We start from the raw sequence: 55270 nt of genomic DNA on the forward strand, positions 1-55270 counted from the left end.
CTGGTGGGGCGACTGTGGGTGGTTCGTCTGGCGCGTTCGTGGGCAGCGGCAGAGGTGTATAAGCGACAGGTGGGGGGGGTCGCACCTGTGGCGGGGGAGGACATCGCCACGGCGAGGCCGACGGACAGTACCGTCGCCCCGATCGCGGTCTGGTGTCGCACGGGGGTGCTCCTTCCACGTGCCGGACGGCGCGGACGGACACGTGGAGGTCCTTGTGGGAGCGCTCCGCGGGGCCACCGCTCGCCCGGCGGGGGGTATGGATGGGGGACTCATCCGGATGAGCTGCCCCGAAGTGCATCCCGAATTGTGAAAAGTGTCAATGAATCCATTTGCTACTGGATTTTCAAGTCCGCTGCGACTGTGAATGAATGCCTTCCGGGCAGCGCGAACGGGCCGGGCCGATCATGTCGGCCCGGCCCGTTCGGAACCTCCGGCTACGGCGCGATGCGGCGGCAGAGCCAGGCGAGCGCCAGCGGGTAGCGGTAGTCGATGCCGCCGTGGCCCGCGTCGAACAGCTCGAAGCGGATCGCGTCCTCCTTGACGCCGGCGTCGAGAAGTGCCTGGTGGAAGGCCTGCGCGCCGACGTCCAGGAACCACTCGTCGCGCGTCCCGCCGTCGATCCAGATCGCCCGCTGCGACCGCATGGCCGCGGCGTGCCCCGGCACCATCCGGACCGGGTCGAAGGCCAGCCAGCGCTCCCACACGTCCTGCCGGAGGACGCCGGTGACCGGGTCGAACGGCAGCTCGGGCGTGCCGTCCTCGCGCGCGGAGTAGCAGACCGCCATGCCGAGGATGTTGAGCAGTTCCATGTCCTCGGGCTTGGTGAACGACGTGCGCGAGTTGAAGTCGTGCCACCAGCGCTGGATATCGCCGTCGTACTTGCGCAGATGCCGGACGCATTTCGGGAATTCGGGCAGGTAGCAGTACTCGAACAGCGCGTCGCCCGCGTGCGTCGCGAGGGCGCCGAACAGATCGGGCCGCAGCATCGGCGTGATCATCGCGCCGTAGCCGCCGCTGGACTTGCCGCTGATCGCGCGGTGCTCGGGCGCGTCCAGCGTCCGGTACCGGGCGTCCACCCAGGGGACGATCTCGTCGCAGATGTAGGAGTGGTAGCGGCCGGTGCCGGGCGAGTCGACGTACTGGCTGCCGCCGTGCGCGGTCCAGGCGTCCACGAACACGACGATCGCGGGCGGGGCCTCGCCGGACGCGAACACCGCGTCGGCCGTCTCGGGGAACGGCTGCCGGTACGGCATCCGGTTGCGCCAGATCCCGACGTGCCCGGTGAACCCGGTGATCACGTACACGCTGGGGTAGCGGCGCTCCGGCTCGTCGTCGTAGCCGGGCGGGAGGTAGACGAGGACGGGCCGCTCGTGCGGGTCCTTCAGCGGGTTGCCGCGCAGCAGCTCGCTGCTGACGACGTGCTCTTCCAGGCGTCCGGCGAACTCGGCGGACCACGGCAGCATGGGCGCTCCCTCATCGCGAGTGGATGATCGTCTCGACGCTAACCCAGGAGAGCGGCAGGGCACGCACCGATGAGATCCGGCGCGCCGTCTGGTCCACTGTCCGAGGGAGAGGAGACAGGTATGACCGATAACGCCGCACGGCTCCGGGAGCTGCACCGGCCCGGTGACCCGCTGCTGCTGCCGAACGTCTGGGACGCCGGCAGCGCCAGGATCGTCCAGGAGGCGGGGTTCCCGGCGCTCGCCACCGCCAGCGCCGCCGTCTCCGCGATGCTGGGCTATCCCGACCAGGAGGGCGCGCCGGCGGAGGAGATGTTCGCCGCCGCCGGGCGCGTCATCCGCGTCGCGACCGTCCCGGTCACCGTGGACGCCGAAGCCGGGTACGGGTTACAGCCCGCCGAGCTGGTGGAACGGCTGCTCGCCATCGGCGCCGCCGGCTGCAACCTGGAGGACACCTACGCCGGCGAGCTGGCCGAGCCGCAGGCGCAGGCGGAGTTCCTCGCCGCCGTCCGGGACGCCGCCGGCGACGCCCTGGTGATCAACGCGCGGGCCGACACGTTCATCCAGCGGGTCGCCGATCCGGTGGACGCCGCGATCGAGCGGGGACGGCTGTACCTCGCGGCCGGGGCCGACTGCGTCTACCCGATCGGTGCGCCGATGGACGCCGTTCCCGCCCTGGTCAAGGGGCTGCCGGGGCCGGTCAACGCGAACAACCCGCCCGGTACGTCTCTCGCGGACCTGGCCGAGGCCGGGGTGGCCCGCGTCTCCTACGGCCCCACGGCCTACCGGCGCGCGCTCGGGAACGTGCAGGAGTTCGCGGCCCGCGTCCACGCGAGGGAGGACCCGTACGCCTGACGCCGTGTGAGGGCGCCCACTCCCGGGCGCCCTTGCAAGCGCTCACTTACACTGGCACAGTGAGACGAAAATCGCCTCTATGTCTCAGGGAGTGAGGCCGGTATGACAGCGATCGCGGCGGAGACCGAGACCCCGAGGGTCGTCCTCGACTCCATCAGCGGCCTGGCCCTCGCCGGGGCCGCGGCGAACGTCGTCATGCAGCTCGCCCGGCTGCCCATCGGGTACGGCGTCGCCGAGAGCAAGGTCGAGAGCGGCCGCGTCGACAAGCACCCGGTCAAGCGCGGCCGCACCACCCTCACCTACATCGCCGTCGCGATGCTCGGCAGCGAGGACGAGCGCAAGGCGATGCGCCAGGAGGTCAACCGCGCCCACCGGCAGGTCCGCGCGAAGGAGCCCGTCGCCTACAACGCGTTCGACCCCGACCTGCAGCTGTGGGTCGCCGCGTGCCTGTACTACGGCCTCGAAATGATCTACGAGATGCTGTACGGGAAGCCGACCTCCCGGGCGGCGGAGGAGCTGTACCAGTACGGCGCCCGCTTCGGTACGACCCTGCAGATGAAGCCGGAACTGTGGCCGGCCGACCGCGCCGCCTTCGAGGAGTACTGGCAGGACGGTGTCAAGAAGATCCAGATGGACGACGTCACCCGCACCTACCTGCGCAAGATCGTCGAACTGCGCTTCCTGCACGCCCCGGTCCGCCTCGCGCTCGGCCGCTACCACACCTTCCTGACCCTCGGCTTCCTGCCGCAGCCCTTCCGCGACGAACTCGGCTACGCATGGACGCCGCGGCACCAGCGCCGCTTCGACCGCTTCACCCGGGTCATGCGGACCGCCAACCGCGTCATGCCGCGTCCGGCCCGCGAGTTCCCCTTCAACGCCTACCTCTACGACTTCCGCCGCCGCATCAAGACCGGCCGTCCCGTCGTCTGACCGGGATCAGGGTTCGGGAGTGTCCTCGGGGGTGGAGTTGGAGGCGCGGATCTGTAGTTCGAAGTCGCCCTCGTGCTGCTTGACGCCGTTGACGACGGCGTCCTCCAGGACCTCGGCGCCCTTGGTCTGGCGGCGCATCATCGGATCGTCGCGGAGGTCCTTGTAGAGCGAGAAGCACAGCAGGATCAGCACGATCGTGAACGGCAGCGCGCCGATGAACGTGATGTTCTGGATGCCGTTGAGCGCCTCGTCGCCGCCGATCACCAGCATGATCGCGGCGACGGCGCCGGTCAGCGCCCCCCAGAAGATCACGATCCAGCGGGCGGGGGTGGTCGAGCCGCGCTGGGAGAGCGTGCCCATGACCACCGACGCCGCGTCCGCGCCGGACACGAAGAAGATCGCGACCAGGATCATCACGATCACCGCGGTGATGGACAGCCAGGGGAGATGGCCGAGGACGTTGAAGGTGATCTGCTCCTCCGAGCCGTTCCCGTACGGGTTCAGGCCCTTGCGCTGCTGGCTGATCGCCGCCCCGCCGAAGATCGCGAACCAGACCAGGCTGACCGTGCTCGGCACGATGATGACCCCGGCGACGAACTGCCGGATGGTGCGGCCGCGGCTGATCCGGGCCAGGAACATGCCGACGAACGGCGCCCAGGAGATCCACCACGCCCAGTAGAAGATCGTCCAGTTGGCGAGGAACTGCTGCATCGCCTTGCCGCCCGTCGCGCCGGAGCGGGACGCCATCTCGCCGAAGTCCTGGATGTAGACACCGATCGAGGTGGGCAGCAGTTCGAGGATGAAGACCGTGGGGCCGACCACGAACACGAAGACCGCGAGGACGGCGGCGATCACCATGTTGATGTTGGACAGCCACTGGATGCCGCGCGCGATGCCGGACACGGCCGACAGGATGAAGCAGATCGTCAGCACCACGATGGTCAGCACGAGCACGGTCGTGCTGAGGCTCTCGATCCAGCCCGCCTCCCGCATACCGGTCTGGATCTGCAGCGCGCCGATGCCGAGCGAGGCGGCCGACCCGAACAGCGTCGCGAACAGCGCGAGGATGTCGATCAGCTTGCCCACCGGGCCGGCGGCGCGGCGGCGGCCGAGCAGCGGTGTGAACGCGGAGCTGATCAGCTGGCTGCGGCCGCGCCGGTAGTGCCCGTACCCGATCGCGAGGCCGAGGACGGCGTAGATCGACCACGGGTGCAGCGTCCAGTGGAACATCGTGGTGGCCATGGCCGTCTCGATCGCCGGCTCGCTCTGCGGTGGGTCCGTGCCCGGGACCGGCATCACGTAGTGCGTCAGGGGCTCGGCGGCGCCGAAGAACATCAGCCCGATGCCCATGCCGGCGCTGAACATCATCGCGATCCAGGAGACGGTGCGGAACTCGGGCTTGTCGCCCTCCTGGCCGAGCGGGATCCGCCCGTAGCGGCTGACGGCCAGCCAGAGGGAGAAGACCACGAACCCGGTGGCGGCGAGGACGAAGAGCCAGCCGACGTTCCGCAGCAGCCAGTTCAGCGTCGTCTCCGCCGCGGAGCTCAGCGTGCCGGTGGACGCCCCGCCCCAGAGCACGAACGCCACGGAGATCGCGGCGGTGACGCCGTAGACGATCCAGTCGGTGCGCGCTCGTCCGGGCTTTTCCAGGGACACCGGATCGGTGCCGGGGGAGCCGTCTCCGGCGTCGGCCTCTCGTTTGGGGCTGCTCATGATCTGGAGTCTTGCCCGGATAATCACTTCTCAGTTACATGGAGAAGTAATTCGTTCGCGACCTGCCGTTACTGTGGTGGTTCAGCCCTGTTTGGCGTCGGTTCAGCGGCGCACGGTGACTCTGGTGGGCAGTGACGCGAAGCCGCGGTCGTTGGACGAGCGGACCCGGACCGCCCGGTCGATATCGATCTCGAAATCGGCGACCGTGGCGGTGATCTCGCCGAACGCGATGCCGGCCTCCAGCTTCCCGAGATTCATGCCGAGGCAGTGGTGGCGGCCGTTCCCGAACGCGAGGGACGGCCTGGTGTCGCGGTCCAGGTCGAACCGCTCCGCGTCGGCGAACACGGCCGGGTCGCGGTTCGCGGCGCCGGTCAGCAGCAGGACGCGGGCGTCCGCCGGGATCGTCACCCCGTGCAGCTCGACGTCCTCGGTGGTGGTGCGGGCGAGCGCCTGGCTCGACGGGTCCCAGCGCAGGGTCTCGGCGATCCACTCGTCGACGCGCCCGCCGAACGCCTTGGCCCGCTCGTCCGGGTGGAGCCACGCGGCGTGCCAGGCGTTGCCGAGCGTCAGCATGGTGGTCTCGATGCCGGCGCCGACGAGCAGGATCAGCACGCCGACGATCTCCTCCGGGGTGAGCCGGTCCTCGCCCTCGGCCGCGTCCAGCAGGCCGGACAGCAGGTCGTCGCGCCGCTCCTTGGCCCGCTCGACCGTCAGCTCGGTGTAGTAGCCGACGAGCGCGCCGATCGCCTGCAGCGCCTCCGGCGGCATGTCGCTGCCCGCCTCGTCCCGGTACATGACGGCCATGCCGAGGTCGCGGACCAGGGCGCGGTCGGCCTCGGGGACGCCGACCAGCTCGGAGATCACGTCGGTGGGGAAGCGGCCGGCGAAGTCGGTCATCATGTCGAACTCGTCGCCCTCGACCAGCGGCCGCATGCACTCCCGCGCGATCTCGCGGATCCGCGGCGCCAGCGCCTGGACGCGCTTCGCGGTGAACGCACGGGATACCAGGGCGCGCATCCGGGTGTGCTTCGGCGGGTCCATCGCGACGAACGAGAAGAACCTCTCCGCGTCCGGCCCCCAGAACGCCGGCTCAATGCGCAGGCCGTTCTTACTGGAGAAACGCGCCGAATCCTGCAGCGCCGCGACGACGTCGGCGTGCCGGGACAGCGCCCAGAAGTCGTCATTCTCGTTCCGGTACACCGGTGACTTCTCGCGCAGCTGCGAATACACCGGGTAGGGATCGTCCTGAATGGCGAAGTCGAACGGGCTGTAGAAGAGATCCACGTCCGCCACCATTTCACAAAGCGCGCCGTTCCGGGGGTCCTGATGCGCAATCGGGGCGCACCCTGCACAATGAGTGGCGTGACCCCATCATCCGGACCATCCGGCTCCGCCGAGCCCGTCCCGCCGGGCATCGACCCGACGAAGGCGCACCCGTCCCGCCGGTACAACTACTGGCTCGGCGGCAAGGACAATTTCGCCGTCGACCGGGAGTCCGCGGAGATGGTCGCCACGGGCTTCCCCACGGTCCGGCTGGCCGCACTGGAGAACCGAGCATTCCTCAAGCGCGCCGTGACCTATCTGGCCGGCGAGGCGGGGATCCACCAGTTCTTCGACATCGGCACCGGGCTCCCGTCGGCCGGAAACGTGCATGAGATCGCGCAGGCCATCGAGCCGACGTCGCGCATCGTCTATGTCGACAACGACCCGGTGGTGCTCGTGCACGCCCGCGCGCTGCTGAACAGCGAACCCGAGGGCAGGACCGCCTACATCGAGGCGGACCTGCGCGACCCGGACAAGATCCTCGCGAACCCCGTCCTCACCGGCACCCTGGACATGTCGCGTCCCGTCGCGCTGATGCTGGTCGCGACGATGCACTTCGTCACCGACGATCACGACCCGTACGGCATCGTCCGCCGCCTGCTGTCGGTGCTCCCGTCCGGCAGCTACCTGGTGATGACCAACGCGACCGGCGACTACCTGACGCCGGAGGAGTACGCCCACAACGTGGAGGTGAACGAGCGCAGCGGCGTCCCGTTCCGGCTCCGCAGCCGGGACGAGTTCGCCCGCTTCTTCGACGGCCTGGAACTGCTCCCGCCGGGCGTCGGCTCGGTCGTCGAGTGGCGCTCCGACGTCCCGCCGGCGGAACGCCCCCCGATCGAGAAGGTCTCCATGCACTGCGCCGTCGCCCGCGTCCACTGACGCGGCTGATGGTGTAGCCCGCTACACCACCGATTCGGGAGCGCGCGCCCATGTGCCGGGCCCCTCCCGAACCTAGATTCGTCCAGGTGAGAGCGTTCGCCCACCCGGAGGGATCATGACGACGATGCTGGCCGAGGCCACCGCGGAGGCCGTGGGGCTCGACTCGGTCACCAAGACCTACGGCCCCGTCCGGGCACTGGACGGCATCACCTGGACGTTCCCGCGCGGCGGGTTCACGGCGGTGATGGGCCCGTCGGGTTCGGGCAAGAGCACCTTCCTGCACTGCGCGTCCGGGCTCGACCGGCCGACCGCCGGCACCGTCCGGATCGGCGGCGCGGACATCGGCCGGCTCAGCGAGACGAAACGGACGCGGCTGCGCCGGGAGCGCATCGGATTCGTGTTCCAGGCGTTCAACCTGATCCCGTCGATGGACGTCGAGCAGAACATCACGCTGCCCCTCCAGCTCGGCGGCCGGGACATCGACCGGGCCTGGCTGGACGAGGTCGTCCGCCGGGTCGGGCTCGCCGACCGGCTGCGGCACCGCCCGTCCGAGCTGTCGGGCGGGCAGCAGCAGCGCGCCGCCCTCGCCCGCGCCCTGATCACCCGCCCGGACGTCGTGTTCGCCGACGAGCCGACCGGCGCGCTCGACCCGCGCACCGCCCGCGACGTCCTGCGGATGCTGCGCGAGGCCGCCGATGAGACCGGGCAGACGATCGTCCTGGTCACGCATGATCCGATGGCCGACGCGTGGGCCGACTCGGTCGTGTTCCTCAGCGCCGGCCGGATCGTGGACGAGGTCGTCGCGCCGTCCGCCGCCGCGATCATGAACCGCTGGGAGACGCTGTGAGGCGCGCGTTCGTCGGGATCTTCGCGGCGCTGCTGTTCGCCGCCGCCCTGGTCGGGGCCTGCGGGGTGCTGCTGGAGTCGGCGTGGCGGGCGCACGCTCCGGTGGAGCGGTACGGCGCCGCGCCGACCGTCGTCACGGGGCCGCGGAGCGTTGCCGTCAAGATGAAGCAGCTCGGGGACGCGCCGGCGGAGCAGAGCCGGCCGCTGACCGAGCCGTCTCGGGTCCCGGTCGCGGTGGCGGATCGGCTTCGGGACGTTCCAGGCGTTAAGGGTGTGGTCGCGGACGTATCGTTCCCCGTTCTGTTGTCTTCGGGACGGACGGTCACCGGCCACGGCTGGGAGTCGGCGGCACTCCGCCCCTACCTGCTGAGCGCCGGACGTGCTCCCCGCGCGGCCGACGAGGTCGTGCTGAGCCGCTCGGCCGGTGTCGCGGTGGGTGCGACCGTCCAGGTGCAGACGAACGGGACACCGCGTCCCTACCGGGTTTCCGGGCTCGTCGCGGACGGTCCCGGCGCCGCGTTCTTCACCCCTGGCACGGCGGCGGCGCTGTACGGGCACCCCGGCCAGGCGGACGCCCTCGCCGTCATCGGCGACGCCGACGAGAACGCCCTGCGCAAGGCCGCACCGGGACTCACCGTCGCCACGGGAGCGGCGCGCGGCGACGTGGAGAACCCCGCCGTGGCGGCTGCGGCCCCCGACATCCTCCAGATGGGCGCCTCGCTCGGCGGCGTCGCCGTGATGACCGCGCTGGTCGTCGTCGGCGGACTGATCGTCCTGTCGGTGCGGGAGCGGGGCCGCGAGTTCGCGATGCTCCGCGCGATCGGCGCGACCCCGTGGCAGGTGCGGGGTCAGCTGGTGCGAGAGACGCTCAAGGCCGGTGTGCCCGCCGCGCTGGCCGGCGGCGCGCTGTCGCTGGTGCTCGGCGCCGCGATGCACGGCGTGATGGTTTGCAAGGGCGTCCTGCCGGACGGGTTCGGGCTGTCGCTCACCCCGCTGCCCGCGCTCGCCGCCGTCGCCATCACGCTGCTCGCGGCGGTCGGGACGGCGCTGATCGCATCGCTGCGCGTCTCACGGATCCGCCCGGTCGAGGCGCTGGGGGAGACGGCCGTGGAGTCGGCCGACCTGCCCCGGTGGCGCGTGATCACCGGGGTCGTCTTCCTGGTCATCGGGGTCAACGCGCTGGGGTTCTCCACCGCGTCGTCCGGATCGGCGGCGATCGCGGCGATCGGCGGGCTGGTCATGTCGCTGATCGTCGCGACAGCGTTCCTGGGGCCGCTGCTGGCCCGGTACGGCAGCCGCATCCTGGGCGGCGCCGCCCAGGCCGCCGCACCGGTGACCGGCCGCCTCGCCCGGCACAGCGCGGCCGCCGCCGCCCTGCGCGCCGGCTCCGTCATCACCCCGGTCGCGTTGGCCGTCGCGTTCGCCGGCACACAGCTGTTCGCTCAGACGACCCTCGTCCAGGCGACGACCGAGCAGGCGGCGGCCGGGAACCGTGCCGACCAGGTGGTGGTGTCCGCCGGGCCGGGGCTTCCGACGGACGTCGCCGAGGCCGCGCGCCGCCTGCCCGGCGTCCCCGCCGCCACCCCCGTCAACCGCACCACCGTGCTCATGAAGGTGAAGGAGTTGGGCGACGAGACCCTCACCTCGCTGCCGGCGCGCGGCATCGGCGCGTCCGCCGACGCCACACTGGACCCTGGCGTGACGTCCGGCAGCCTCCGCGACCTGCGCGGCAACACCGTCGCGCTGGGCAGCGACGTCGCGGGCGGCCTGCACGTCGGCTCAACTGCGCGGCTCTGGCTGGGGGACGGCACCCGGATCGACGCCCGCGTCGTCGCCGTCTACGAGCGCGGCCTGGGGCTTGGGAACGTCCTGCTGCCGCACGACCTCGTTGCCGCGCACTCGTCCACAGGCTTGGACGATCACGTCCTCGTGCGGGGCAAGGCCGACCTGAGTTCTGTCACGTCCGCCTACACCGGCGTCCAGGCGGTCGATCGTGACGCCTACGGCGCGAGCCTGTCGCAGGAGATCCGGCTGCAGGGCTTCTTCAACAAGGTCGTCGTCGCGGCCATCGGCGGGTTCATCCTCATCGGCGTCGTCACCACGCTCGCGCTGGCCACCGCTGCGCGGCGCCGCGAACTGCGCCTGCTGCGCCTCGTCGGGACGACCCGCCGCCAGGTCCTGCGGATGCTGCACCTGGAGGCCGGCATCGTCCTCGGCACCGGCATCGTGATCGGAGTCGCCATCGCGGCCGTGACGCTCATGACGTTCGCCTTCGCCGTCCGCGGCCTGCCGCTGCCCACGATCTCCCCGGTCGCCTGCGCGACCGTCCTCCTCGCGGTCGCCGGTTCAGGCGCCGCGGCCATTGTCGTCCCGGCGCGGCTCATGCTGCGCCGCCGCACCTCCTGAAAGGCACCGCAGATGAACAACCGCACCCGCTGGACGATCGTCGCCATCCTCATCGCGATCAACGCCGTCTCGAACGCCGCCCTCGGTGACACCTGGCTCGCGATCGCCGTCAGCGCACTCACCGGCCTTCCCGCCATCGCGCTGGTGATCGACTACTTCGTCCGCGCCCGCCGAACCTGACCCTTGCGCGCCTCACCCACGGCTTGGACGAGTTCCTCGATGTCGGCGGCCGTGGTGCGGTGGCTGATGACGCAGGCCCGGAGGGCGGCGCGTCCGCCCAGGTCGACGGGACTGATCCACGCGCGCCCGCTCTGGACGACCGTCCGGGCGAGCGCGTCGTGGTGCTCCCACGTCGCGGTACCGGGATCGGCGAAGCAGACGACGGGGAGCGGGGTGTCGTTGACGATGTCCCAGCCTTTCTCGGCGAGCCTGCCGCGCAGCGCGTCCGCCAGGTCGGCGTCGCGTTCGAGTTGCTCGGCGTACCCTTCGCGGCCGGCGACGGCGAGGCTCAGGAACAGCTTGAGGCCCATGAACCGGCGCGACCACTGCTGGCCGGACGTGTAGGGGTCCACGGTGTCGGGGATCTCGGCCGGCATGTAGGACGTGGTGACCCGGAACGTCTCCGCAAGGCCCTCCCCATCGGTGCACAGGAAGGCGCCCGCACCCATCGGGACGCTCAGCCACTTGTGCGCGTCCACCGTGATCGAGTCGGCACGCTCGATGCCGGACAGCGCGGGCCGCAACCGGTCGGACAACGCCGCCGCGCCCCCGTAGGCGGCGTCGACGTGGAACCGCAGTCCCTCGTCGTGACACAGGTCGGCGAGATCGTGCAGAGGATCGATGACTCCGGCGGCCGTGGTCCCGGCGGTCGCGACGACGAGGAACGGCAGATCGCCTCGCGCCCGGTCGGCGGCGATCTGCTCGGCCAGGACTCTCGTATCCATGCGCAGGTCGGGACGGGTGGGGACGAGGCGAACGGCGTCCCGTCCGAGCCCGGTGGCGTGCGCGATCTTCAACCAGGCCAGGTGGCTCTCCGCTGACGCGTACATGACCGGACGGCCTTTCAGCGCCCGCAAACCCCCTTCGCCGTACTCCGGCCACGTCTTCGTGAGCGCCAGCAGCACCGCAGTCATGTTCGCCTCAGCGCCACCGCTGGTGAACGACCCGGCGACGGCTTCTTCCGGATAGCCGAGCCGTCCGCCCAGGAAACGCAGCAGATGCGCCTCGATCTCCACCGCCGCCGGCGCGTGCGACCAAGCGGCGAGCTGCGGGTTGAACGCGGCGGCGAGCGTCTCGCCAACGACGCCCATCTGTGTCGGCGTCGGGTTGAACAGCCCGAAGTAGCGCGGATGGGTCGTATGGACGGTGGTCGTGCGCAGCAGCCCGGCCACGTCCTCGATCACGTCCAGGGCGGGTGTTGGACGATCGAAGCCGTAAGCGCCGACCGCGTCCCGCAGATCTCGGACGTCCACCGGCACGCTCACGTCTCGCCCGGCGATCTGCCGACGCTCGTCCTCAAGCAGGTCAACGACATGTCGCCACAGCTGCGCAGCTGCCGCCGGCTGCGGGTCGAAGGAGTCTCGTCCAAAAGGGAAATGATCCATGCCACCGACCCTCGCGCTCACGCACACATGGGCCAAGTGGCAGCATTGACCACCATCGCTAAATTAGTGACATGCACAAACTCGCCGTCGCCGTCGCCGCCGGGGTGCCGATCTTCGAACTGGCGATCCCGTGCGAGGTGTTCGGATACGAACGCCCAGGTCTCACCGACTGGTGGTACGACTTCCGCCTCTGCGCAGCCCCCGGCACCCGCACGGCCGCAGGATTCGCCGCACCCGCCGCACACGGCCTTGACGCCCTCGCCGAAGCCGACACCGTCGTGATCCCAGCCTGCGCGAACGTCATCGACAAGCAGCCGCCGGACCTGGTCGAAGCCGTCCGGACGGCCCACGCCAACGGCGCCCGCATCGTCTCGCTCTGCACGGGCGCCTTCGTCCTCGCCGCCGCCGGACTCCTGGACGGACGTCCGGCAACGACCCACTGGATGCACGCCGACCAACTGGTCGCACGCCACCCGGAAGTCAGGGTGGACGCGTCCGTCCTCTACATCGACGACGGCGACGTCTTGACCAGCGCGGGCACCGCCGCCGGGCTCGACCTGTGCCTGCACGTAGTCCGTAACGACCACGGCGCCGCAGTCGCCAGTGCCCTCGCAAAACGCCTGGTGATGCCCGCACACCGTCCTGGAGGCCAGGCTCAGTACATCGATGCGCAACCCGTCCACGAGGCTGACGAGCTAGGCCCGCTCCTCGACTGGGCCCGCCGAAACCTGCACGAACCCCTGACCGTGACCGCCCTAGCCCGTCGAGCCAACGTCACCACCCGCACCATGATCCGCCGCTTCCACGCCACCACCGGCACAACCCCCATGGCCTGGCTGCGCGGCATCCGCATCGACCACGCCCGCGAACTGCTGGAGACGACGACGCTCCCCATCGACCAGATAGCCGCCCACTCCGGCCTGGGCAGCCCCGCGAACCTCCGCCACCACTTCACCCGCACCGTAGGCGTCCCCCCGACCACCTACCGCCGCACCTTCTCGAACGCACACTGATCGCGCCGATGCATCGCCCACCGTTGAGCGGCGCCCACAACAGCCCTCGACCAAGGATGCGAAACCGACCAGAACGCCTCCAGCCATGTCGTGGCAAGGAGCCGCGCGTAGTAGTCGATCACCGTGGGATCGGCGGCCTTCCGCGCGTCCAGGCCGCTCACGATGGCTTCCGCGTCGCGCGGCTCGTGTCCGCACGCCACCAGGTTCACCACCAGGTCGGCCGGGTTCACGAACGACGCGCCCCGCGACGCCATGCCCCAGTCGACCAACGTTGCGCCGTCTTGCCTCGCGAGGACGTTCCCCGGTTGAGGTCGGTGTGCAACAGCGCTATACCGGCGAGACGTGACAGGCGTTGGGGCGCAACGGCGTAGTCGCTCCACCGCCCTTCGAACCACATGAGGCCCACATCGTCTGGGACGGTCAGCACGTCCAGCGCGGCGAGGACGTCCAGGACGGCGTCCAGGTCCGGGGAGTCGGGGGAGTAGTTCGCCCGGCGCCCCTCCACGTGCTCGAATTCCAGCAGCCGCCACCCTGCGGCGGTCACGTCACAGACCAGAGCGGGGGCGATCGCGGCGACGTGCGGCGCGACGGCGGCCTCCCGGTCGAGCTGTGCGACCGCGCGCTCGTCCTCAAGAGGTGCGCCCTTGAAGAAGACGCGACCCGTGCGGGTCCGCCCGACCAACGCGAGCGCCGACCGGCGTCCCTGCGTGATGGACTCCGTTTCGACCAGTGTGCCGACGCACCCGTGGACCGTTTCGCGCAGTTCGGACAGCAGGCCCTCCCACCCGATGCGGTCCATGAGGGGAGAGCCTGCCATGCGATCTCGCACCCTGTGCCTTGACGACACACGGGTTGGGTGGCCGGCACGGGTGGGAGGCCCTGGCTCCGCGCGTTTGCCAAGGGGTGCGGAGTTCGTAGGACGGACGGTGCCCGCCGCGCGGCCTGCCGGGGGGGCGAGGACCGCGCGGCGGTGTTCAGTGGGACGCCACCCGCAGGTGCCAGTCGACCAAGGCCGCGAGCTGCTCTTCGCTGGCCGCCTCGATCAGGCTTGGTCCTCGTCGTCCCGGCAGCATGGCCCACCAGCTCCCGGTGGCCTTGCCGTGCCAGTGCACGATGTGCTTCGGGATCGGTGGTGGGACGGCGATGGGCGGGATGTCCGTCCGGGTGTCGGCGATCACGACGACTCGATCTTGGCGGTGGCGTTCAGGAGCTCGCGCAGCCGCTCGGCCGACACGGCGCGCACCCACGAGACGCCGCCGCCGGACGGGTATCGGAACGGCATCCGCCTGGCCTCCCACGCGAGATCGAGGGCGTCCGGAGCGTTGTGGTGGAACGCCCAGTCGGGGAAGTCGGTGCGCAGCCCCGTCAACGCCTCCAACGCCGTCGAGTTCGGTACGTTGCTCATAGCCGGACTCCGTTTCCGGTCAGGCCCCGGAACCCCCGGCGTTCGCCCGCCGGCCGGGGCCGTCTTTGTGTCTGCGACACCTTTCGCCTCACACTTGACCGCAACTCCCTGTAGCGTGAAAGGCACTGTCCGCTGGCCCCCGGTGCGGGCAGCGAAGGGCAACGGGCCAACCCGGGGCGAAACGGGTGAGGTGATGACGACCTTCGGTGCGAAGTTGCGCGCCCTCATGGCCGAGCGCCAGATCAGTCAGCGCAAACTGGCCAAACTCGTCCCCTGCAACGACGGCCACCTGTCAAAGCTGGCCAACGACCGCAAGCGCCCGTCCCCCGAACTCGCCGCGCGGCTCGACGAACTCCTCGACGCGGACGGCGAGTTGGCGGTGCTCATACCTGAGCGTCCCGTTTCCCCGGCCAGCGGCCGCAGCATGTGTGATGACACCACCTCAGCAGGTCAGGGGGCGCTCAACGTCACTGCGTCCGGGACAGGTGGAGAACACCTCTTCAGGATGGTTGACGCGGGCGGTGACAATGTGACCGTGGATCGTCGCGCATTACTCGGACTCATGGCCGCCGCCACAGCGAGCGCTCTTCATGACACCGAACCGCTCCGCGAGGTCTTCGAAACGGCGCTCGCTTCGGACGCCGGTGACCGTGATGCGGACGCCTGGGAGCGCATCGCCCACAGCTACGCTCGCGAGGTTGGTTGGGCCGCCGACAGCGTTCTGCGGCCGGATCTAACCGCCGATTTCGCTGAGCTGACGCGGCTGCTGCCAACTGTGCGCGGAGCCACTCGGACTCGTCTGATCCATGTTGCTGCGCAGATGGCGGCGCTCATGGCCATCACGCTCACCAACGCCGGTGAGGGCCGAGTCGCGCGCCGTTGGTGGCGCACCGCCGCCCGTGCGGCTGACCAGACCGGTGACCACCGGATCGCCGCGCTCGTCCGGGGGCGAGCCGCCGTCTTCGCCCTGTATGCCGAGACGCCGCGACTGTCGGTGTTGGAGGCGGCCGAGGACGCCATCGCAGTCGGTCAGGGAAAGGCTTGCACCGGGGTGGTCTCCGGGTATGCCGCCAAGGCGCAGGCACTCGCCGAACTAGGCCGCCATGAAGAGGCAATCGCGGTGCTCGCCGACGTGCGCGGCATCTTCGAGCAACTGCCCGACGCCGTGGGCCGGGACCGAGGCAGCCAGTGGGGCTGGTCGGACGGCCGTCTCCATTACGTCACCAGCCTCGTCCACACCTGCGCGGGGAATGTCGAGTCAGGGCAAGCCGCGCAGGACGCGGCGCTGGCGGTCTACCCGAACCGCAACTGGCAGGCTCGTGGGCAAGTCGAGATGCATCGCGTCGGTGTCCTGATGTGCGCGGGCGATGTCGACGAGGGGGCCCGGCATATGACGCGAGTGCTGGAGGGGCTACCGGCCGAGCAGCGCAGTGACGGGCTGGTGCGAGGAAGCGCGCTGACCTCGTTGCGGCTCGTGGATCCCGCCGAGAGCGCGCGGGCTTCGGTGCGGCAGGCACGTGAGTTGCTCACATCGACAGGAGGACGATGACCCAGGACGTTGGCTTCACCCGCCACGACCCGGCAGAGGCCGAGCAGAATCTCGAAAGCGTGATCGTGCCCGTCTACGTCGCGTCGCATGAGGATGTGACCGACAGGCCGTTTTACTCGGCGGAGCGGTTCGCTGAGCGGTTCGTGAACTACGCCAAGGCCCCGGGGTTCGAGATCGTCGTCGCGTCCATCGGCGGCGAGCCGGTGGGGCAGGCGTTCGGGTACGCGTTGCCGGTCGCTGCCCGTTGGTGGGACGGACTGACCACGCCGGTGCCGGACGGGTTCACCACCGAGACGGGGTCACGGACATTCGCGCTCAACGAGTTGATGGTCGTCCCGGCATGGCAGGGCAAAGGCGTCGCGCACGCCCTTCACGACGCGCTATTGGATGGGCGCCGTGAAAAGCGCGCGACGCTGCTGGTGCGTGAAGACAACGAGTCGGCGCAGCGGGCGTATGCGCGGTGGGGGTGGCGGAAGGTCGGCAAGTCGCAGCCGTTCCCCGACTCGCCGCACTTCGACGCAATGATCCTCGACCTCCCGCTGAGCCGTTAGGTGATCGGGTTGTCCGGTGAATCGAGCCAGATGCGTTGACCCTCGGGGGTCACCGTGACGCCGTATCGGCACGCTTCCGGTTTACCGGCGGCCGCCCAACGTTCCTCTGTTTCCCGGATGGTCCGCTGGCGGAGGCGCTGACTGCGCATCGGCATGAACCAGGCAGGGGATCCGAATCGTCCTTCTGCGGTGCCGTCTGTTTCCACCTTGAGTGTGGCGAGCGGTTCGTCGGGATGGAACGACGCCACCCAGGGAACGAGGATCAGCCCGCCCGGACGGGTCTGCTCAACCCAGGCATAGGGCACTTCGCGGACGGCGGCGGTCGCCACGACCCTGTCATAGGGCGCGTTCTCCCGGTATCCCTGCATGCCGTCACCGGTGATCACCGTGACGGGGTATCCAGCCTGGGTGAGTGCCCGTCTCGCGTGATCGGCCAGGGACGCGTCGATTTCCACTGTCGTGATGTTCCCCGCGCCGGCCAACTCCGCCAGGAGCGCGGCGTTATAGCCTGACCCGCCGCCGATTTCCATTACCCGCAGGCCGGGACGCACTTCGAGGGCGTCCAGCATCTTCGCCATGATGTACGGTGCGCTGCTGGAACTCGTCGGCCACCTTCCGCGCTCGGTGGCCCCGTCGTCCACCTGGATGATCACCGAGCGTTCCGACTCGACCTCTCGCCTCCAGCCCTTCGGGTCGTCCGCCCGGCAAAGGGGACGAAACCAGCCGGTTCCCTCGTCCACGATCCAGATCGTTTCGGGCATGAACGGCTCACGCCGCACCCGCCGCAGGACCTCGTCGGCCTGCATCACACCTTCCCCGTGCCGTTGCACAGCGTGCACGGTATCTCCCGGCGGTTACCGTCGTCGCTCTTGATCTCCTTGCCCGAACCGTTGCACCCACTGCATTTCTGTGGCTGCCCGTGCTTTCCCATTTGTTGCCTTTCGTGTTCAGTAACCTCTCGTGTTCTCCATTCGACCGCAGAGCGAGCCGATGTGGCAGGTGCTGCCCGCTGGCCTTGCGCGCGGACAGCGGGAGATGACAGGCCAACCCGGGTCGAAATGGGCAGGTAATGCGATGCTGTTCTCTCTTTACCTGAACCCGACCGACTGTAGTCTGGAAAGAGACGTCCGTTCATGTGAGGCGTGGAGTAGGTGAGGCAATGGACACCTTCGGGCAGAAACTACGCGCGCTGATGGCCGAGCGGCAGATCAGCCAGCGCAAACTGGCCAAACTCGTCCCCTGCGACGACGGCCACCTCTCCAAGATCGCCAACGACCGCAAGAACCCGTCCCTTGAACTCGCGAGGCGCCTGGACGATTTCCTTGAAGCGAACGGCGAGCTGGCGGCGCTGCGGAGACCGGGCAGGTCCGAGCAGGCCCTGACTCCGGATGAAGGCGAGCGGCTCCGGCTCGCGGCGGGACGACCTTCGCGCGTAGATCAGGGGGTGGTCCAGGCGCTCGCCACGGTCCTGGCCGCGCAGCGCCGCCTGGAGGACTCGGTCGGATCGGCGGTGGTCATCCCGGCAGTGGATGCTCAGGTCGCCGAGATCGAGCGCATGGTGATCGACGCCTGCGGGGACGTCCGTCCAAGCCTGCTGAACGTCGCCGCGCAGTGGTCGCAGTTCGCGGGATGGCTTCACGCCAATGTCGGCGAGCACGTCGCGGGGCTGCGGTATCTCGGCCGCACCCTGCAATGGGCGACCGAGATCGGGGACCGGCAGCTCATCGGGGCGGTGATGAGCTGGCAGGGTTACATCGCCGAACGGCGCGGCCAGATCGGCGCGATGATCGGGCTGTCGCAGGCGGGGCAGCGCCTTCGGGCCGGGTCGGTCGGCCGGGTCTACGACCTCTACCAGGAGGCGCGTGCGCTGGCCTCCCTCGGTGAGGCCGACCAGGTGAGCCGCCTCACCGACATGGCGGCGGCCGAGGCCGCCGAAGCACGGCCCGAGGCCGCCCGCCCCTGGGAGTACTACTACTTCGAGCCCGGATTCTTCGGTCTGGAACACGGCTTGACGTACCGAATTCTCGGCCACACCGACCCCGCCTACAACGATGCCTCGATCGAGCACTTGACGGCCGGGCTGGGCAGCCTGCCGCCGGACATGCGCAGCTCGGAGTGGGCGGGCGATTTCGTGTACCAACTCGCGCTCGCCCACCGGCAGGCCGGGGACTCCCGCGAGGCCGAGCGCACGACCCGCGAGTTGGAGGAGATCGCCTCCCGGATCGACTCCGCCCGGCTCGCCCGCCTGCTGTCCGCGCTGCGCGAACCGTCCCACCACAAGCGGCCCGGGTAACCAGGGCCGTTCAGGCCGCGAACCGGCCGGCCGAACAGGGCGCCGCTCCCCGATACGGCTCGTCCGCGCGGTCCCGGGCCTCGCGGTCCGCCATCGGGGTCACATGCAGTGCGGGTCGCAACCGGTCCGACAGCACTGCCGCACCCCGTTGGACGGCATCTCCCCAACTACTGCTCTGCGCGGTCAGTTTCATTAATCCTCAGGTCAAGACGCCTCCTCAACCTGTAGACAGGCTGTTGGCGCGCTGCGCAGCGGCGCCGTCACAGGGGGTACCTATGGACGGGGTGAGGTTGTGATGGAGAATGCGTCAAGGAGCGGAGAAGGGCGGACCGGTGGCTTACACGACCAAGATGGCCGCTGCTCTGTCCGGCGCCACGACAAGCCAGCTGCGGCACTGGCGGAGAGAGACGGAAGTCGGCGTGGTCCTGGTGCCTGAGGTGGCCAGGAGCCCCCGGGCGCTCTACTCCTTCCGGGACGTGCTGGCGCTCCGCACTTTCGTGCACCTGCGCAACTCCAGTTGCCTGCAGAAAATCCGCACCGCGCTCGGAACGCTGCGGGACCTGGGTGAACGCGACCACCTGTCCTCGTACCAGCTGGTCACCGATGGCAGGACGATCCAGCTCGTCAGTGACGAAGAGGCGATCGACCTGGTGCGGAAGCCGGGACAGCGGCAGGTGGTGATCGTCATGGGGGACGTCATCGAGCCGTTCCCCGTCCGCGCGGGCGTGGTGGTCCCGCACCTCTTCCACCCCCGGAAGAACATCGAAGTCGACCCGGCCACACAGGGCGGGCACCCCGTCATCACGGGAACGCGCGTGCCGTACGACGCCGTAGCCGAGCTACTGGCGGACGGGGTCCCCGCGGAGCGAATCGCGGACTTCTATCCGGCGGTCTCGGTGGAAGCCGCACGCGAGGCCGCGGACTTCGCCAAGTACGTCGACAGCTACGACCTGGCGGCTCGAGCCTCCTGATGAAGGTCCTCGTCGACGAGGACTGCCCACTGCCGATGCTCGAACTGCTGCGGCACGTCCTCCCCAAGCACACCGTCCACCATGTCACTGACCGCAACTGGACTGGCAAGAAGGACGTTCGTCTCCTGACCGACGCCAAGCGCCACGGTTACGAGGTCTTCCTCACCAATGACCGGAACCAGTTGTCCGACCCCGAAGAGACCAAGGCGATCAAGAGGGCGGGCGTCCATCACGTCCGCTACCGTCAGCGACGCAAAGGAATGGAAGGGCTGGCACTGGCGATCGGTGCAGTGATCTCCGCGATGCCCGCACTGGTCGCTGAACTTGAAGCCGCATCAGGACAACGCCTGGTTCACATCGCGGGCTTGAACCCCCATGGCAGGTACGAGATCAAAGACCCGCTCAAGGAACCTCCGGACTACTGGCCGCGCTGACGGCGGCGGTGTGCAGTTCGTGAGGGGCTGGTGGGTGGCCTTGCCGGACGGGTCGTCTGCGTGGTCGACGACTTCCCGTGGGTCCACCGGGCCTCGGCCGACGCGCTGCTGTTCGCCGCCAGGCGGCTGGGGACGGAACGGATTGCGATGCTGTTCGCCGTGCGCGGGGACATGCTGGCTAAGGGCATTCCGCTGACGGTGGACGTGGGTGGCCTGGACGAGTCCGCGGCGGCCGAGCTGCTGGAGTCCCGGGATGGTTCGCCGCCCGCCTGACATCTGTGCAGTTCGCCGGGCGCGAATCGCTGCCCGACCCGTTGCCCGGCGGGGCTCGGCTCTTCGGTGAGCGTGTGGCCGCGTTGTCCGCTCCCGGGGATTTCCGCCGGGTGCACGTCGTCCTAGTGGAGTTGACCGAGGACGACCGCCGTGCCGGGCCCCTGGCCGGGGCCGCCCTCGGCCAGGACGAGCGGGTCGCCGCCGCGCTGGTCGCCGTCGCGAAGCGGGCGCATGGGGCACACGCTGCCGCCCGAGGTGCACGAGGAGCTAGCCGGCGCCATCCTCGCCCATACGGCCGGCTGACCCTGGCGCCGGCGCACGCTCGGGGGCAAGAGGATATTGACAACGGGCGAAGCGGCGGTGACACTCACTGGACCAAGCGGTAATCAGGGCGCTGTTTGGTTCGGCAGTTGATGTTAGCGCAAACATCAGGAGGTGCCTGGAGAAAGACACCTGCCCGTTGTCGATGCCCTGTTATCGTCCCCCGCCTAGTGCCATGGCGCCGTCGTGCGTACCGGATGCGGTCAGCCTGCGAGCACGGAGACAAGCAGCTCATTCCTGGTCGCGACTCGCTCAATCTGGTCGAGGTCGGTTAGTCGCATGCCATCGCGTTGAAAGAGTCGCCCGCCCGCGGGGCGGTCTGCATACATCCTTGCACTGAACGTGTTAGCGCAAACAAATATCGTATCCAGACATGTGTCACCCGTGACCTGGTTCTACGGCGTTTCATTGGGAGTAACGAATGCCGACACTCCGTCGAAGTCCGCAATTGGTGCTGGGGGCGGCCGTTACGGCCGTGCTTGTCGCCGTCCCGGTGAGCGCGAGGGCGCAGGCGCCGGCCGACTACACGCTTCGCATCGACGCCGCAGCCGCTGGGCCGCGCATTGCCGACAGCATGTACGGCATCTTCTACGAGGACATCAATCGTGCTGCCGACGGCGGTCTTTACGCTGAGCTCGTCCAGAACCGCTCGTTCGAGTATGAACCGGCCGACAACGCCTCTTATACCGGGCTGACCGCTTGGACGCCCACTGGCGGCACTGCGCGGGTAGTGGACGACGAAGGTCGACTCAACGAGCGCAATCGCCGGTACTTGCGGCTCGACCTCGCAGGCGGCGCGTACGGGGTCACCAACGCCGGCTACAACAGCGGCATCGCCGTGGAGAAGTCCGAGAAGTACGACTTCTCGGTATGGGCGCGTACCACCGACCCCGCCGGTACCCGGCTGACGGTCAGCCTGGCGGATACGGCGGGCGTCGAGCTGGCCCGGCCGCTGCGGGTCACCGTCAAGGGCGACAAGTGGGTCAAGTACGAGGGCACCGTCCGGGCTCGTCAGGACAGCGCCTCCGGGAGGCTGGCCGTGACCGCGAGCGGGTCGGGGACGGTCCGCCTCGACATGGTGTCGCTGTTCCCCCGCGATACGTTCAAGCACCGGCCGAACGGGCTGCGCAAGGACCTCGCCCAGAAGATCGTCGAGCTGAACCCCGGGTTCCTCCGGTTCCCCGGAGGCTGCGTGGTCAACACCGGCAGCCACTACGGCTACGAAGCCCCCAACTACGAACGGCGCCGCTCCTACCAGTGGAAGGACACCATCGGCCCGGTCGAGCAGCGGGCCACCAACGCCAACTTCTGGGGCTACAACCAGTCCTACGGCCTCGGCTACTTCGAGTACTTCCAGTTCGCCGAGGACATCGGCGCCATGCCGGTACCGGTGGTGCCCGCACTGGTCACCGGATGCGGCCAGAACCAGGTGACGGACGATCCCGACCTGCTGCGGCGGCACATCCAGGACACCCTGGACCTCATCGAGTTCGCCAACGGCCCGGTGACGTCCACCTGGGGCGCGAAGCGGGCCGAGATGGGGCATCCCCGGCCCTTCGGCCTCACTCACATCGAGGTCGGCAACGAGGAGAACCTCCCGGACGCCTTCTTTGAGCGGTTCGTCCAGTTCCGGGACGCCATAAACCGCCGCTATCCCGACATCACCGTGATCAGCAACTCCGGACCCGACGACTCCGGCCTCACCTTCGACCGCGCGTGGCAACACAACCGGCAGGCCGGCGTCGCCATGGTGGACGAGCACTACTACAACGACCCCACCTGGTTCCTGCAGAACAACGACCGCTACGACACCTATGACCGCAACGGTCCGCAGGTGTTCCTCGGCGAGTACGCCTCGCGCGACAACCGCTTCTTCAACTCCCTCGCCGAGGCCGCGTTCATGACCGGGCTGGAGCGCAACGCCGACATCGTCAAGATGGCCTCCTACGCCCCGCTGCTGGCCAACACCGACTACGTCCAATGGCGTCCGGACATGATCTGGTTCGACAACCACCGCTCGTGGGGGTCGGCCAACTACGAGACGCAGAAACTGTTCATGAACAACGTCGGTGACCAGGTCGTGCCCAGCCAGGCCAGCGGCACGCCGGGGCTGCTGGAGCCGATCACCGGCGCGGTCGGGCTGTCCACCTGGCGGACCAGCGCCGCCTACGACGACGTCACGGTCACCTCCGCCGACGGCGACACCCTGTTCACCGACGATTTCTCCGCCGGCGCCTCCCGATGGACGAACATCGCCGGACGCGGAACCTGGGCGGTCGAGGACGGAGCCTACGTCCAGCAGGACACCGCCGCCGAGAACACCATGGTCAGCGCGGGCGACCCGGCCTGGCGGAACTACGACCTGCACGTGAAGGCCACCAAGCGCGCCGGCGACGAGGGCTTCCTGGTCGCCTTCGGCGTCCGCGACACCGGCAACTTCTACTGGTGGAACCTCGGCGGCTGGAACAACACGCGCTCGGCGGTGGAGCGCGGCACCGACGGCGCCAAGCAGAGCATGATCGAGGACGCCACCCGCATCGAGACGGGCCGGCAGTACGACCTGCGCGTCGAGGTAAGAGGCAGGAAGGTGACCCTGTACCTGGACGGGCAGGTCTGGGGTTCGTTCACCGACGACGCGGTGGCCGAGCCGTTCCGCCAGGTCGTCACCCGCGACAGGGCCACCGGCGAACTGATCGTCAAGGTGGTCAACGCCCAGGCCACGCCCGCGCGCACAGAGATCAATCTCGGCGACGACGTCCGGGTCGGCCCGCGCGCCCGCCTGACGACCCTGAGCGGCGAGCCGGACGCGGTGAACACCACCGACGCCCAGCCGATCCGTCCGGTGAGATCCACCCTGCACGGCGTCGGCAACGAGTTCACCCACACCTTCCCGCCGTACTCGATCACCTTCATGCGGCTGAAAGCGAGGAGATAACAGGCCTACCGCTGGGAAGCCGATGCCGGGCTGCGGCTCAGGGTGGTCTTCCGCTCCACGTGCGACAGCTTCTCGGGGTTGCGCATGATGTAGAGGCCGGTGATCAGGCCGTCCTCGACCTGCATCGACACGACGCCTTCGAGTTCCCCGTCGAGCCGCAGGATGAGTCCCGGACGGCCGTTGACCTGGGTCGGTTCGACCGACGCCGTGGTGATGAGCTTCGTCCAGCCGAAGCTCAGCAGCCGGGTCACCCTGCGGATCCCCACGATGGGACGCGGCAGCGCCTGCTTGACTCCGCCGGCGTCGGACAGGAGGACGATGTCCGGCGCGAGGACGTCCAGCAGGTGCTGCAGGTCGCCGGTTTCGATCGCCCGCTGGAACGCCTGGAGGGCCGCCTGGGTGTCGGCTGAGGAGGTCCCCTTGCGCGGACGGCGCGCGGCGACGTGCGAGCGTGCCCGGTGCGCGATCTGCCGGACGGCCGCCGGCGTCTTGTCGATGGCTTCGGCGATCTCGCTGTAGGGCAGGTCGAACACCTCGCGCAGCACGAACACCGCCCGTTCGGTCGGTGTGAGCGTCTCCAGCACCAGCAGCATCGCCATCGAGACGTGGTCGGCCAGTTCGACGTCCTCGGCCACGTCCGGAGTGGTCAGCAACGGTTCGGGCAGCCACGAGCCAACGTAGGTCTCCTTGCGGCGGCCGAGCGTGCGCAGCCGCGTCAATGCCTGGCGTGTCGTGATCCGCACCAGATACGCGCGCTGATCCCGCACGATGTCGAGGTCGACGCCCGACCACCGCAACCAGGTTTCCTGTAGGACGTCCTCTGCGTCGGCGGCCGAGCCCAGCATCTCGTACGCGACGGTGAACAGCAGCTTGCGGTGGGCGACGAACGCCTCGGTGGCGGCGTCGACTCGGTCGCTCATGGGCCCCTGCCTCCTCAACGGTGCTACACGCACAAGACGCCGCACTCCGCCGCTTTGTGACATCCGCGATCGGTGGCGCACGTCACGTGGCGGCGGCCGTCACAAGCGGCGGGCATCCGGCATCTCGTGTTCGTCAGGACGCCGCCCGGACGATCCGCGCGGCACGCACACCATGAGTGAGGACAAGGGGCATGGCAACCACGGACGCGCCGGCGGGCAACTCACGCCGCTGGGCCGCGCTGTTCTTCATCGGGCTGGCCCAGCTCATGATCGTTCTGGACGGCACCGTCGTGAACATCGCGCTGCCGTCCCTCCAGCGGGACCTGGGCATCTCCGACGGCGACCGGCAGTGGATCATCACCGCGTACACGCTGGCGTTCGGCGGACTGCTGCTGCTCGGCGGCCGGATCGCCGACTACACCGGCCGCAAACGGACCTTCCTGGTCGCGCTGCTCGGCTTCGCCGCCGCGTCCGCCCTGGGTGGCGCCGCGTCCGGCTTCGAGACGCTGCTTATCGCCCGCGCTCTGCAGGGCGCGTTCGGCGCGCTGCTCGGGCCGTCCGCGCTGTCGCTGCTGACGGTGATGTTCACCCGGCCGGCGGAGCGCGCCAAGGCGTTCGGGATCTGGGGCGGCATCTCCGCCGCGGGCGGCGCGATCGGGCTGCTGGCGGGCGGCGCGCTGACCGAGTACCTGGACTGGCGCTGGTGCCTGTACATCAACATCCCGATCGCCCTGCTCGCGGCGGTCGGCGGGTACGCGATGCTGGCCGAGTCGCGGCACGAGGGCCGGGTCCGGTTCGACGTCCCCGGCGTGCTGCTGGTCACCGGCGGGCTCGTCGCCATCGTGTACGGCACCGGGCGGGCCGAGTCCGAGGGCTGGGACGCGCCGCTGGTCGTCGGCCTGCTGGCCGCCGGCACGGTGCTGCTCGCCGCGTTCGCCGTCGTCGAGAGCCGGGTGCGGCAGCCGCTGCTGCCGCCGCGCGTGATCGCCGACCGCACGCGAGGCGCCGCCTACCTGGCCGTCGGCCTGACCGGGCTCGGCATGTTCGGCGCGTTCCTGTTCATGACGTACTACATGCAGGTCGTCAAGGGGTACTCGCCGGTCAGGACGGGCGTCGCGTTCCTGCCGATGGTCACGGCGGTCCTGGTGTCGGCCGGCGGGCTCTCCGCCCGGCTGCTGCCGAAGGTCCCGCCGCGGGCGCTGATCGTCCCCGGCATGCTGACCGGCGCGTCCGGCATGCTGTGGATGCTCACCCTGGACCCCGGCACCGGCTACGCGCGTGGCGTGCTGGTCGCGGGCGTCCTGTTCGGGCTCGGCGCGGGCCTGATCCTGCCGGTGGCCATGAACTACGCCACCCACGGCGTCGACCCGGGCGACTCCGGCGTGGCCTCGGCGAGCGTCAACACCGCGCAGCAGATCGGCAGCTCGATCGGCCTCGCGCTGCTCAACACCATCGCCACCAGCGCGACCGCCGACTACCTGGCCTCGCACGGCGGAAACCCCGCCCTCGCGAAGCAGGCCTTGGTGGAAGGCTTCGGCACGGCCAGCGCCTGGGCCGCGGGCATCCTCGCGGCGGGCGCACTGATCGTCGCCGCCCTGATGAACGCCCCGCGCCCGCAGGAGCAGACCATCGAGGACGCCCCGAGCGCCGACCCACTACCCGCGCACTCCTGAAGCCGCGTCCGGGATGCGGTCGGCTACCAGGCGCTTGAAGTTCGGGCACTGGGTGATGTCCTCGTAGTCGCAGTTGAGGCCGCCTTCGAGGAGTTCGAGGGACGCCTGCGCCGCGGCGATGCGGCGGCGCAGGCCCGCGGCCTCTTCGCGGAGGACGTCCCGGCGCTGCTCTCCAGGGAGAGACTCGCATCCTTGGCGCGCAGGATCACGGCGACGCGGGCGAGGTCGCCGGTGCCGTAGCGGGGGCGGAGCTCCTCGGCTGCTCTCGTCATACGTGGAGGACGACTACACGTTCGTTCTTGGGGCGTTCGGGTTCCTCGACGAGTCGGCCGAGATCGTCAGGGTCGCTGGTGAGCAGGACGACCGGACGCGTTGCCTCCAGCGCGGTCACGGCCACCACCGCGTCTATGGCGCACCGGTGGCCTGACAAGCCGCTGCTCCCCAGCAGTTCTCCTGCACGGCGGGCCAGCAGCGGTGTGACCGGGAGCGTGGTGATGCGCGACAAGACCTGGTGTATTCGTGCGTCACGCGGTCCGCCACGCAGCACCTCGGTCAACGTTATGGCGCTGACCGCGACACTGGCCCGGCGGGCTCGTGCCGTATCGAGATGCGCGCGAGGGCGTGGATGTCCCTCGGCGAGTTTGACCAGCCCCTCGCTGTCGAGGACGAGCGTTCCCCCGGTGGCTACTCCCCGTCGGGCCACGCGTCCCCCGCCTCCGTCACGTATTCCTCGGGTACCGGACCGTGCTCGGCTTCCAATAGTTCGGACAACTCCGCCAGCAGATCGAGCTCCAGTTGCCGGGCGACGGCCTCGGTCACATACCGACTGAACTCGCCCTTGCCCACTCGCCGCTGTACGGCCGTGGTCAGCCCTTCGGGCAGCGAGACGCTGACCTTGCGGGCCCGGCCCAACGAGTACACGTTCCCACCAGGCTCGTCCGCTGGACGAGGTGCTTCCTCCGCTTCGTGAAGCAGCTCGGCCAGCGACCGGAGCCTCTCCTCAAATCCGGTCGCTGCCGGCTCCTCGCCGGAGGACTCATGCGGAACTGCGCCCATGCCTTGATACTACCGCCGGTAGCAACATGCTGCCACTGGATCACTGGGCAGAACCCCCAGGTGCCTGGGAGAGGCGGAGACCTTGAACGCCCGATGGAGAGCAGGTAGAACCCGGGCCGAATCCCCGGCCTTCGGACCGTGGAGCGCGTCAACCGCGCACTCCTGAGGCCGCGTCCGGGATGCGGTCGGCTACCAGGCGCTTGAAGTTCGGGCACTGGGTGATGTCCTCGTAGTCGCAGTTGAGGCCGCCTTCGAGGAGTTCGAGGGACGCCTGCGCCGCGGCGATGCGGCGGCGCAGGCCCGCGGCCTCTTCACGGAGGACGTCCCGGCGCTTCGCGGGGTCGGCGCCCGGGGCCAGCACGCGGATGCTCTCCAGGGAGAGCCCCGCATCCTTGGCGCGCAGGATCACGGCGACGCGCGTGATGTCGCCGGCGGTGTAGCGGCGCCGCCCGGCGGGGTCGCGGGCGGGGGCGAGCAGCCCCACCGACTCCCAGTGGCGGAGGACGTGGGGCGCCAGCCCGAAGTGCGCGGCGACGGCTCCGATGCTCATCTCGCTTGACTTCATGTCGACATTAACTCGCATCCTGGCGCTCATGACCGATCCAACGGGAATCCTCATCACGATCCTCGACGCGGCCGAACGCCTGCCGGCGGCCGAGGGGTTGCGGCTTCGCTCCTACGCCCTGCTCGGCGCCGAAGCCGGAACGTCCGTGGTGGACGTGGGCTGCGGCGCCGGGCGGGCCGTGGCGGAACTGGGCGAGCGGGGCGTGCGCGCCGTCGGCGTCGACCCGAACGAGGAGATGGTCGCCGTCGCCCGCAGCCGGTGGCCCGGCGCGGACTACCGGCTGGCGGGGGCATACGAGTTGCCGCTCTCCGACGCGTCCATGGACGGGTACCGGGCCGACAAGGTGTTCCACATCCTGGCCGAGCCCGAGCGCGCACTGGCGGAGGCCCGCAGGGTGCTGGTGCCCGGCGGGCGGATCGTCCTGGTCGGCCAGGATTGGGACACCATCGTCATCGACTCCGGCGACCCGGCCCTCACCCGCACCATCGTGCATGCCCGCGCCGACCTGGTCACCGAGCCGCGCGTCGCCCGCCGGCACCGCAACCTGCTGCTGGACGAGGGGTTCCGCGACGTGGCGATCGAGGTGCACACCGCCGTGTTCACCGGGCCCACGATGCTTCCCATGCTCGACGGCCTCGCCGAAGGAGCCTGCTCCAGCGGCGCGATCACCCGGGAGCAGGCGGACGGCTGGATCGCCGAGCAGCGCGCGCGGGCCGAGGCCGACCGGCTCTTTGTGGCGCTGCCGATGTTCGTCGCGGCCGCGACCGCGCCGAGTTAGAAGACGGGGGTGCCGTTGCGGGTCAGGCGCCAGTTCTGCTCGTGGAAAGTGGTGGGGTCGATCGTGCCGGTGGTGGAGGCGTATTCGACGATCGCCTCGCGGATCGCCACCTGCGCGTTGTAGACGACCTCGGCCGTTGTTATGTGGGGGAAGCCGCCGCCTCCTGACTGGCGGTAGTTGTTGACCGCGACCACGAACTGCTGGCCGTCCGAGACCGGGGCTCCGTTGTAGGTCATGTTGGTGATCCGGGAACCTTCTGGTTTGGCTATGTCCACGTCGTAGGCGACGCCGGAGAACTGGTCGTAGTTGTAGTCGGGACGGTTGTTGGCGTTCGTCCAGGAGGCCGGGTCGACGGGGTCGGTCGCAGCGACCTGCTTGAAGTACTGGGCGGAGTACTCCAGGTAGTCCTTGATCTGCGAGCCCGTGAGGATGCCGGCCAGGAGGGTGTTGTCGTAGATGTAGAGGCCCGCGATGTCCTTGATGGTGACCTTGCCGGCGGGGAAGGTGGCGGCTCGGCTGAAAGGCGCCGCGATCGACACGACGGGAAGGGACGCGTGTTCTGAGCCGGTCAGCGCGGCCTTCACCTTTTCGGTCTGGACGAGGTGGATGTAGTCGAGGATCGCGGTGTCCTTCCAGCAGGATTCCGCGGCGGACATCTCCTCGGTCGAGGTGGCCACTTCCTTGTTCACATAGGCCACGACGGCGTCGTGCTGCCTTTTCACCAGGGTGACCAGGCGCGAGTCTTCCTGGACGGTGTTCGAGTTCACCGTCGTCGCCGACTTCTGCGTGACCTTCCAGCGTCCGCGCGAATGGGTGAGGGTCAGGTCGAAGATCGAGAGGCGCTGGCCCCAGCACTTCGGCTCGCTCATCACGACGGTCTGGCCGGTGACCTTGTTCGTCACGAAGCGTTCGGGGATCTCCAGGTGGGCGTGCCCGAACAGGATGGCGTCGATGCCCGGCACCTGCTCCGCGACCAGGGCGGACGCGTTCTCGATGGGCAGGGCGTCGCCGTAGGACGACCTGCCGCTGTCGCCGGAGTGGGCGCTGATGATCACCACGTCGGCGCCCCGGGCGCGGATGATCGGGACCCAGCGCTTGGCCGTCTCGACCAGGTCGAGGAAGTCGAGTTTGCCGGAGACGTTGGCCTTGTCCCAGATCGCGACACCCGGGTTCGTCAGGCCGAGGAGGCCGACGCGGATGGGCGGGAAGCCGCGGACGTGCATCCGCTTGATCATGTACGGACGGTAGGCGGGGCGGCGGGTGCCCGCGTGGACGGCGTTGGCGGCGAGGACCGGAGCGTCCATCTGGCTGATCCACTTGTCCAGGAACGGGAGGCCGTAGTTGAACTCGTGGTTGCCGAGCGCCACCGCGTCGTAGCCGATGGCGTTCATCTGGCGGGCCATCGGGTGCGTCCGGCCGGTCTCGGTGATCGGCTCGATGGTCGCGTAGTAGAAGCCCAGCGGAGTGCCCTGGATGGTGTCGCCGGCGTCGAAGAGCAGGGTGCGGTCGTGGCCGCGGGCGGCGCGGACCTCGTTGACCAGGCTCGACACGCGGGCCAGGCCGACCGTGTTGCCGTCGCCGTCGCTGTACTCGGCGTCCTTGTAGTAGTCCCAGTTCACCGCGTGGCTGTGGATGTCGGACGTGCCCATCACGGTGATCGTCACCGACCGGCCGTGCGGTGCCGCCGAGGCCGTGCCGGGCCAGCCGGCGACGGCGAGGGCGCTCGCGGCGGTCAGGCCGCCGAGGACCTGCCTGCGGCTCACCCCGTCCGGGACCCGGCACGAACACCAGCGCGGCTGTGGATTCTGCATGGCGCACCCGTTCCTTCCGCAGGGGGACGGCAGAACGATAGGCCCGTCGCGGGGGCGTGAAGTCGGTGGAATCCGCCGATCCTGAGGGGTGATCGTTGGCACTCCACACCAATGCCGGGTGCCTGGAAAGCGGTGTGGGGCGCGACCGAAACCCCGTGTGGCCTCCGTCACACCGGACGCGTTTCGTCCCAGAAGATAACCCTTAGAACACCTTTATTCCTGTTTCGCCACTGTTGCCGTGTCTGGCGATTCGTGTTCCTCTAATTAGGACAATGTCCGGTTGCGGGTCGCTCCTGGCCGATTCCGCGCCGCCGCCATCTAGCCGCCCAGCCACCGACGACGCACGCACGCCAACGCAGCGACAGCGGAGGGTCCGGATGCGCAAGGAGACGCTGGAGAGCTTCGTCCTCGGGGACGTCCTCCGGTCACAGGCGCAGGTTCACCGAAGGCAGACGTTTCTCAAGTTCCGGGACGGCGAGGTCACCTACGGCGAGGTCGACGCCGCCGCCGACCGGCTGGCCCGGTCACTGTCCGGAGCCGGTATCGGACGCGGCGACCACGTGGGCGTGATGCTGCCCAACTGCGCCGACTTCGTCCATCTCGTGTTCGCGCTGGCCCGGCTCGGCGCGGTCGCCGTGCCGATCAACATCGCCTACCGGGGCGAGCTGCTGCGGCACGTCCTGGACAGCTCCGATTCCGGCTGGCTGATCATCGACGGGCCGTACGCGGAGCGGCTCGCCGACGTCGCGCCGAAGCTGCCGAAGCTCAGGGGCGTTCTCGTGCGGGACGGCGCCGGGGCCGGCGTGCTGCTCGACCGGCTGGGCAAGCCAACGCGCGAGCTGAACTCTTTGCAGGACGAGGGCGGCACGGTCGATGTGAAGGTCGGCTTCGCGGACATGCAGGCGATCATGTACACGTCCGGGACGACCGGGCCGTCCAAGGGCGCGATGGTCCCGCACGCACTGGCCCTGACCTGCGCTTACGACTCGCTCGACTTCCTCGACCGGTGGGGCAAGACGATCTACTGCCCGCTGCCGCTGTTCCACGCCGCGGCGCTCTGGGACGGCATGCTGTCGGCGCTGCTGGGCGGCGGCTCGATCGCGATCGTCGAGCGGTTCAGCGCGTCCAAGTTCTGGGACGACGTGCGCCGCTTCGACGCGCAGGTCTGCATGAGCGTGTTCTCCATGATCCCGATCCTGCTGAACCGGCCGCCGACGTCGCGGGACCGTGACCACCGGCTGGAAACGTTCTACATGGGCAAATCCAACCTCGATGAGCCGATGCGGGAGCGGTTCGGCGTCCGGTCGGTGGAGACCTACACCAGCACCGAGGCGGGCATCGCGACCGGCAGCCCGTACGGAGAGTGGCGGGTCGGGTCGTGCGGGCAGGCGCACGAGGAGCGCTTCCAGGTCGCCGTCGTGGACGAGTACGACCGTGAGCTGGGGCCGGGGGAGCCGGGCGAGCTGGTCCTGCGGCCGAAGCAGCCGTTCGTCCTCACGACCGGCTACTACGGAAACTGGGAGGCGACGACCCAGTGCTTCCGGAACATGTGGTTTCACACCGGAGACCGGGTATGGCGTGACGACGACGGGTATTTCTACTTCCTTGACCGCATGAAGGACGCGATCCGCCGGCGCGGGGAGAACATCTCGGCCTTCGACCTGGAGACCGAGATCAACCAGCATCCGGCGGTGCTGGAGTGCGCCGCGATCGGCGTGCCCTCGGAGCTGGAGGACGAGGACATCAAGGTGTCGATCGTCGTGCAACCGGACACCGGGCTCGACCCGGCGGAACTGGCCGCCTACTGCCGGGAGCGGCTGCCGCGCTCGATGGTCCCCCGCTACGTCGAGTTCGTGGAGGCGCTGCCGCGCACCCCCACCGACAAGGTCGCCAAGTACAAGCTGCGCGCGCAGGGCGAATCCGGAATCACGTCGACGACCGTCGATCTGGAGGCGGGTGGCCGGTGAACTGGGACGACACGCCGGAGCAGGCCGCCTTCCGCGAGGAGGTCCGGGCCTTCGTCCAGGAGAGGTTCCCCGCGTCGTACCGTCCGGCCGGGGACGAGGAGCAGAGCCTCGAACCCGAGGACGTCGCGGGCTACAACTGGCCCGTCGACCGGGTCTCCGACGATCCGGGACGCCGGGACGGGGCTAGGGCGTGGGCGGCGGCGCTGGCCGAGCGCGGCTGGATCGCGCCGCACTGGCCTGCGGAGTACGGCGGCGCCGGGCTGTCGCCGCTGGAGGAGTTCGTCCTGCACGAGGAGATGATGCGGGCGCGGGTGCCGGTCGTGAACGGCATCGGCGCGTTCCTCCTCGGGCCGACGCTGCTGGTGCACGGCACCGAGGAGCAGAAGGCGCGGCATCTGCCGCCGATCGCTTCGGGTCAGGCGGCTTGGGCGCAGGGGTTTTCGGAGCCGGGGTCGGGGTCCGATCTGGCTTCGCTGCGCACGCGGGCCGTTCGCGACGGGGACTTCTACGTGGTGGACGGTCAGAAGGTGTGGACGTCCCTCGGACAGTACGCCGACTGGTTGTTCGTCCTGGTTCGTACCGATCCTGATGCTGAGAAGCCGCACCGGGGCATCACGTTCCTGCTCATCGAGGCGGACGCGCCGGGTGTGACGATCCGTCCGATCGCCGACATTCGTGGCGCCGTGCCGTTCTGCGAGATCTTCTTCGAGGGCGTCCGGGTGCCGGTGGCGAACCGGGTCGGCGAGGAGAACCGCGGCTGGTACGTGGCGATGTCCGCGCTGGGGTTCGAGCGGGCCGGGATCGGCGCCACGATCAAGTACGAGCAGGCGCTCGCCGAGCTGGTGACGTATCTGCGCTCGCCGGAGGGGCGCCGGTTCGCGCGGAACACCCCGGCCATTCGGCAGGAGATCGCCCGCCGCCAGACGGAGATCCGCGTCCTGTACAACCTGGCCCGCTACACGGTGTCGCGGCAGGCGGCGGGGGACGAACCGGACTTCGAGGCGTCCATCAACCAGCTGTTCGGCGCCGAGCTGCACCAGCGGCTGGCCCGCACCGGCGCGCGCGCTTTCGGACGGTCTGCCGCACTTTGGGAGCGCGAGAACGCCCCACTCAATGCCACTTTCACCCATATGCGCCGCGACTCGGTGGCGTCCACCTTCCTCGGCGGCACCACCGAGATCCAGCGCAACGTCATCGCCACCCGGGGCCTGAACCTGCCCCGCAGCTAACACCAGGAGGAGCGAACCCGTATGCCCGACGAGAACGCCTACGAGACCGTCGACCTGCGGATCGAGGAGCGAGTCGCCTGGCTGACCCTGAACCGGCCGGACAAGCTCAACGCGCTGACGCCCACCACCATGACGGAGCTGCGCGACATCTTCACCCGCGTCGACGACGACGAGGACGTCTGCGTTGTGGTGCTGCGCGGCGCCGGCGAGCGCGCGTTCTGCGCCGGGATGGACCTGGCCTGGTCGGAGAAGCTGACCCCGCGCGAGCGGATCGAGCAGGGCCGGCTCGGTGAGAAGACGTTCGCGATGATGGAGCGGACGTCGGTGCCGGTGATCGCCGCCGTGCACGGGTACGCGGTCGGCGGCGGCCTTGAGCTGGCGCTGGCCGCCGACTTCATCATCGCGTCCGACAACGCGAAGATGGGGCTCGTCGAGATCACGCTGTCGGCGCGTCCCCCGTACCGGCCGAAGATGACCGAGGACGGCGACCCCGACCAGCCCGAGTTCGGCGGGTCGGCGCCCGGCTGGGGCGGCGTGAAGCGGCTGCCGGAGCGGATCGGCAAGGCCCGCGCCAAGGAGCTGCTGTTCACCGGCGCCCGCATCGGCGCCGACCGGGCGCTGCAGCTCGGCCTGGTCAACGACGTGTACCCGGCGGACGAGTTCGACAAGCGGGTCGGCGAGCTGGCCGAGCGCATCGCCGCGATGAACCGCTACAACCTGCGCCTCGTCAAGGAACTCGTCACCTACGGCTACGACTGGATCGAGCCGCACCCGAGCTAGGAGGACCCGTGCAGATCTACCGCATCGATCATGTCGCGCAGGTGGCCCCCGACCTCGACGCGCAGGTCGCGCTGCTGTCCGGTTTGTTCGGGTTCCGACCCGTGCGGAGTTGGGACAATCCGGGCGAGGGCGTGCGCGGCGCCCGGCTGGAGATCCCCGGCAGCCGCGGCCAGGCGTGGGAGGTCGTCTCGCCCGCCGGCGACGGCTCGTCGCTGCAGACCTGGCTGGACGAGCATGGCGGACGTCCCGGATTGCACCACGTGGGCGCCGAAGTACCCGACCTCGAAGCCGTCCAGGCGGAACTCGAAGTGCGCGGCATCAAGGCGACCGATGGTGCGCGGGGCCGCTGGCTGGAGGCGTCGCTGAGCCCGCCCGAGGCCGGACCCGGCGTCCTGTGGCGGCTTCGCGGGCCCGGCAGCCTGGACATGTGCGGCGATTCTTCTGCTGCTTCCACCGAGACGAGCTCCCCGTCCGGGCCGTCTCTGGGCATCGTGGCGCTCGATCACATCTGCCAGGCGTTCCACGACCGCGACGCGCTGGCCCGCTGGTACCACGAGCTGGCGGGGTTCGTGCAGGTGTGGCGGACGGCCGACGAGGAACATCCCGACATGGCGGACCTCGTCCTGAACATCCCCGGCTCGGCGATCTGCTGGGAAGTGATCATGCCGCGCGGGGAGGACTCGTTCATCGAGCGGTTCCTCGCCAAGGGCGGCCCGGGCGCCCACCACGTCACGTTCGAGGTCGCCGACTGGGACGCGGCACTGGCCGCCTGCGAGCACTACGACACGCCAACGTTCGATGACGAGGAGGGCGTCACCGACGGCGCGGCCTGGAAGCACACGTTCATCCATCCGAAGAAGACCGGCGGCGTCCTCGTGCAGCTGTTCTGGGAGGAACGTCCTGGCGTGTGGGTCCGCTCCGACAAGGTGTCGCCGCCATGGACCTGAGCCTGACCGAAGACCAGGAGCTGATCGCCTCCACCGCCCGCGAGGTCCTGGCATCCCGTTCGGCGACCGCCGGTGCGCGGGCGCTGGACGGCGAACCGGCCGGCTACTCGGCCGCGCTCTGGAAGGAGATGGTCGAACTCGGCTGGACGGGCCTCGCCTTCCCGGAAGAGCACGGCGGCGTGGGCGGCGACTTCCTGGACGTGTGTCTGCTGTTCGAGCAACTCGGCTACGCCCAGGTACCGAGCCCACTGCTGGCATCGGTGGCCGCCTGTGGCCTGCCGGTCGCGCGCTATGGGACGTCCGCCCAGAAGGAACACTGGCTGACCGCCATCGCGAACGGCGAAATCGTGACGGCGGCACCCCTCCCTTGGGACCGTCCGGACGAGGGTCCAATCGCTACCCGCGACGGCGAAGCCTACGTTCTCAACGGAACGGCGACATTCGTGCCCTACGCAGCCTCCGCTGAGCACATCTTGGTGGCGGCCCATCTCGACAACGAACCGCACGCCTTCTGGGTGGACGCCTCGGACGTCACGCTCCACCCACTCGGCACGATCGGCGCCGACCGTCCCTGCCATGTCGAACTGGACGCCGTCCGGGTAGTGGACGCCCTGGATGCGGCCAACGCGATCTCCCTGTTCGGCGCCGCCGCAACCTGTGCGGAAATGGTGGGGGCGGCGCAGCACGTCCTCGACATGACCGTCCAGTACGCGACGGAACGGCAGCAGTTCGGCAGCGCGATCGGCTCATTCCAGGCCGTCCAGCACCACTGCGCGAACATGGCGATCGACGTGCTCGGCTCCCGGTTCATCGCCTACGAGGCCATCTGGCTCCTCTCAGCGAACCGGGAAGCCGCACAAGAAGTGGCCATGGCCAAGGCCTGGGTGAGCGAAGCATACGAGCGGGTATGCGCGCTGGGCCACCAGGTCCACGGCGCGATCGGCTTCACCCAGGAGCACGACCTGCACCTGTTCTCCGAACACGCGATGACCGCGTCCCTTGCCTACGGCGACCCCGACCACCACTTCGACACCCTCGCCGACGACCTCGACCTGCACTGACCACCGAGACGCCCGGCCGGCACGACCCCGGCCGGGCGTCCCGCTGCGTCAGTTGCCGCACGTCCTCAGAGCATCGCCCTGGTCGAAGAAGCCGGGCGCGGTGGATTCAGGCTCAGCCTCGAACGGTCCTGCAGCGTGCCCGTTCCGGAAAGCCGGCAACAAGATCCTCAAGCCGCCCGAGTCGATATGATCGCCTGCCCGGGGGACATAGGAGGGGTTCGTGGCGGAGCGGACGGACTTGCCGCCCACGGATCCGGAGTCGGTCGGCCCGTATCGCCTCGAGTACCGGCTGGGCGGCGGCGGGCAGGGGACGGTCTACCTCGGCGCCGCGAGCACCGGCGAACCCGTGGCGGTCAAGCTGCTGCACCCGCATCTCGTGGGCAACGACGAGGCGCGGACGCGGTTCGTCCGCGAGATGCAGATCGCCGAGCGGGTGGCGCCGTTCTGCACCGCGCAGGTGCTCGACAGCGGCGTCGTGGACGGCCGCCCCTACATCGCCAGCGAATTCGTGGACGGACCGTCGCTGCAGGAGTCGGTGCGCGAGACCGGCCCGCGCGGCGGGGCGGCGCTGGAACGGCTGGCGGTCAACACCGTGACGGCGCTGGCCGCGATCCACCGGGCCGAGGTGGTTCACCGCGACTTCAAGCCGGGCAACGTCCTGCTCGGCCCGGACGGTCCGGTCGTCATCGACTTCGGCATCGCCCGCGCCCTGGACCTCAGCCAGTCGATCATCACCAGCCAGGCGGTCGGCACCCCCGGCTACATGGCGCCCGAGCAGATCAGGGAGGACGGGACCGGCCCCGAGGCCGACCTGTTCGCCTGGGCCGCGACCATGGTCTTCGCCGCGACCGGCGAGCGCCCGTTCCGGGGCGGCTCGATCCCGGCGGTGATGCAGGCGATCCTGCAGGACGAACCGGTGCTGGACGGGCTGCGCGAGCCGCTCCGCACGATCGTCCGCGAATGCCTGGCCAAGGACCCGTCCCAACGTCCCACCGCCGCCGACGTCGGCGACCGCCTCCGCGCCCTCCCGCCCCCCGCCTGGGAGACCAAGGGCTCCGCCCCGACCAACCCGGACCAACCGACGGAATCGCGCCGGAAACGGGGCGGCCGCCGACGTCCACTCCTGTTCGGCGCCATCGCGGCGTCCATCATGGGCCTCGCGGGCGCCGCCTACCTCCTGCTCCCGTCCGACGGCGACGACAGGACGTCCGGGGCGCCCGCGACCCCGGAGGCCGCGAGAGTTTCCGGTACCCCGGCGAACACCGAATCCCCGGCGAGGCCGAGCGCGTCAGCGAGCGGCGAGCGCAGCCCGGCCCCCAGCACTTCGAAGACGCCGACGACCGGAGACCAGGACGCGCCCGGTAAGCCACCGGACGGTTCGGGCGGTCGCGTACCCCGGACGACCGCGCCCGCAACCGGAGGAGAGAAGAAGGAAACGCCCTCCGGCCCGAAGACACTGGGAACCATCTCGGCGAGCGATGGCACCCGCTACTGCAAATCTCGCGGATACTCCGGCGCCGTGCACGAGTACAACGGCAACTACTCGTGCTACGGCGCCGCCGGCAGGACCACGGTCACCCTGACCGAGCTCTGCCGTTGGAAGTATCCGAGCCGGCCGAACGTCAAGGCCGACGGCACCACCTGCAAGTCCTACTGACCCCTCGCAGTCGAGGTCGCCCGCCCCCATCGGCCTCCCACCGGCACACGCCAACTTGTTGGTCGAGCCAACAAACTCCTATCATTGGTATGGCCAACGTTGGCTCTGTCAACAACATGGAGGTTGAGACCATGATCAAGCCGTTCCGCATCGACATCCCCCAGGCCGACCTCGACGACCTGAACGACCGCCTCGCCCGCACCCGCTGGCCCAACGAGGTCGCCGACGCCGGCTGGGACTACGGCTTCCCGCTGGCGCGCCTCAAGGAACTGGCCGAGTACTGGCGCACCGGCTACGACTGGCGGAAACAAGAGGCCGAGCTCAACAAGCTCCCGCACTTCACCACCGAGATCGAGGGCCAGAACGTCCACTTCGTCCACGTCCGCTCTTCGAACCCGGACGCCCTCGCGCTGGTCCTCACCCACGGCTGGCCCGGTTCGTTCCTGGAGTTCCTGGACGTGATCGAGCCGCTGTCGCGCGACTTCCACCTGGTGATCCCGTCCATCCCGGGTTACGGCTTCTCCGGCCCGACCCACGAACGCGGCTGGGACATCGTCCGGATCGCCCGAGCCTGGGCCGAACTGATGCGCCGCCTCGGCTACGAGCGCTACGGCGCGCAGGGCGGCGACTTCGGCTCGGGCATCTCAACGGCGCTCGGCGCAGTGGCCCCCGAACAAGTCGTAGGAGTGCACGTCAACTATCTCCCGACCTGCCCAGACCCGGAAGTCGAACTGTCCGAATCTGACGAAATCCGCCTGGACAAGATCAGAAAACTGATGGCGAACCGCCCCCCGTACCAGGCCCTGCAGGCAGCCACCCCACAAACCATCGGCTACGCCCTAACCGACTCCCCAGTCGGCCAGCTGGCCTGGATCGCCGAGCGCTTCGCCCAATGGACGGACCCGCGCTCCCAGATCAGCGACGACCGCATGCTCACCGACATCTCCCTCTACTGGCTGACCGCCACCGCCGCCTCCTCGGCCCGCCTCCACCACGACGCCCCGCGCCGAACCGAGCCCTGCCCCGTCCCGCTAGGCGTCGCAGTGTTCGCCCACGACATCACCCAGTCGGTGCGCCCCCTAGCCGAACGCCTCTACAACATCAGGCACTGGTCAGAGTTCGACCGAGGCGGCCACTTCGCCGCCATGGAGGTCCCCGACCTCCTCGCCAACGACATCCGCCACTTCTTCCTCACCCAGACCGCCCAGTAAGCAAACCCAGCGAAAGGCCATGGGGCGCGGTACATCATGTGCGCAGCCCAGCGGGAGCGGGCGACGCCCACCACCGCACGGGACGGGCACGAGATCCAGGATGAACCAGCGGCGGGACGGCCTCAGCGACCCGGCGAGGCCGGGCCCGTCACCGTCGTGTCGGCCATGGCGACGGCCGCCTCGCGGACGGCCTATCCGATGCCCGGGCCGGGACCCTGCCGGGACGGTGCACACAGCTCACGGTACGCCTCGTGCAGTTCGGCGGCTTCCGGTACGTCTCGCGCATCCGCGGCCGTGATTACCTGCGTCACACGCCAGTAGTGCGAGGGCACCAGCCGGCCGCTCTGCACCGCCTCCAACGCGGAGTGCGCGGCCTGCCCGGGCTGATCCGCCGCGAGCAGAGCGAGCGCCAGGTCGAGCCGCGCGGACGCCGCCCGGCGGGGCCGCGCCGGGCCGGAGGGACGCTCCAACCGTGCCAGGATTCCCCGCGCGTATGATTCGGCCGCCGGGTCCCCCACCCATGCGAGCGTGGTCGCCGTGTACGCCTCGCGCTTGGTCGGGTCGTACCGGTAGTGGTGCTCCGGCCGGTCGGGCTGTGCAAGGGGCTCCACGAGCCGATCCACCCGCGCGAGGGCGTCGCGCGTCTCCGGGCCGGCGCCGAGCCGCGCCCACGCCCGGCCTTCCTGTGCGGTCGCCTGGATGAAAGCCGACGACGTGCGGGGCGCGACCTCCTGCGCTCCCCGCGCCAGCCGGACAGCCTCCCGGGGGTTCCCGTCGGTGAGCTGCTGCCACGCGCGGGTCTCCAGCGTCCACGCGAGGATTTCCGGGTGGTCGGCGTGCTCGGCGAGCTGCGCAGCGGTCCGCAGCCGCACGGCGGCGACGAGGTTCTCGCCCAGGTCAATGTCGCAGGTCGCGGCGAGCAGCGACAGCCAGCCGCCGATCACAGTCAGGCGGCGCCGCTCGGCGAGCGTCATGCGCACGTCCATGAGCGCGGACACGTAGCCGAGGTGCCGCCTGATCCGGGACAGCAGGTCGGGCGGCGGGGTCAGCGCATAAGCGGACGCCAGCTCGTCCACCGCCATCTCCAGTGCCACGAGCGTCTCATCCCCGACGTCGCTGGCGGCGACGCGACGAGCCAGCTCCATCGCCTCGATCTCCTCCCCGATGCCGCCCCCACGCGCGGACGGCACCGCAGGACGCAGCGCGGCGAGGTCGCCACCGGCGTCGAGCAACTCGTCCAGGCGCGCGGCCAGTTTGGGCGAAGGACGCTTGCGGTCGTTGGCGACGCGCGACAGGAAGCCGTCATCACAGGGGACGAGCCGCGCGAGCTTGCGCTGACTGATCTCCCGCTCCGCCATCAGCTGACGAAGCCTCTCACCAAAGGTGGCCATCACCTCACCCGTTTCGCCCCGGGGGCAGCACGCAGTGCGTTCCACGCTAATGCCGAAGGCGGTCGGCTGAAGTGCGAAAGCTGCCGCAGGACACGAAGAGGGCCCCGGGGCCAGCGGGCGAACGCCGGTGGTTCCGGGGCCTTGGCCCGATGAGAGGTCGGCCCCTGCCGGGCGTACTGCTTAGGCCGCGTCCAGGACGCGATGCACGTCCTCAGCCAGGTCGGTGACCGCTGACGGCGCACCGGCGCGCATGATGCGGAGGGTCACCCTGCGAAGAAGGTTCGCCGTCCGCCCCGACCCCACGTCGCCCACGTCCCCGGCGACCTCGGCCAGCACCGGCTGTGGGGTGGGGGTGAAAGGTGCGGGCGCTAGTCCACGTGGGGAACGGTGCCGATGAGGCCGTGGCGGATGCGTCGTCGTAGCGCGGGGTGGATCTCGTAGCCATCAAGGTCGCCCGGATCCACCCACCGCACCTCGGACGCCTCGTCCGTCGTCCTTGGGTTTCCGTCGACCGGCCGGGCGTGGAGGCATACGTTCACGGGCTGCCGCACCTCGTCCACGCGGTTGTCCTTGATGTACTCGATGACGTGATCCGGCGTGGTGAACACGCCGACCAGATCAAGTGTCTCGATCTCCACGCCGGTCTCCTCGCGGCATTCCCGCACGGCGCACTCGCGGATCGTCTCGCCCCTCTTCAGCCCGCCGGTCGGGATCGTCCAAAGGTCGTTGTCAGTGCGTCGCAGCAGCAGCACCCGCCCGGCGTCGTCGCGCACCAGTGCGGAGGCGGACGGCTTACGCGATGTGGGCTCTGGCGCGTCCGGGTCGTGCCAGTGATCGACGCGCCGGGTGCTCTTCCGGCTCATCCGGCCTCTCCGTCCAGCGGTCGGGCCGACGCCCATACACGCTCGAAGCTTTCCAGGTAGGTGTTGAAGTACGCGCCGCCCACCCGCCGGATGTGATGCACCGGCGTATAGGCGGCGAGGATCCCGTACACATGACTGTTGACGATCATTTCGTCGTCGAATCGATAGATCGAGTTGTACAGCGGCGTGTCGTGCAGCCGGATCTCGGCCGACCCGGCCAGGGGCCGGTAGTAGGTCAGCACTGCGGCGACCCGCCCGGCGACGCCGCCGCCAATGGCCTTCTCAGCATCCCGCGCTGCGAGTTGGGTGCCCTGCGGATCGCCGATCAGGAGCCGTACCCGGGCACCGGCCTCGGCACGGGCCCGTAGCAGGGGAAGCCAGTCGGGATGCTCCTCACTCAGGAACAGGCCCGCGTAGGCGAGGTAGTCGACGTTGCGGTCGGCCTGCCTCAGCAGTTCCGTCCACAGGTGCTTGGGGACGTCCTGGCGGCGCGGCCAGGTCGCGACCAGTTCCGCTCCGTTGAGGGACGCCTTGTCGACCGCGCCGGGCCACAGGTAGGACTCGTCCTCCTGCAGGATCGCGGCGACCCGGTAGCGGGTTCGCGGGTAGGGGACGCTCGTCTCGGCAAGCCACCGTTCGACGCTCTTGGCGCTGACTTCAGACGCTTCGGCGAGCCCCACGACGTCGTAGCCGCGGCCGAGCATCGCGCGCCGCAATCGCTCGTTCATGCGGTGAGCATGCCATCTAGCGACGCTTAGCGACATCGTTATGACGGATAGATGTCTGTAGATGTCTAGCAGTGTCATCGCCGTGGGTGATGGTCTCCGCACATTCTGTGTCGCAGGACACGGAGACGGCCCCGGCCGGCGGGCGAACGCCGGTGGTTCCGGGGCCTTGGCCCGATGAGAGGTCGGACCCATGAATGAGGCTAGCCCGTCCGCACTGGACATCGGCGAACTCGCCGCCGAGTTTCCCGGCTGGACGATCGAACTCGTCCAAGACTCTCCCTTGTGGCGGGCCTCCCGCGACATGGCCCCGCCCCTGGCGATCGCCGCCAACTCGCTCGCCGAACTACGGGCCCTGCTGGACGAGGCCGACCGGCTCGACTGCCGCCGCACGACCAACGCGCTCGCGGTCCTGCGCGAGTACGGCGTGATCGCGCAGCCGTGCGGGCAGGCCGTCGTCGCCGAACCACCGGGCGGCGTCCGCCGCACGATCGTGGCCGGGCGCGGCCTTTACGAGTGGACGTCCGGCGTGCTGATCGGCCTGGTCGGCGACGTGTCCGAGGCCGCCGAGCGAGTGCTGCGCGGGCTGCGGGAGTCGTGATGCCGAACCGTGTGACCTGCTGGTACGGGAAGGCCACGGGTAGCTGGTGGGCGCTGGCCCGTGACAGCGCCGGACGATGGCGGCTGGTCGAGGCCGCCTCCCAAGCCGACCTCGGCCGCCGCCTGACCGAACTCGGCGCATACGGCGACGCGGCCCCGCCTGGGTTCGCCGCGCCTTCGCGTCCCGCGGACCCGCCCCTCCGTCCCATCGCCGCGCGGAACCCCTCGCCGCGCCACCACTACCACTGACACGGGAGCCGCGCCGATGCGAGACATGTTCGGGCCTGCCGAGAAGCTGCACGCGGCCGTTCGGCGGCGCGCTCCGCAGGTCGCTGCTGCGGTCGTGCTGGACGAGGAGGCGGGGCTGCGCCGGGTGCGTGTCACCTACCGCGACGCCGGCCCCTACCTCGTCGGCTGGGACGGCACCACCTACGAGTGGCGCTCGGGACCCGCCTCGGGGCTGCCGCTGCCCACCGACCCCGAACGAGCCGCCGACTCGATCGCGGCCGCACTCGGCGCGCTCGTGCCGAAGGAGCCGCCCGCCCCCTAGAACCGGAACGGCGCGGCCGATGGACGCCCTCCGATCCCGGCCGCGTCGCCCCTCCACAACCCGCCACGCTGCGGGAATCGGCTCCGCATCCCAGGTAAAGCGCGCGACTGGGGCGCGGTAACAACCACGGAGCGCGCAGGAGGTTCTCATGACCATCACCCATGAACGGGCGACCACGACTGCCACCAAGGATCCCCGCGACCTGGTCCTGCCCGAGCAGTTCCAGACCATGGTCGACAGCACGGGCGGACTCCCTCAACTTCAGAGAGTCCACCCGTGCCGACCAAGAGTGGTCACAGGGCCAGGGCGTGCTTCAGTGCCCGGCCGACGTCCATCATTGTGGGAATTGACAGCGCCCCTAGGTCGGCGACGATCTGGTCTCGGTACAGGGGGCCGAGGTCGTCGCAGTTGACGTATCCGGCGAGCGGGTCACCAGCACGCAAGGGCGCCCAGGAAGGCAGATCGCGGCGAGTGGTCGTGATCCGCGCGACCAGGCAATCACCGATGGCGTTGTTGCGGGCGTTGTTGGAGACGACCAGCCACGGCTTGAGCCCGAAACCGAGGTCGGCGCGATAGACCCGGCCGCGGACGGGGACGATGTTGGGGGCGGCGTTCACGCTCTCGTCCCACCATCCGCCTCGCTGTCACGGTCCCAGCCACGACGGGCGGTGCGGTAAGCGCGGTCCTCGTCGTCCATCTCGGCCGCCCACGCCGCGTACCCGGTGGCCGCCACCTGTTGAGTGACGGCCTCCCGTCCTGCATGGACCAATGCGGCAAGGACCTCCGCGTCGGAGGCGTCCGCGTCCAGTTCTTGGCCGGTGAGCTGCGCCAGGGCTTGGCGCTCGGGGCTGGCGGGAGCGTGCATGCGCTCCAGAGTGGCCACGTCCTCGGGCCCCATGGGGACACTCTTACGAACACTCATGCAGCCAAGTATACAGCAGGATACGCAGCAAATTATGCTGCATAAAGTGCTGCGCTGCTGGAAGGGCTGCGAGCGGGTCGAACGGCGGTGGGAGGGGATGGGCGACGTCGCTGGGCTGGCCGGTCGTACGCTGTTGCACGCCGACCTGAACCCCGCCAACGTGCTGCTCGCTGAGGACGGTACGGCGTATGTGGTGGATTGGGCGTTTGCCGGACGTGGTGCCGCGTTTCTGGAGATGGCGCTGCTCGTCCCCTGGCTGTTGAAGGCGGGGCACAGTCCGGCCGAGGCGGAGCGCTGGGTCGCGCGGTTCCCCGCCTGGGCGGCCGCAGATCCTGTCGACATCGATCTGTTCGCTCGCGTCTTTGCCGACAAATGGCGAGCCAACCTTGTCGGCAATGGGGCGGATTGGGCGGTCGAACATGCCGCTGCGGCGTGGGAGTGGGCCGTGTATCGGGGGTGAGATGGGGACGCCCGGCCGGAGGGGACCGGCCGGGCGTTGTTGTTGGGTGGGTTATTGGGGGATGACTGAGTAGACCATTCGTTTGCCCGGGTGTTCGCCGACCGTCCACAGGGTGCCCAGGGTGGGGGTCGTCGGGGTGCCGTTCGGCCAGTAGGAGAGGTCTTCGGGGCCGATGCTCAACGATTGGCTGCCGGCGATTTTCAGGGTGGTGGTCGAGGACGTTGCCTTTTCCGTGGTGTAGAGGGTGCCGGCGCCGGTCTTGCCGTGGCTGCGGCTGAGGTACCAGCGGCCATTGAAGCGGGTCGCGCCCTGGACGTTGCTGTCCGGGAGTTTGTGGGCCGCGTCCGCGTTCCAGCGGTAGGACGTGTTCATGATCAGGTTGTTGTTGCCGTCGAAGGCGCCGGCGATGGGCCAGGCGGCGACGCGGCCGTTGGTCGGCTTGTCGCCGGCGCAGTACTCGCCGGCGAGGAGGTGGTCGGTGCCGCTGCGGTCGAGGGAGGTGTAGGAGAAGTTCGGCGAGCCGTCCGACGTGGTGCATTTGGTGCCGGTCGAGGCGGTGTGCGTCCAGGAGCCGATCTGCGGCATGACGTAGCGGTAGCCGTAGCCGTAGTAGGTGCCCGAGTGGTAGCCGATCAGGTGGTCGCCGCTGGTTGTGCCGTTCTCGGCCGCGCCGAGGTCGAAAATGCGGCGCATGTCGAACATCCGGAAGCCGCGTGCGGTGTCGGCGACGAAGAGGTAGTTGCCGTACCAGATGATGCCGCCGGCGTGCAGGGACGTGGTGTAAGAACTGTTCGAGCTGTCCTGCGAGACCCTTACGGCGTCGTAGTCGATGATGCCGCTCTTCTCCTGCGGATACACCAGGAGGACGTGGCGGTAGGCGCCGGTGTTCGGGTTCATGAAGCTGACCCGGACGCCCTTGACCATGCCGTCGGAATTGTTGTTGTGGTCGTACCAGCTGACGAGGACGGGCTGGTAACCGTCGCCCCATTCCTGGTCAGCCTGCATGTCGGCGACGGTCGTGACGCCTTGCGGATACCACTGGGTGGTGGCGTTGTCGCCGTCGTTGAAGCAGGCGCTCTGCGCGATCCGGACGGCGCTGCCGCCCGCGATGGCGCCCGGTTCGCAGGCTTCGGCGATGCCGGCGGGATCGTCATCGTCCCGCCGGTTCAGATCGTTCATGATGTTGGTGACGGTCGCCTTCTTCAACGGAAGGGCGTCCGCCCGGTCCTGCAGCGCGGTGCCGTAGGCGTTGGGACGGAGCTGGAAGTTCGACAGCGTCAGCACGTCCGCGGAGGCGGGGGCCTGGAGGGCGGCCACCACGGGGATCGAGAGGGACAGGGCGGTCAGCGGTGCCAGCACAAGGCGGTGCCAGGTCATGCACACTCCTCCGACGAGCCGGGGGTCCCGGCAGGCTCGGGAGCTTGGGAGCGGCCCGCCGGGATCTTTCCTGACAGGCCGTCCAAAGTGTCATGATCGACCGAATTCGTCCAACCGTGTCGGGAAGTGAGTGATCAGGTTCACATTTCGTGATCGGGGCGGCATAGGTTTGCCGGATGGACGTGGTGGTGGCCGTCGCCCTGACGCTGATGGTGACGTGGGTTCCGGCGCTGCTGTGGTGGCGGCGGCAGGGGCGGGGCGGTGACCTGGGCGGGCCCGCGCGGCGGGCGACGTTCGAGATGCTGCACACGGCTTCGCGGGCCGCGCCCGCGTTCCGGGCCGGGCTGACCGAGCAGGGCGCGCAGAAGGCGGCGCGGCACCTGCGGGCGCTGCTCGACTGCCGCGCGGTCGCCATTACGGACGGGGAGAAGCTGCTGGCCTGGGACGGCGAGCACGATCACCATGCGGCGGAGGGGCTCGCGCACGCCGAGGTCACGCTGGGGAACGGGCGCACGCAGGTTCATGATGTGGGCTGCGACCGGATCGACTGTCTCATCCGGCGGGTCGTGGTGGTTCCGCTGGCGACTGACGATCGGGTGGTCGGGACGCTCGCGGCGTATGGGGAGGACGTTCCAGCCGGGCTGATCCGTGCGGCCGAAGAAGTCGCGCAGTGGGTCGATGCCCAGTTGGAGCTTGCCGAGCTGGATCATTCGCGGGCGTTGTTGATGGAGGCGGAGATGCGGGCGCTGCGGGCGCAGATCTCGCCGCATTTCATCTACAACTCGCTGACCACGATCGCGTCGTTCGTCCGGTCGGATCCGGAAAGGGCGCGGGAGTTGCTGCTGGAGTTCGCCGGGTTCACGCGGTACTCGTTCCGGCGGCATGGGGACTTCACGACCTTGGCCGAGGAATTGCGGTCGATCGATCGGTATTTGCTGTTGCAGCGCGCTCGGTTCGGAGAAGAGCTACGGGTCACCTTGCGGATTGCGCCTGAGGTGCTGCCTGTGGCCGTGCCGTTTTTGTGCTTGCAGCCGCTTGTGGAGAACGCCGTCCGGCATGGGCTCCAGGACAGGTCGGAGCCCGGCCTCATCACGATCATCGCGGAGGACGCCGGGTCCGACTGCGTCATCAGCGTCGAGGACGACGGGATCGGCATGGACCCCGAGGAGGTCCGGCAGCTGCTCGCGGGGGAGCGGCGCACCCCGGCCGCGGACGAGGCCGGGATCGGGCTCGCCAACGTGGACGACCGGCTCCGGCAGGTGTACGGGGACGAGTACGGGCTCGTCGTCGAGACCGGTCCGGGCGCCGGGACGAAGGTCATCGTGCGTGTCCCCAAGTACCGGCCGGGCGTCACCGCCTCTTGACTGTCCCGGCTCCGCCTACTGGAATGTGGCGACGGGACGGGGAAAGGACGATGTGGTGGGCCTGCGTGTCCTTGCGGTGGACGACGAGGCGCCCGCGCTGGACGACCTCGTCCATCTGCTGCGCGCCGACCCGCGGATCGGCGAGATCCACACCGCCCGGGACGGCGCCGCCGCGCTGCGCAAGCTCGACCGGGCCCTCGCGGACGGCCGGCCCGTCGCCGCCGTCTTCCTCGACATCCGGATGCCCGGCCTGGACGGCACCGTGCTCGGCCGCGTCCTCGCCCAGTTCGCCCGCGCCCCGCAGATCGTCTTCGTCACCGCGTACGAGGGGCACGCCGTCGACGCGTTCGAGATCAAGGCGACCGACTACATCCTGAAGCCGGTGCGCCCGGAGCGGCTCGGGCTGGCGATCACGCGGGTGACCGAGGCGGCGGAGGAGGCCGGCTGGGCGGACGCCGCCGCCGACCCGGCACCGTCCGAGCCCGAGCCGATGCCCGTCGAACTGGGCGGAGTGACCCGGTTCGTCACCCCGGCCGAGGTGCTGTACGTCGAGGCGCAGGGCGACTACGCGCGGCTGCACACCTCCGGCGGCAGCCATCTGGTGCGCATCCCGCTGAACGCGCTGAGCGAGCGGTGGACCGGCGCCGGGTTCGTCCGGGTGCACCGCAGCCACCTGGTCGCGCTGTCGGCGATCAAGGAGCTGCGGCTCGACTCGGGACGCTGCACGATCGTCGTCGGCGACGCCGAGCTGCCGGTGGCGCGGCGGCACGTGCGGGAGCTGCGCGACCTGCTGGTGCGGCGGGCGAGGAGATCGTCCTGAGCCCGGCGGAGGAGCCGCGAGAGGTCGCGCCCGGCCGGACGCTGGTGACCGGGCCGCGGACCCGGACCGTCCGGCGGCCCCGCTACCCGGTGACCCGGGAGATCGACGAGCAGACCGGGCTCGGCGAGGCGTACATGCGGTCGCTGCTGCGCACCCAGCTGCGGCTCGCCGTCCGGCTCTGCCTGGTGCTCGCCATCGTGGTGCTCGGGCTGCCGCTGCTGTTCGCGCTGGTCCCCGACGTGCGCGCGCGGGAGGTGTTCGGGCTGCCGCTGCCGTGGGTGCTGCTCGGCGGGCTGATCTACCCGTGGTTCGTCGTCTGCGGCTGGTGGTACGTCCGGCAGGCCGAACGCAACGAGGACGACTTCGCCGACCTCGTCGACCGCGACCTCGTCGACCGCACCGAGGACCGGTCGTGAATGCCGCCTACGGGCTGGCGGGCGTCCTGCTGGTCGTCGTCGCCACCGTCCTGATCGGCGTGCTCGGCGTGCGCATCTCCCGCACGACGTCCGACTTCTATGTGGCGTCGCGGACGGTCACGCCCCTGCGGAACGCGTCCGCGATCGGCGGCGAGTATCTGTCGGCGGCCTCGTTCCTCGGCATCGCGGGCCTGATCCTGGCGTACGGCGCCGACATGCTGTGGCTTCCGGTCGGCTGGACGGGCGGGTACTTAGTCCTTCTCGTCCTGGTTTCGGCGCCGCTGCGCCGCTCCGGGGCGTACACGCTGCCCGACTTCGCCGAGGCGCGGCTGGAGTCGATGGCCGTGCGGCGCGTCGCCAGCGTCCTCGTCGTGCTGATCAGCTGGCTGTACCTGCTGCCCCAGTTCCAGAGCGCCGGGCTGGTGCTCCGCACGGTGACGGGCGCGCCGGTGTGGACGGGCGGCGTGCTGGTCGCGGTCGTCGTCGCCGCGAACGTGCTGGGCGGCGGCATGCGCAGCGTCACGCTCGTCCAGGCGTTCCAGTACTGGATGAAGCTGACCGCGCTGGCCGTCCCGCTGGTCTTCCTGCTGCTGGCGTGGCGGGGCGACGGCGCGCCCGGCCTGTCGTCGGACGCCCCGCCGCGGTTCGGCGACCGGACGACCGTCGCGGTGGGCGTCGCCGTCACGGTGAACATCACCGCGCCCGTCCAGGTTGTCGTGGACGGGAAGGTCGACGGGCACCACTACCCGGGTGTCCCGCTCACCCTCAACGCCGGGCCGCACAGGATCAACGAGAACACGTCCATCACCTTCCCGGCCGGGGCGGACGTCCCGCATGTCAGCGGACGTCCGGTCACCACCGACCGAGAATGGGCGATGCCGCTGGACGGGCGTGAGCATTCCCTGTACGCGACGTATTCGCTGATCCTCGCCACGTTCCTGGGCACGATGGGGCTTCCGCACGTTCTCGTCCGCTTCTACACCAACCCGGATGGACGGGCCGCGCGGCGCACGACCGTGATGGTGCTGTCGCTGCTCGGCGCCTTCTACCTGCTGCCCGCGCTGTACGGCGTGCTCGGACGCCTCTACACACCCGAGCTGCTGATGACCGGACGAGCGGACGCCGTCGTCCTCACCCTGCCCGGACGGCTGATCGGCGGGCTCGGCGGCGACCTCCTCGGCGCGCTGGTCACCGGCGGCGCGGTCGCGGCGTTCCTGTCGACGTCGTCCGGTATCACTGTGTCTGTCGCGGGTGTCCTCGCTCAGGACATCTTGCGCGGCGGCGTCAGGTCGTTCCGCGTGGCGACGCTGCTCGCCCTCGTCGTACCGCTCGCCTTGGCCATCGCGGCCCGTTCCCTCGCCGTCGCGGACGTGGTCGGGCTCGCGTTCGCCGTCGCCGCGTCCACCTTCTGCCCGCTGCTCGTCCTCGGCGTGTGGTGGCGCCGGCTCACCGTCCCGGGCGCGCTCGCCGGGCTCGTCGCCGGCGGCGTGCTCGCGGGCACGGCCGTCATCGTGACGATCGCCGCCGGGCCGCCGTCCGGGCTCACCGGCGCCCTGCTCGCCCAGCCCGCCGCCTGGACGGTCCCGATCGCGTTCACCGTCATGATCGTCGTGTCACTGTGCACGCAGCGCCGGGTGCCGCCGGGCGTCGCCCGGATGATGGTGCGCCTGCACACTCCGGAGTCGCTGAACGTCGACCGGGGCACCTGGCGGCCCCGCCGCGTGTGACCGTTCATCGCGCCAGACCGACCGTTCACCGACGGGTTCAGCATCCCGCCGAGGATGAACGGCACCTGACCGCAGCCTTGCCGCCGACCCCTCGTCCCCTCCGAGCTGGCTCTTTACGGTGGCGCGTGATTGGCGTCACAAAAGAGGAGGGGCGGTCGTGTCCGTCGATAAGAACGCCGCCGGCACCGTCTATGAACGGTTCCAGGGCACCGAGGAGTTCCAGGAACTCCGCCGCAGATTCCGCAGATTCGCATTCCCCATGACCGCCGCGTTCCTCAGCTGGTACCTGCTCTACGTCGTGCTGTCGGGGTGGGCGCGCGACTTCATGGGCACCGAGCTGTTCGGCTCCATCAACATCGCGCTCGTCTTCGGGCTGCTGCAGTTCGTGTCCACGTTCGGCATCGCGTACCTGTACTCGCGGCACGCCGAGCGCCGCCTCGACCCGATGGCCGACAAGCTGCGCGACGAGATCCTCGCCGAGGCCGCCCCGGTCGCGGAGAACGCGGAGGACGCCCGATGAGCAACGAGACCCTGTCGATCATCCTGTTCATCGTGTTCGTGGCGGCCACCCTCGGGATCACCGTGTGGGCCAGCCGCAACACCAAGAACGCCACCGACTTCTACGCCGGCGGACGGTCGTTCTCCGGCGCGCAGAACGGCCTCGCGATCGGCGGCGACTACATGTCCGCCGCGTCGTTCCTCGGCATCGCCGGGCTCATCGCGCTGTACGGCTATGACGGCTTCCTGTACTCGATCGGGTTCCTCGTCGCGTGGCTCGTCGCGCTGCTGCTGGTCGCGGAGCTGCTGCGGAACTCCGGCCGGTTCACGATGGCGGACGTGCTGGCGTTCCGGATGAGCCCGCGTCCCGTCCGCACCGCGGCCGGCGTCTCCACCATCGTCGTGTCGATCTTCTACCTGCTCGCGCAGATGGTCGGCGCCGGCGCCCTGGTCTCGCTGCTGTTCGGCTTCACCAGCGACTTCGCGAAGGGCGCGACGATCGCGCTGGTCGGCGTCCTGATGATCATCTACGTGGTGTTCGGCGGGATGAAGGGCACCACCTGGGTGCAGATCGTCAAGGCCGTCCTGCTGATGACCGGCGCGGCCCTGATCACCCTGCTGGTGCTCGGCAAGTTCGGCTTCAACCTCTCCTCGCTGCTGAACGACGCCGCCGAGCAGAGCGGCAAGGGCGAGAAGTTCCTGGAGCCCGGCCAGCGCTACGCCACCGAGGACTCCGGCCTCACCGGCAAGCTCGACCTGATCAGCCTCGGCCTCGCGCTCGTCCTCGGCACCGCCGGGCTGCCGCACATCCTGATCCGCTTCTACACCGTCCCCACCGCCCGCGACGCCCGCAAGTCCGTCATGTGGGGCATCGGCCTCATCGGGGTGTTCTACCTCTTCACCCTGGTGCTCGGCTTCGGCGCCGCCGCCCTCGTCGGCTCCGAGGAGATCTCGAAGGTCAACGCGGCCGGCAACACCGCGGCGCCGCAGCTCGCCGAACGCATCGGCGAGATCGTCTTCGGCGAGGCCGGCGGCACGATCCTGCTCGCGGTCATCGCCGCCGTCGCGTTCGCGACCATCCTCGCGGTCGTCGCCGGTCTGACGCTCGCCTCGTCCTCGTCCTTCGCCCACGACCTGTACGCGCACGTGTTCCGCAGGGGCAAGGCCACCGAGCGGGACGAGGTCCGCGTCGCCCGCATCTCCGCGCTGGTGATCGGGGCCGTCTCCATCGTCCTCGGCATCTACGCGCAGCGCCTCAACGTCGCGTTCCTCGTCGCCCTCGCGTTCGCGGTCGCCGCGTCCGGGAACCTGCCCGCGATCCTCTACAGCCTGTTCTGGAAGAGGTTCAACACCGCCGGCGCCACCTCCGCCATCTACGGCGGCCTCGGCGCCGCGATCTTCTTCGTGGCGTTCTCCCCGGTCGTGTCCGGCGACGAGAAGGCGCTGTTCACCGACCACGACTGGAGCTGGTTCCCGCTCAGCAACCCGGGCCTGCTGTCCATTCCGATCGGCTTCCTGTGCGGCTTCCTCGGGACGATCCTCAGCAAGGAGTACAACGCGGAGAAGTACGCCGAGATCGAGGTCCGCTCCCTCACCGGCGCGGGCGCCGAAGCGGCGACGAAGGACTAGACCCGCCGCGCGGGCGACCGTCGCCCGGTCCCGCGCGGCCCGCGGCGCCGTCCCACCCCACCCCACGGGACGGGGCCGCACCATGCCCAGAACTCAGTGCGCGCCTCCGGTCAGCCGCGCCACCGTCTCGTCCAACGCCTGAACCTCCACCGACTTACCGGCGTAAGCGTGAACGAGGGCGAGGAACTCCTCCAGTCCGCCGGGGAACTGCAGGCACGTCCGGACGATCGAGTGGGTGTCCAGGTGGGGCTGGGCGCGGCGCGGAATGCGGATGGCGATCTCCTTGCGCAGGTCGTCCACGATCTGCTGCCGACCCTCGGCCGTCGTCAGCAGCGGGATGTCCATGAGCCGTTCCACGATCTCGAAGAGGGCTGGCAGACCGGCGCCCTCCGCCTGCTCCGGCCGCCCGCGCGCCGTGAGATCGGGGGCCACCGGGGCGGCACCCGTCGCGACCGGCGCCGACGTCGGCGCCGGCGCCGTGGGAGAGGCGGTGCGGATGCAGAGCCACGCCTTGGTGTCGGTCTCCTTGAGGCGCACGTCGATCGGACGGAACTCGGTGGGATCGATGGCGCCGCGGCCCTCCTGGATCACCGCGCGGTAGAACTCGTCGGACGCGAGGACCCCCAGTTCGGCCGGCGTCTCGGCGAGTGCCTCCTTGAAGGACGGCGCGTCCAGGAGCCGGTTCACGTGGTTGACCGTGGTGCCGACGATGCCCTTGTCGTCCGATTCCAGTTGCCCGCTGTGCAGCGCGACCCGCAGGCGCATCCGGGCGTGCTCGGCGGTGAGCCCGTTGTGCCTGCGCAGGGCGCCGCGCAGGTGGTCGGGCAGCGGATGTGCGAGCCCGGCCGGGTCGTACGACGGCGGCAGCACGACGATGACCCCGTCGCCGCGATCCTCCGTGTAGCACCCTTCGAACGGCAGCCCGGCCGCGTCGAAACAGGTCCGGAGGCCGTCGTAGAGGACGGTTCGCAGATGGCTCTGGACGTGGTCCGGGCGTTTTCCGAAACTGATGATGTCGCAGACGAAGATCGTGCAATGGCCGGACGGGGTCCAGCCGGTCCCCGCTGCGCCGGAGCCGTTCCGCATGACCTTTGCTGCCCCTCGAAGGTTGGATTGCTCCAACTGTGCACGCACGGCGCACGCCCCGGCAAGTGGTACGCCGGCCGACCGCGGCATGCGAATAGGCACCCTAGCGGTTGTGTGGTAAATCCCATTGTGTCCTGCGACGCAGAACAGCCGGGCGGGTGCGACCTACATTGACCGGCGGAACGGCCTTGGGCGGGAAGGCGGTAACGGCGCATGGCGGACGACGAGACGAGGTCGCCGGCCCTGGTGCCGCCGGCGGCACCGTCGCTGGGGCACGCGCAGGAGCAGGTCCGGGTGGAACTGACCACCGCGGAGATCGTCGACCTGCTCACGGACGTGTCGAACATGCGGGAGGCGACCGGCCGCGCCATCGTCGTCGACTACATCAGCGAGCAGGTGCGCGCACCGCTGCTGCTGCCGGATCTGCCCCAGCCGAAGTACTACCTCTACCACCTCGTGCACGCGTGCAAGGAGATCCCCGACGGGTTGCAGGTGCTGGTCCACGCGGTCGAGTTCGTCGCCGGGCAGACCGCGGCCGTCGCGCGGCTGAAGCGCATGCTGAGCCCAGTCCGCGCCCATCTGGAGCCGGTCGTCGAGACCCAGGTCGAGGATCTGCTGACCGGCCTGCGAGTTCCGTCCCTCACCCGGCTCTACGTGGCCGCCACCGGAAACAGCATCGCCACCGTCCCGTTCCGCCTCACCGACGCCTGGGACGCGTTCTCGGCCCTTCTCGACCACAACACGGCGCCCGGGAAACCCTCACCGCACCTGATATTCGTCGCGATGCTGCTGCAGACCATGCAGACCCGGCAGTCCGCGGACAACGCCAGTACCGAGGAGGCATGGCGGCTCAAACGGCTGCGCGAGTGGATGACGATGCAGACCGAGCAGTTGCGGGGTGGCGGAAACGTCGCCCAGGCCGATTACCTCGACCGTATGCGGGACCGTTCCGGAGTCCTCGCGGCACGCGACGACAAGCCCATCTACCTCATCATCCAGCTCGAACCGCTGCCGGAACTCGTCGAGGGCCGGGTGATGTGCCGGCTGTCGCACTGGCGGCAGGTGCATCCGCTCGAATGGCGGCCCGAGCCGGGGGAGGACCAGGTCGTCCCGCTGGACGCGGTGCCCGAGCACGTCGGCGCCCTGATCCACGAGGCCGAGCGAGGCTGGGCCTACGAACTCGACGACTCTCTCGTGTTGGAGTTCGTCCTGCCGCTGGACATGATCAACCTCGGTGTGGACCAGTGGACGCGCGACGACCCGGAGATGCCGGACCCGACGCCGCTGGGTGCGGAGTACGAGATCCTCGTCCGGAGCCAGGAGCGGCTGCGGGCGCTCAGCTTCCACCGCGCGTGGCGCCAGCGCTGGCAGGTGCTGGTCGACGCCGTCGACGGCCTTGCGTACTTGGCGACCGCGGCGGAGCCAG

The 55270-nt window shown here is 69.7% G+C and carries 56 protein-coding genes (1 of these 56 cut by a window edge); 34 read left to right on the top strand and 22 right to left on the bottom strand.

Annotated features, from left to right (window positions below; all coding sequences use genetic code 11):
• Nucleotides 1-434: 434 nt before the first annotated feature.
• Nucleotides 435-1463: an esterase family protein gene (locus tag HUX53_RS28685; RefSeq protein ID WP_176406337.1), complete on the bottom strand. Its 1029-nt coding sequence runs from the start codon at nt 1461-1463 to the stop codon at nt 435-437.
• Between the two features lie 120 nt (nt 1464-1583).
• Here HUX53_RS28685 and HUX53_RS28690 point away from each other — a divergent pair, with 120 nt between their 5' ends.
• Nucleotides 1584-2315 carry an isocitrate lyase/phosphoenolpyruvate mutase family protein gene (locus HUX53_RS28690; protein WP_176406338.1) on the top strand — a complete coding sequence of 244 codons (732 nt, stop codon included), beginning with the start codon at nt 1584-1586 and terminating at the stop codon, nt 2313-2315.
• Nucleotides 2316-2417: 102 nt separating this feature from the next.
• Complete coding sequence (locus tag HUX53_RS28695) at nt 2418-3245, top strand: oxygenase MpaB family protein (protein ID WP_176406339.1); 828 nt, start codon at nt 2418-2420, stop codon at nt 3243-3245.
• 6 nt (nt 3246-3251) lie between these two features.
• On the opposite strand, the gene HUX53_RS28700 is transcribed toward HUX53_RS28695, so the two are convergent.
• Both HUX53_RS28700 and HUX53_RS42700 read right to left on the bottom strand, forming a co-directional pair.
• A complete protein-coding gene (locus HUX53_RS28700) occupies nt 3252-4958 on the bottom strand; it encodes a BCCT family transporter (RefSeq protein WP_176406340.1) in 1707 nt (568 codons plus the stop codon).
• Between the two features lie 102 nt (nt 4959-5060).
• The gene (locus tag HUX53_RS42700) at nt 5061-6242 is read right to left on the bottom strand and encodes a cytochrome P450 (RefSeq protein WP_176406341.1); all 1182 of its coding nucleotides are present in this window, start codon (nt 6240-6242) and stop codon (nt 5061-5063) included.
• Nucleotides 6243-6320: 78 nt separating this feature from the next.
• Between HUX53_RS42700 and HUX53_RS28710 the strand changes: the two genes are divergently transcribed.
• From HUX53_RS28710 to HUX53_RS28725, 4 genes are all read left to right on the top strand, one after another.
• Entirely contained in the window at nt 6321-7160 is an 840-nt protein-coding gene (locus HUX53_RS28710) for an SAM-dependent methyltransferase (protein WP_309237483.1), read from the top strand.
• Nucleotides 7161-7284: 124 nt separating this feature from the next.
• On the top strand, nt 7285-8007 hold the full coding sequence (locus tag HUX53_RS28715; protein WP_176406388.1) for an ABC transporter ATP-binding protein: 723 nt from the start codon (nt 7285-7287) through the stop codon (nt 8005-8007).
• Nucleotides 8004-10412 carry an ABC transporter permease gene (locus tag HUX53_RS28720; RefSeq protein WP_176406343.1) on the top strand — a complete coding sequence of 803 codons (2409 nt, stop codon included), beginning with the start codon at nt 8004-8006 and terminating at the stop codon, nt 10410-10412. The genes HUX53_RS28715 and HUX53_RS28720 overlap by 4 nt, the downstream gene beginning before the upstream one ends.
• A gap of 12 nt (nt 10413-10424) precedes the next feature.
• The gene (locus HUX53_RS28725) at nt 10425-10592 is read left to right on the top strand and encodes a hypothetical protein (protein ID WP_176406344.1); all 168 of its coding nucleotides are present in this window, start codon (nt 10425-10427) and stop codon (nt 10590-10592) included.
• Here HUX53_RS28725 and HUX53_RS28730 read toward each other — a convergent pair.
• On the bottom strand, nt 10565-12016 hold the full coding sequence (locus tag HUX53_RS28730; RefSeq protein WP_176406345.1) for an aminotransferase class V-fold PLP-dependent enzyme: 1452 nt from the start codon (nt 12014-12016) through the stop codon (nt 10565-10567). The two genes, HUX53_RS28725 and HUX53_RS28730, sit on opposite strands and share 28 nt — an antisense overlap.
• Before the next feature lie 71 nt (nt 12017-12087).
• On the opposite strand from HUX53_RS28730, the gene HUX53_RS28735 reads away from it, so the two are divergent.
• Nucleotides 12088-13029, top strand: coding sequence for a helix-turn-helix domain-containing protein (locus HUX53_RS28735; protein ID WP_176406346.1), 942 nt, complete (start codon nt 12088-12090; stop codon nt 13027-13029).
• On the opposite strand, the gene HUX53_RS28740 is transcribed toward HUX53_RS28735, so the two are convergent.
• The 4 genes from HUX53_RS28740 to HUX53_RS28755 form a co-directional block, all read right to left on the bottom strand.
• Entirely contained in the window at nt 12999-13259 is a 261-nt protein-coding gene (locus HUX53_RS28740) for a hypothetical protein (protein WP_176406347.1), read from the bottom strand. The genes HUX53_RS28735 and HUX53_RS28740 overlap by 31 nt on opposite strands.
• On the bottom strand, nt 13256-13828 hold the full coding sequence (locus HUX53_RS28745; RefSeq protein WP_176406348.1) for a hypothetical protein: 573 nt from the start codon (nt 13826-13828) through the stop codon (nt 13256-13258). The genes HUX53_RS28740 and HUX53_RS28745 overlap by 4 nt, the downstream gene beginning before the upstream one ends.
• Before the next feature lie 175 nt (nt 13829-14003).
• Entirely contained in the window at nt 14004-14207 is a 204-nt protein-coding gene (locus HUX53_RS28750) for a hypothetical protein (protein ID WP_176406349.1), read from the bottom strand.
• Entirely contained in the window at nt 14204-14434 is a 231-nt protein-coding gene (locus tag HUX53_RS28755) for a hypothetical protein (protein WP_176406350.1), read from the bottom strand. The genes HUX53_RS28750 and HUX53_RS28755 overlap by 4 nt, the downstream gene beginning before the upstream one ends.
• A 193-nt stretch (nt 14435-14627) precedes the next feature.
• On the opposite strand from HUX53_RS28755, the gene HUX53_RS28760 reads away from it, so the two are divergent.
• Both HUX53_RS28760 and HUX53_RS28765 read left to right on the top strand, forming a co-directional pair.
• Nucleotides 14628-15983, top strand: coding sequence for a helix-turn-helix domain-containing protein (locus HUX53_RS28760; RefSeq protein ID WP_176406351.1), 1356 nt, complete (start codon nt 14628-14630; stop codon nt 15981-15983).
• The gene (locus HUX53_RS28765) at nt 15980-16534 is read left to right on the top strand and encodes a GNAT family N-acetyltransferase (RefSeq protein ID WP_176406352.1); all 555 of its coding nucleotides are present in this window, start codon (nt 15980-15982) and stop codon (nt 16532-16534) included. Before HUX53_RS28760 ends, HUX53_RS28765 begins: the two co-directional genes overlap by 4 nt.
• Here HUX53_RS28765 and HUX53_RS28770 read toward each other — a convergent pair.
• A complete protein-coding gene (locus tag HUX53_RS28770) occupies nt 16531-17340 on the bottom strand; it encodes an rRNA adenine N-6-methyltransferase family protein (RefSeq protein WP_176406353.1) in 810 nt (269 codons plus the stop codon). The genes HUX53_RS28765 and HUX53_RS28770 overlap by 4 nt on opposite strands.
• A 353-nt stretch (nt 17341-17693) precedes the next feature.
• Between HUX53_RS28770 and HUX53_RS28775 the strand changes: the two genes are divergently transcribed.
• From HUX53_RS28775 to HUX53_RS28795, 5 genes are all read left to right on the top strand, one after another.
• A complete protein-coding gene (locus HUX53_RS28775) occupies nt 17694-18827 on the top strand; it encodes a helix-turn-helix transcriptional regulator (protein WP_176406354.1) in 1134 nt (377 codons plus the stop codon).
• Between the two features lie 332 nt (nt 18828-19159).
• Complete coding sequence (locus HUX53_RS28780; protein WP_176406355.1) at nt 19160-19798, top strand: DUF433 domain-containing protein; 639 nt, start codon at nt 19160-19162, stop codon at nt 19796-19798.
• Nucleotides 19798-20232: a DUF5615 family PIN-like protein gene (locus tag HUX53_RS28785; protein WP_176406356.1), complete on the top strand. Its 435-nt coding sequence runs from the start codon at nt 19798-19800 to the stop codon at nt 20230-20232. The genes HUX53_RS28780 and HUX53_RS28785 overlap by 1 nt, the downstream gene beginning before the upstream one ends.
• A gap of 30 nt (nt 20233-20262) precedes the next feature.
• Complete coding sequence (locus HUX53_RS28790) at nt 20263-20505, top strand: hypothetical protein (protein WP_176406357.1); 243 nt, start codon at nt 20263-20265, stop codon at nt 20503-20505.
• Nucleotides 20506-21319: 814 nt separating this feature from the next.
• A complete protein-coding gene (locus tag HUX53_RS28795) occupies nt 21320-23761 on the top strand; it encodes an alpha-L-arabinofuranosidase C-terminal domain-containing protein (protein WP_309237484.1) in 2442 nt (813 codons plus the stop codon).
• Between the two features lie 5 nt (nt 23762-23766).
• Here HUX53_RS28795 and HUX53_RS28800 read toward each other — a convergent pair whose 3' ends face one another.
• Nucleotides 23767-24681: an RNA polymerase sigma-70 factor gene (locus HUX53_RS28800; RefSeq protein WP_176406359.1), complete on the bottom strand. Its 915-nt coding sequence runs from the start codon at nt 24679-24681 to the stop codon at nt 23767-23769.
• 191 nt (nt 24682-24872) lie between these two features.
• On the opposite strand from HUX53_RS28800, the gene HUX53_RS28805 reads away from it, so the two are divergent.
• Complete coding sequence (locus HUX53_RS28805; protein WP_176406360.1) at nt 24873-26354, top strand: MFS transporter; 1482 nt, start codon at nt 24873-24875, stop codon at nt 26352-26354.
• Nucleotides 26355-26622: 268 nt separating this feature from the next.
• Here the strand turns inward: HUX53_RS28805 and HUX53_RS43155 are convergent, their stop codons facing one another.
• The 3 genes from HUX53_RS43155 to HUX53_RS28820 form a co-directional block, all read right to left on the bottom strand.
• Nucleotides 26623-27057 (bottom strand): PIN domain-containing protein, encoded by a 435-nt coding sequence (locus HUX53_RS43155; RefSeq protein ID WP_176406361.1) that lies wholly within the window; start codon nt 27055-27057, stop codon nt 26623-26625.
• Nucleotides 27039-27410: a hypothetical protein gene (locus HUX53_RS41700; RefSeq protein WP_176406362.1), complete on the bottom strand. Its 372-nt coding sequence runs from the start codon at nt 27408-27410 to the stop codon at nt 27039-27041. The genes HUX53_RS43155 and HUX53_RS41700 overlap by 19 nt, the downstream gene beginning before the upstream one ends.
• Nucleotides 27411-27558: 148 nt before the next feature.
• On the bottom strand, nt 27559-27960 hold the full coding sequence (locus tag HUX53_RS28820) for a MerR family transcriptional regulator (protein ID WP_176406363.1): 402 nt from the start codon (nt 27958-27960) through the stop codon (nt 27559-27561).
• A gap of 43 nt (nt 27961-28003) precedes the next feature.
• On the opposite strand from HUX53_RS28820, the gene HUX53_RS28825 reads away from it, so the two are divergent.
• A complete protein-coding gene (locus HUX53_RS28825; protein WP_176406364.1) occupies nt 28004-28753 on the top strand; it encodes a methyltransferase domain-containing protein in 750 nt (249 codons plus the stop codon).
• On the opposite strand, the gene HUX53_RS28830 is transcribed toward HUX53_RS28825, so the two are convergent.
• Complete coding sequence (locus HUX53_RS28830) at nt 28750-30564, bottom strand: 5'-nucleotidase C-terminal domain-containing protein (RefSeq protein ID WP_176406365.1); 1815 nt, start codon at nt 30562-30564, stop codon at nt 28750-28752. The genes HUX53_RS28825 and HUX53_RS28830 overlap by 4 nt on opposite strands.
• Nucleotides 30565-30941: 377 nt before the next feature.
• On the opposite strand from HUX53_RS28830, the gene HUX53_RS28835 reads away from it, so the two are divergent.
• The 7 genes from HUX53_RS28835 (at nt 30942) to HUX53_RS28865 (ending at nt 39416) form a co-directional block, all read left to right on the top strand.
• A complete protein-coding gene (locus HUX53_RS28835; protein ID WP_176406366.1) occupies nt 30942-32531 on the top strand; it encodes an AMP-binding protein in 1590 nt (529 codons plus the stop codon).
• Nucleotides 32528-33760: an acyl-CoA dehydrogenase family protein gene (locus HUX53_RS28840; protein ID WP_176406367.1), complete on the top strand. Its 1233-nt coding sequence runs from the start codon at nt 32528-32530 to the stop codon at nt 33758-33760. The genes HUX53_RS28835 and HUX53_RS28840 overlap by 4 nt, the downstream gene beginning before the upstream one ends.
• 21 nt (nt 33761-33781) lie before the next feature.
• The gene (locus HUX53_RS28845; RefSeq protein ID WP_176406368.1) at nt 33782-34540 is read left to right on the top strand and encodes an enoyl-CoA hydratase/isomerase family protein; all 759 of its coding nucleotides are present in this window, start codon (nt 33782-33784) and stop codon (nt 34538-34540) included.
• Nucleotides 34541-34548: 8 nt separating this feature from the next.
• Nucleotides 34549-35487, top strand: a complete 939-nt coding sequence (locus HUX53_RS28850) for a VOC family protein (RefSeq protein WP_176406369.1) — start codon at nt 34549-34551, stop codon at nt 35485-35487.
• Nucleotides 35478-36548, top strand: coding sequence for an acyl-CoA dehydrogenase family protein (locus HUX53_RS28855; RefSeq protein WP_176406370.1), 1071 nt, complete (start codon nt 35478-35480; stop codon nt 36546-36548). The genes HUX53_RS28850 and HUX53_RS28855 overlap by 10 nt, the downstream gene beginning before the upstream one ends.
• Nucleotides 36549-36768: 220 nt before the next feature.
• A complete protein-coding gene (locus HUX53_RS28860) occupies nt 36769-38205 on the top strand; it encodes a protein kinase (RefSeq protein WP_309237485.1) in 1437 nt (478 codons plus the stop codon).
• Nucleotides 38206-38336: 131 nt separating this feature from the next.
• Nucleotides 38337-39416: an epoxide hydrolase family protein gene (locus HUX53_RS28865; RefSeq protein WP_176406371.1), complete on the top strand. Its 1080-nt coding sequence runs from the start codon at nt 38337-38339 to the stop codon at nt 39414-39416.
• Nucleotides 39417-39607: 191 nt separating this feature from the next.
• Here HUX53_RS28865 and HUX53_RS28870 read toward each other — a convergent pair whose 3' ends face one another.
• From HUX53_RS28870 to HUX53_RS28885, 4 genes are all read right to left on the bottom strand, one after another.
• Complete coding sequence (locus tag HUX53_RS28870) at nt 39608-40807, bottom strand: helix-turn-helix transcriptional regulator (RefSeq protein ID WP_176406372.1); 1200 nt, start codon at nt 40805-40807, stop codon at nt 39608-39610.
• A 180-nt stretch (nt 40808-40987) separates the two neighbouring features.
• Nucleotides 40988-41143 (bottom strand): hypothetical protein, encoded by a 156-nt coding sequence (locus tag HUX53_RS28875; RefSeq protein WP_176406373.1) that lies wholly within the window; start codon nt 41141-41143, stop codon nt 40988-40990.
• A 32-nt stretch (nt 41144-41175) separates the two neighbouring features.
• A complete protein-coding gene (locus HUX53_RS28880; RefSeq protein WP_176406374.1) occupies nt 41176-41670 on the bottom strand; it encodes an NUDIX hydrolase in 495 nt (164 codons plus the stop codon).
• Nucleotides 41667-42398, bottom strand: coding sequence for an XRE family transcriptional regulator (locus HUX53_RS28885; RefSeq protein ID WP_217920038.1), 732 nt, complete (start codon nt 42396-42398; stop codon nt 41667-41669). The genes HUX53_RS28880 and HUX53_RS28885 overlap by 4 nt, the downstream gene beginning before the upstream one ends.
• Nucleotides 42399-42588: 190 nt before the next feature.
• On the opposite strand from HUX53_RS28885, the gene HUX53_RS28890 reads away from it, so the two are divergent.
• Genes HUX53_RS28890 through HUX53_RS28900 form a run of 3 tightly spaced genes read left to right on the top strand, consistent with a single transcriptional unit; the run spans nt 42589 to nt 43545 of the window.
• Nucleotides 42589-42996: a hypothetical protein gene (locus HUX53_RS28890; RefSeq protein ID WP_176406375.1), complete on the top strand. Its 408-nt coding sequence runs from the start codon at nt 42589-42591 to the stop codon at nt 42994-42996.
• Nucleotides 42996-43244 (top strand): hypothetical protein, encoded by a 249-nt coding sequence (locus tag HUX53_RS28895; RefSeq protein WP_176406376.1) that lies wholly within the window; start codon nt 42996-42998, stop codon nt 43242-43244. Before HUX53_RS28890 ends, HUX53_RS28895 begins: the two co-directional genes overlap by 1 nt.
• A gap of 16 nt (nt 43245-43260) precedes the next feature.
• Complete coding sequence (locus HUX53_RS28900; protein WP_176406377.1) at nt 43261-43545, top strand: hypothetical protein; 285 nt, start codon at nt 43261-43263, stop codon at nt 43543-43545.
• Nucleotides 43546-43838: 293 nt separating this feature from the next.
• On the opposite strand, the gene HUX53_RS28905 is transcribed toward HUX53_RS28900, so the two are convergent.
• Together HUX53_RS28905 and HUX53_RS28910 are read right to left on the bottom strand one after the other, a co-directional pair.
• Entirely contained in the window at nt 43839-44162 is a 324-nt protein-coding gene (locus tag HUX53_RS28905; protein ID WP_309237486.1) for a type II toxin-antitoxin system PemK/MazF family toxin, read from the bottom strand.
• Nucleotides 44159-44467, bottom strand: a complete 309-nt coding sequence (locus HUX53_RS28910) for a molecular chaperone GrpE (protein ID WP_176406336.1) — start codon at nt 44465-44467, stop codon at nt 44159-44161. Before HUX53_RS28910 ends, HUX53_RS28905 begins: the two co-directional genes overlap by 4 nt.
• A gap of 34 nt (nt 44468-44501) precedes the next feature.
• On the opposite strand from HUX53_RS28910, the gene HUX53_RS28915 reads away from it, so the two are divergent.
• On the top strand, nt 44502-44927 hold the full coding sequence (locus tag HUX53_RS28915; protein ID WP_217920039.1) for a phosphotransferase family protein: 426 nt from the start codon (nt 44502-44504) through the stop codon (nt 44925-44927).
• Between the two features lie 51 nt (nt 44928-44978).
• Here the strand turns inward: HUX53_RS28915 and HUX53_RS28920 are convergent, their stop codons facing one another.
• Entirely contained in the window at nt 44979-46304 is a 1326-nt protein-coding gene (locus HUX53_RS28920; RefSeq protein WP_217920040.1) for a hypothetical protein, read from the bottom strand.
• 176 nt (nt 46305-46480) lie between these two features.
• Here HUX53_RS28920 and HUX53_RS28925 point away from each other — a divergent pair, with 176 nt between their 5' ends.
• The 6 genes from HUX53_RS28925 to HUX53_RS28950 all read left to right on the top strand — a co-directional run bounded on the left by HUX53_RS28925 (nt 46481) and on the right by HUX53_RS28950 (nt 52758).
• On the top strand, nt 46481-47668 hold the full coding sequence (locus HUX53_RS28925) for a sensor histidine kinase (RefSeq protein WP_176406379.1): 1188 nt from the start codon (nt 46481-46483) through the stop codon (nt 47666-47668).
• A gap of 52 nt (nt 47669-47720) precedes the next feature.
• Nucleotides 47721-48488 carry a LytTR family DNA-binding domain-containing protein gene (locus HUX53_RS28930; RefSeq protein WP_176406380.1) on the top strand — a complete coding sequence of 256 codons (768 nt, stop codon included), beginning with the start codon at nt 47721-47723 and terminating at the stop codon, nt 48486-48488.
• Between the two features lie 44 nt (nt 48489-48532).
• The gene (locus HUX53_RS28935) at nt 48533-48904 is read left to right on the top strand and encodes a DUF485 domain-containing protein (protein WP_309237487.1); all 372 of its coding nucleotides are present in this window, start codon (nt 48533-48535) and stop codon (nt 48902-48904) included.
• On the top strand, nt 48901-50631 hold the full coding sequence (locus HUX53_RS28940) for a cation acetate symporter (RefSeq protein ID WP_176406381.1): 1731 nt from the start codon (nt 48901-48903) through the stop codon (nt 50629-50631). The genes HUX53_RS28935 and HUX53_RS28940 overlap by 4 nt, the downstream gene beginning before the upstream one ends.
• 157 nt (nt 50632-50788) lie before the next feature.
• Nucleotides 50789-51151 carry a DUF485 domain-containing protein gene (locus HUX53_RS28945; protein WP_176406382.1) on the top strand — a complete coding sequence of 121 codons (363 nt, stop codon included), beginning with the start codon at nt 50789-50791 and terminating at the stop codon, nt 51149-51151.
• Nucleotides 51148-52758 carry a cation acetate symporter gene (locus HUX53_RS28950; RefSeq protein WP_176406383.1) on the top strand — a complete coding sequence of 537 codons (1611 nt, stop codon included), beginning with the start codon at nt 51148-51150 and terminating at the stop codon, nt 52756-52758. The genes HUX53_RS28945 and HUX53_RS28950 overlap by 4 nt, the downstream gene beginning before the upstream one ends.
• 93 nt (nt 52759-52851) lie before the next feature.
• Here the strand turns inward: HUX53_RS28950 and HUX53_RS28955 are convergent, their stop codons facing one another.
• Nucleotides 52852-53844, bottom strand: coding sequence for a hypothetical protein (locus HUX53_RS28955; protein WP_176406384.1), 993 nt, complete (start codon nt 53842-53844; stop codon nt 52852-52854).
• Between the two features lie 213 nt (nt 53845-54057).
• On the opposite strand from HUX53_RS28955, the gene HUX53_RS28960 reads away from it, so the two are divergent.
• On the top strand, nt 54058-55270 hold the 5' portion of the coding sequence (locus tag HUX53_RS28960; protein ID WP_176406385.1) for a hypothetical protein. 380 nt of this gene lie beyond the right edge of the window; only the first 1213 of its 1593 coding nucleotides appear in the window; its start codon is at nt 54058-54060; its stop codon lies beyond the right edge, outside the window.

Source organism: Actinomadura sp. BRA 177 (genome assembly GCF_013372625.1).
Lineage (GTDB): Bacteria > Actinomycetota > Actinomycetes > Streptosporangiales > Streptosporangiaceae > Spirillospora.

What these genes read in the sequence shown, in the direction of transcription:
- HUX53_RS28685 (WP_176406337.1), bottom strand. Translation starts at nt 1,463, where the DNA reads ATGCTGCCGTGGTCCGCCGAGTTCGCCGGACGCCTGGAAGAGCACGTC.
- HUX53_RS28690 (WP_176406338.1), top strand. Translation starts at nt 1,584, where the DNA reads ATGACCGATAACGCCGCACGGCTCCGGGAGCTGCACCGGCCCGGTGAC.
- HUX53_RS28695 (WP_176406339.1), top strand. Translation starts at nt 2,418, where the DNA reads ATGACAGCGATCGCGGCGGAGACCGAGACCCCGAGGGTCGTCCTCGAC.
- HUX53_RS28700 (WP_176406340.1), bottom strand. Translation starts at nt 4,958, where the DNA reads ATGAGCAGCCCCAAACGAGAGGCCGACGCCGGAGACGGCTCCCCCGGC.
- HUX53_RS28715 (WP_176406388.1), top strand. Translation starts at nt 7,285, where the DNA reads ATGCTGGCCGAGGCCACCGCGGAGGCCGTGGGGCTCGACTCGGTCACC.
- HUX53_RS28725 (WP_176406344.1), top strand. Translation starts at nt 10,425, where the DNA reads ATGAACAACCGCACCCGCTGGACGATCGTCGCCATCCTCATCGCGATC.
- HUX53_RS28730 (WP_176406345.1), bottom strand. Translation starts at nt 12,016, where the DNA reads ATGGATCATTTCCCTTTTGGACGAGACTCCTTCGACCCGCAGCCGGCG.
- HUX53_RS28735 (WP_176406346.1), top strand. Translation starts at nt 12,088, where the DNA reads ATGCACAAACTCGCCGTCGCCGTCGCCGCCGGGGTGCCGATCTTCGAA.
- HUX53_RS28745 (WP_176406348.1), bottom strand. Translation starts at nt 13,828, where the DNA reads ATGGACCGCATCGGGTGGGAGGGCCTGCTGTCCGAACTGCGCGAAACG.
- HUX53_RS28755 (WP_176406350.1), bottom strand. Translation starts at nt 14,434, where the DNA reads ATGAGCAACGTACCGAACTCGACGGCGTTGGAGGCGTTGACGGGGCTG.
- HUX53_RS28760 (WP_176406351.1), top strand. Translation starts at nt 14,628, where the DNA reads ATGACGACCTTCGGTGCGAAGTTGCGCGCCCTCATGGCCGAGCGCCAG.
- HUX53_RS28765 (WP_176406352.1), top strand. Translation starts at nt 15,980, where the DNA reads ATGACCCAGGACGTTGGCTTCACCCGCCACGACCCGGCAGAGGCCGAG.
- HUX53_RS28770 (WP_176406353.1), bottom strand. Translation starts at nt 17,340, where the DNA reads ATGCAGGCCGACGAGGTCCTGCGGCGGGTGCGGCGTGAGCCGTTCATG.
- HUX53_RS28775 (WP_176406354.1), top strand. Translation starts at nt 17,694, where the DNA reads ATGGACACCTTCGGGCAGAAACTACGCGCGCTGATGGCCGAGCGGCAG.
- HUX53_RS28785 (WP_176406356.1), top strand. Translation starts at nt 19,798, where the DNA reads ATGAAGGTCCTCGTCGACGAGGACTGCCCACTGCCGATGCTCGAACTG.
- HUX53_RS28800 (WP_176406359.1), bottom strand. Translation starts at nt 24,681, where the DNA reads ATGAGCGACCGAGTCGACGCCGCCACCGAGGCGTTCGTCGCCCACCGC.
- HUX53_RS28805 (WP_176406360.1), top strand. Translation starts at nt 24,873, where the DNA reads ATGGCAACCACGGACGCGCCGGCGGGCAACTCACGCCGCTGGGCCGCG.
- HUX53_RS41700 (WP_176406362.1), bottom strand. Translation starts at nt 27,410, where the DNA reads ATGGGCGCAGTTCCGCATGAGTCCTCCGGCGAGGAGCCGGCAGCGACC.
- HUX53_RS28820 (WP_176406363.1), bottom strand. Translation starts at nt 27,960, where the DNA reads ATGAGCATCGGAGCCGTCGCCGCGCACTTCGGGCTGGCGCCCCACGTC.
- HUX53_RS28825 (WP_176406364.1), top strand. Translation starts at nt 28,004, where the DNA reads ATGACCGATCCAACGGGAATCCTCATCACGATCCTCGACGCGGCCGAA.
- HUX53_RS28830 (WP_176406365.1), bottom strand. Translation starts at nt 30,564, where the DNA reads ATGCAGAATCCACAGCCGCGCTGGTGTTCGTGCCGGGTCCCGGACGGG.
- HUX53_RS28835 (WP_176406366.1), top strand. Translation starts at nt 30,942, where the DNA reads ATGCGCAAGGAGACGCTGGAGAGCTTCGTCCTCGGGGACGTCCTCCGG.
- HUX53_RS28845 (WP_176406368.1), top strand. Translation starts at nt 33,782, where the DNA reads ATGCCCGACGAGAACGCCTACGAGACCGTCGACCTGCGGATCGAGGAG.
- HUX53_RS28855 (WP_176406370.1), top strand. Translation starts at nt 35,478, where the DNA reads ATGGACCTGAGCCTGACCGAAGACCAGGAGCTGATCGCCTCCACCGCC.
- HUX53_RS28865 (WP_176406371.1), top strand. Translation starts at nt 38,337, where the DNA reads ATGATCAAGCCGTTCCGCATCGACATCCCCCAGGCCGACCTCGACGAC.
- HUX53_RS28870 (WP_176406372.1), bottom strand. Translation starts at nt 40,807, where the DNA reads ATGGCCACCTTTGGTGAGAGGCTTCGTCAGCTGATGGCGGAGCGGGAG.
- HUX53_RS28880 (WP_176406374.1), bottom strand. Translation starts at nt 41,670, where the DNA reads ATGAGCCGGAAGAGCACCCGGCGCGTCGATCACTGGCACGACCCGGAC.
- HUX53_RS28885 (WP_217920038.1), bottom strand. Translation starts at nt 42,398, where the DNA reads ATGAACGAGCGATTGCGGCGCGCGATGCTCGGCCGCGGCTACGACGTC.
- HUX53_RS28890 (WP_176406375.1), top strand. Translation starts at nt 42,589, where the DNA reads ATGAATGAGGCTAGCCCGTCCGCACTGGACATCGGCGAACTCGCCGCC.
- HUX53_RS28895 (WP_176406376.1), top strand. Translation starts at nt 42,996, where the DNA reads ATGCCGAACCGTGTGACCTGCTGGTACGGGAAGGCCACGGGTAGCTGG.
- HUX53_RS28900 (WP_176406377.1), top strand. Translation starts at nt 43,261, where the DNA reads ATGCGAGACATGTTCGGGCCTGCCGAGAAGCTGCACGCGGCCGTTCGG.
- HUX53_RS28910 (WP_176406336.1), bottom strand. Translation starts at nt 44,467, where the DNA reads ATGAGTGTTCGTAAGAGTGTCCCCATGGGGCCCGAGGACGTGGCCACT.
- HUX53_RS28915 (WP_217920039.1), top strand. Translation starts at nt 44,502, where the DNA reads ATGCTGCATAAAGTGCTGCGCTGCTGGAAGGGCTGCGAGCGGGTCGAA.
- HUX53_RS28920 (WP_217920040.1), bottom strand. Translation starts at nt 46,304, where the DNA reads ATGACCTGGCACCGCCTTGTGCTGGCACCGCTGACCGCCCTGTCCCTC.
- HUX53_RS28925 (WP_176406379.1), top strand. Translation starts at nt 46,481, where the DNA reads ATGGACGTGGTGGTGGCCGTCGCCCTGACGCTGATGGTGACGTGGGTT.
- HUX53_RS28950 (WP_176406383.1), top strand. Translation starts at nt 51,148, where the DNA reads ATGAGCAACGAGACCCTGTCGATCATCCTGTTCATCGTGTTCGTGGCG.
- HUX53_RS28955 (WP_176406384.1), bottom strand. Translation starts at nt 53,844, where the DNA reads ATGCGGAACGGCTCCGGCGCAGCGGGGACCGGCTGGACCCCGTCCGGC.